Origin of the sequence: Geothermobacter hydrogeniphilus, assembly GCF_002093115.1 — a bacterium.
GTDB lineage: Bacteria > Desulfobacterota > Desulfuromonadia > Desulfuromonadales > Geothermobacteraceae > Geothermobacter_A > Geothermobacter_A hydrogeniphilus.
This window is the reverse complement of record NZ_NAAD01000020.1, coordinates 1-57,671: the sequence shown is the minus strand read 5'-3', so window position 1 is coordinate 57,671 and position 57,671 is coordinate 1. Positions and strand designations below refer to the sequence as shown.

Annotated in this window: 45 protein-coding genes and 1 pseudogene (1 of these 46 running past the window's edge); 10 read left to right on the top strand and 36 right to left on the bottom strand. The window is 60.7% G+C overall.

What is annotated here, in order from left to right:
* Nucleotides 1–1,417, bottom strand: partial view of a (Fe-S)-binding protein gene (locus tag B5V00_RS13985; protein WP_085011438.1) — the 5' portion only. It extends 575 nt beyond the left edge of the window; 1,417 of the gene's 1,992 nt are visible here — the first part of the coding sequence; its start codon is at nt 1,415–1,417; its stop codon lies beyond the left edge, outside the window.
* 363 nt (nt 1,418–1,780) lie between these two features.
* Nucleotides 1,781–2,359 carry a TetR/AcrR family transcriptional regulator gene (locus B5V00_RS13980; protein ID WP_085011435.1) on the bottom strand — a complete coding sequence of 193 codons (579 nt, stop codon included), beginning with the start codon at nt 2,357–2,359 and terminating at the stop codon, nt 1,781–1,783.
* A gap of 246 nt (nt 2,360–2,605) precedes the next feature.
* On the opposite strand from B5V00_RS13980, the gene B5V00_RS13975 reads away from it, so the two are divergent.
* Entirely contained in the window at nt 2,606–3,736 is a 1,131-nt protein-coding gene (locus B5V00_RS13975) for a 6-bladed beta-propeller (RefSeq protein WP_172399764.1), read from the top strand.
* Nucleotides 3,737–3,915: 179 nt separating this feature from the next.
* The gene (locus B5V00_RS13970; RefSeq protein ID WP_085011433.1) at nt 3,916–4,530 is read left to right on the top strand and encodes a cytochrome c3 family protein; all 615 of its coding nucleotides are present in this window, start codon (nt 3,916–3,918) and stop codon (nt 4,528–4,530) included.
* 8 nt (nt 4,531–4,538) lie between these two features.
* Here B5V00_RS13970 and B5V00_RS13965 read toward each other — a convergent pair whose 3' ends face one another.
* The 6 genes from B5V00_RS13965 to B5V00_RS13940 all read right to left on the bottom strand — a co-directional run bounded on the left by B5V00_RS13965 (nt 4,539) and on the right by B5V00_RS13940 (nt 13,059).
* Nucleotides 4,539–6,647: a TRAP transporter permease gene (locus tag B5V00_RS13965; RefSeq protein ID WP_085011432.1), complete on the bottom strand. Its 2,109-nt coding sequence runs from the start codon at nt 6,645–6,647 to the stop codon at nt 4,539–4,541.
* 71 nt (nt 6,648–6,718) lie between these two features.
* On the bottom strand, nt 6,719–7,750 hold the full coding sequence (locus B5V00_RS13960; protein WP_085011431.1) for a TAXI family TRAP transporter solute-binding subunit: 1,032 nt from the start codon (nt 7,748–7,750) through the stop codon (nt 6,719–6,721).
* Nucleotides 7,751–8,159: 409 nt separating this feature from the next.
* Entirely contained in the window at nt 8,160–9,548 is a 1,389-nt protein-coding gene (locus tag B5V00_RS13955) for a sigma-54-dependent transcriptional regulator (protein WP_085011430.1), read from the bottom strand.
* Nucleotides 9,545–11,326, bottom strand: coding sequence for a sensor histidine kinase (locus tag B5V00_RS13950; protein ID WP_139800787.1), 1,782 nt, complete (start codon nt 11,324–11,326; stop codon nt 9,545–9,547). The genes B5V00_RS13955 and B5V00_RS13950 overlap by 4 nt, the downstream gene beginning before the upstream one ends.
* 180 nt (nt 11,327–11,506) lie before the next feature.
* The gene (locus B5V00_RS13945; protein ID WP_085011428.1) at nt 11,507–11,905 is read right to left on the bottom strand and encodes a hypothetical protein; all 399 of its coding nucleotides are present in this window, start codon (nt 11,903–11,905) and stop codon (nt 11,507–11,509) included.
* Nucleotides 11,902–13,059 (bottom strand): histidine decarboxylase, encoded by a 1,158-nt coding sequence (locus B5V00_RS13940; protein WP_139800786.1) that lies wholly within the window; start codon nt 13,057–13,059, stop codon nt 11,902–11,904. Before B5V00_RS13940 ends, B5V00_RS13945 begins: the two co-directional genes overlap by 4 nt.
* Nucleotides 13,060–13,286: 227 nt before the next feature.
* On the opposite strand from B5V00_RS13940, the gene B5V00_RS13935 reads away from it, so the two are divergent.
* From B5V00_RS13935 to B5V00_RS13925, 3 genes are all read left to right on the top strand, one after another.
* Nucleotides 13,287–13,772, top strand: a complete 486-nt coding sequence (locus B5V00_RS13935; protein WP_085011427.1) for an Lrp/AsnC family transcriptional regulator — start codon at nt 13,287–13,289, stop codon at nt 13,770–13,772.
* Nucleotides 13,773–13,932: 160 nt separating this feature from the next.
* The gene (locus tag B5V00_RS13930; protein WP_085011426.1) at nt 13,933–14,646 is read left to right on the top strand and encodes a MerR family transcriptional regulator; all 714 of its coding nucleotides are present in this window, start codon (nt 13,933–13,935) and stop codon (nt 14,644–14,646) included.
* Entirely contained in the window at nt 14,643–16,514 is a 1,872-nt protein-coding gene (locus B5V00_RS13925; protein ID WP_085011425.1) for an NAD(P)H-dependent oxidoreductase, read from the top strand. Before B5V00_RS13930 ends, B5V00_RS13925 begins: the two co-directional genes overlap by 4 nt.
* A 151-nt stretch (nt 16,515–16,665) precedes the next feature.
* Here B5V00_RS13925 and B5V00_RS13920 read toward each other — a convergent pair whose 3' ends face one another.
* From B5V00_RS13920 to B5V00_RS13855, 14 genes are all read right to left on the bottom strand, one after another.
* Entirely contained in the window at nt 16,666–17,661 is a 996-nt protein-coding gene (locus tag B5V00_RS13920; RefSeq protein ID WP_085011424.1) for a glutathione S-transferase family protein, read from the bottom strand.
* A 171-nt stretch (nt 17,662–17,832) separates the two neighbouring features.
* The gene (gene rbr, locus B5V00_RS13915) at nt 17,833–18,408 is read right to left on the bottom strand and encodes a rubrerythrin (RefSeq protein ID WP_085011423.1); all 576 of its coding nucleotides are present in this window, start codon (nt 18,406–18,408) and stop codon (nt 17,833–17,835) included.
* Nucleotides 18,409–18,633: 225 nt separating this feature from the next.
* A complete protein-coding gene (locus B5V00_RS13910; RefSeq protein WP_085011422.1) occupies nt 18,634–20,115 on the bottom strand; it encodes a catalase in 1,482 nt (493 codons plus the stop codon).
* Nucleotides 20,116–20,275: 160 nt separating this feature from the next.
* On the bottom strand, nt 20,276–20,722 hold the full coding sequence (locus tag B5V00_RS13905) for a Fur family transcriptional regulator (protein WP_085011421.1): 447 nt from the start codon (nt 20,720–20,722) through the stop codon (nt 20,276–20,278).
* A gap of 121 nt (nt 20,723–20,843) precedes the next feature.
* Nucleotides 20,844–22,505 (bottom strand): AMP-binding protein, encoded by a 1,662-nt coding sequence (locus B5V00_RS13900; protein ID WP_085011420.1) that lies wholly within the window; start codon nt 22,503–22,505, stop codon nt 20,844–20,846.
* 18 nt (nt 22,506–22,523) lie between these two features.
* Nucleotides 22,524–23,099: a helix-turn-helix domain-containing protein gene (locus B5V00_RS13895; protein WP_085011419.1), complete on the bottom strand. Its 576-nt coding sequence runs from the start codon at nt 23,097–23,099 to the stop codon at nt 22,524–22,526.
* A gap of 158 nt (nt 23,100–23,257) precedes the next feature.
* Nucleotides 23,258–23,812, bottom strand: coding sequence for a helix-turn-helix domain-containing protein (locus B5V00_RS13890; protein ID WP_085011418.1), 555 nt, complete (start codon nt 23,810–23,812; stop codon nt 23,258–23,260).
* A gap of 339 nt (nt 23,813–24,151) precedes the next feature.
* Nucleotides 24,152–25,078 (bottom strand): thiamine pyrophosphate-dependent enzyme, encoded by a 927-nt coding sequence (locus tag B5V00_RS13885; RefSeq protein WP_085011417.1) that lies wholly within the window; start codon nt 25,076–25,078, stop codon nt 24,152–24,154.
* On the bottom strand, nt 25,078–26,238 hold the full coding sequence (porA, locus tag B5V00_RS13880; protein WP_085011416.1) for a hypothetical protein: 1,161 nt from the start codon (nt 26,236–26,238) through the stop codon (nt 25,078–25,080). The genes B5V00_RS13885 and porA overlap by 1 nt, the downstream gene beginning before the upstream one ends.
* A gap of 3 nt (nt 26,239–26,241) precedes the next feature.
* Nucleotides 26,242–28,527, bottom strand: a complete 2,286-nt coding sequence (locus B5V00_RS13875; RefSeq protein WP_085011415.1) for an FAD-dependent oxidoreductase — start codon at nt 28,525–28,527, stop codon at nt 26,242–26,244.
* 334 nt (nt 28,528–28,861) lie between these two features.
* Nucleotides 28,862–30,460, bottom strand: coding sequence for a sigma 54-interacting transcriptional regulator (locus B5V00_RS13870; protein ID WP_085011414.1), 1,599 nt, complete (start codon nt 30,458–30,460; stop codon nt 28,862–28,864).
* A 236-nt stretch (nt 30,461–30,696) separates the two neighbouring features.
* Nucleotides 30,697–31,287 carry a helix-turn-helix domain-containing protein gene (locus B5V00_RS13865; protein WP_085011413.1) on the bottom strand — a complete coding sequence of 197 codons (591 nt, stop codon included), beginning with the start codon at nt 31,285–31,287 and terminating at the stop codon, nt 30,697–30,699.
* A gap of 50 nt (nt 31,288–31,337) precedes the next feature.
* Nucleotides 31,338–32,210, bottom strand: a complete 873-nt coding sequence (locus tag B5V00_RS13860) for an aminotransferase class IV (RefSeq protein ID WP_085011412.1) — start codon at nt 32,208–32,210, stop codon at nt 31,338–31,340.
* A 92-nt stretch (nt 32,211–32,302) separates the two neighbouring features.
* Nucleotides 32,303–33,118 carry an enoyl-CoA hydratase-related protein gene (locus B5V00_RS13855; RefSeq protein ID WP_085011411.1) on the bottom strand — a complete coding sequence of 272 codons (816 nt, stop codon included), beginning with the start codon at nt 33,116–33,118 and terminating at the stop codon, nt 32,303–32,305.
* Between the two features lie 115 nt (nt 33,119–33,233).
* Here B5V00_RS13855 and B5V00_RS13850 point away from each other — a divergent pair, with 115 nt between their 5' ends.
* Nucleotides 33,234–33,938 (top strand): Bax inhibitor-1/YccA family protein, encoded by a 705-nt coding sequence (locus B5V00_RS13850; RefSeq protein ID WP_085011410.1) that lies wholly within the window; start codon nt 33,234–33,236, stop codon nt 33,936–33,938.
* 186 nt (nt 33,939–34,124) lie between these two features.
* Here the strand turns inward: B5V00_RS13850 and B5V00_RS13845 are convergent, their stop codons facing one another.
* From B5V00_RS13845 to B5V00_RS13800, 10 genes are all read right to left on the bottom strand, one after another.
* Nucleotides 34,125–35,240 carry a CaiB/BaiF CoA transferase family protein gene (locus B5V00_RS13845; RefSeq protein ID WP_085011409.1) on the bottom strand — a complete coding sequence of 372 codons (1,116 nt, stop codon included), beginning with the start codon at nt 35,238–35,240 and terminating at the stop codon, nt 34,125–34,127.
* Between the two features lie 15 nt (nt 35,241–35,255).
* Complete coding sequence (locus B5V00_RS13840; protein WP_085011408.1) at nt 35,256–35,813, bottom strand: DUF6125 family protein; 558 nt, start codon at nt 35,811–35,813, stop codon at nt 35,256–35,258.
* A gap of 312 nt (nt 35,814–36,125) precedes the next feature.
* Nucleotides 36,126–37,361, bottom strand: a complete 1,236-nt coding sequence (locus B5V00_RS13835) for a phenylacetate--CoA ligase family protein (protein ID WP_085011407.1) — start codon at nt 37,359–37,361, stop codon at nt 36,126–36,128.
* 150 nt (nt 37,362–37,511) lie between these two features.
* The gene (locus B5V00_RS13830; RefSeq protein WP_085011406.1) at nt 37,512–38,345 is read right to left on the bottom strand and encodes an ABC transporter ATP-binding protein; all 834 of its coding nucleotides are present in this window, start codon (nt 38,343–38,345) and stop codon (nt 37,512–37,514) included.
* 209 nt (nt 38,346–38,554) lie between these two features.
* Nucleotides 38,555–39,799, bottom strand: a complete 1,245-nt coding sequence (locus B5V00_RS13825; RefSeq protein ID WP_085011405.1) for an ABC transporter substrate-binding protein — start codon at nt 39,797–39,799, stop codon at nt 38,555–38,557.
* 78 nt (nt 39,800–39,877) lie between these two features.
* Nucleotides 39,878–40,945 carry a branched-chain amino acid ABC transporter permease gene (locus B5V00_RS13820; protein WP_085011404.1) on the bottom strand — a complete coding sequence of 356 codons (1,068 nt, stop codon included), beginning with the start codon at nt 40,943–40,945 and terminating at the stop codon, nt 39,878–39,880.
* A gap of 3 nt (nt 40,946–40,948) precedes the next feature.
* A complete protein-coding gene (locus B5V00_RS13815) occupies nt 40,949–41,842 on the bottom strand; it encodes a branched-chain amino acid ABC transporter permease (protein ID WP_085011403.1) in 894 nt (297 codons plus the stop codon).
* Nucleotides 41,843–41,941: 99 nt separating this feature from the next.
* Complete coding sequence (locus B5V00_RS13810; protein ID WP_085011402.1) at nt 41,942–43,894, bottom strand: long-chain fatty acid--CoA ligase; 1,953 nt, start codon at nt 43,892–43,894, stop codon at nt 41,942–41,944.
* Complete coding sequence (locus B5V00_RS13805; protein ID WP_085011401.1) at nt 43,894–44,718, bottom strand: ABC transporter ATP-binding protein; 825 nt, start codon at nt 44,716–44,718, stop codon at nt 43,894–43,896. Before B5V00_RS13805 ends, B5V00_RS13810 begins: the two co-directional genes overlap by 1 nt.
* Before the next feature lie 281 nt (nt 44,719–44,999).
* Nucleotides 45,000–46,772 (bottom strand): sigma-54 interaction domain-containing protein, encoded by a 1,773-nt coding sequence (locus tag B5V00_RS13800; RefSeq protein WP_085011400.1) that lies wholly within the window; start codon nt 46,770–46,772, stop codon nt 45,000–45,002.
* 492 nt (nt 46,773–47,264) lie between these two features.
* Between B5V00_RS13800 and icmF the strand changes: the two genes are divergently transcribed.
* The 3 genes from icmF to B5V00_RS13785 all read left to right on the top strand — a co-directional run bounded on the left by icmF (nt 47,265) and on the right by B5V00_RS13785 (nt 52,953).
* On the top strand, nt 47,265–50,510 hold the full coding sequence (gene icmF / locus B5V00_RS13795; RefSeq protein WP_085011436.1) for a fused isobutyryl-CoA mutase/GTPase IcmF: 3,246 nt from the start codon (nt 47,265–47,267) through the stop codon (nt 50,508–50,510).
* A 132-nt stretch (nt 50,511–50,642) separates the two neighbouring features.
* Nucleotides 50,643–51,818 (top strand): M24 family metallopeptidase, encoded by a 1,176-nt coding sequence (locus B5V00_RS13790; RefSeq protein ID WP_085011399.1) that lies wholly within the window; start codon nt 50,643–50,645, stop codon nt 51,816–51,818.
* 13 nt (nt 51,819–51,831) lie between these two features.
* Complete coding sequence (locus tag B5V00_RS13785; protein ID WP_085011398.1) at nt 51,832–52,953, top strand: NADH:flavin oxidoreductase; 1,122 nt, start codon at nt 51,832–51,834, stop codon at nt 52,951–52,953.
* A gap of 162 nt (nt 52,954–53,115) precedes the next feature.
* Here the strand turns inward: B5V00_RS13785 and B5V00_RS17015 are convergent.
* The 4 genes and pseudogenes from B5V00_RS17015 to B5V00_RS17240 all read right to left on the bottom strand — a co-directional run.
* Nucleotides 53,116–53,265 (bottom strand): annotated as a pseudogene (locus B5V00_RS17015) (hypothetical protein); the annotation flags it as partial.
* A 337-nt stretch (nt 53,266–53,602) separates the two neighbouring features.
* Nucleotides 53,603–55,768 (bottom strand): amylo-alpha-1,6-glucosidase, encoded by a 2,166-nt coding sequence (locus B5V00_RS13780; protein ID WP_085011397.1) that lies wholly within the window; start codon nt 55,766–55,768, stop codon nt 53,603–53,605.
* 3 nt (nt 55,769–55,771) lie between these two features.
* Nucleotides 55,772–56,872: a glycosyltransferase family 4 protein gene (locus B5V00_RS13775; RefSeq protein ID WP_085011396.1), complete on the bottom strand. Its 1,101-nt coding sequence runs from the start codon at nt 56,870–56,872 to the stop codon at nt 55,772–55,774.
* 197 nt (nt 56,873–57,069) lie between these two features.
* Nucleotides 57,070–57,234: a hypothetical protein gene (locus tag B5V00_RS17240; RefSeq protein WP_172399762.1), complete on the bottom strand. Its 165-nt coding sequence runs from the start codon at nt 57,232–57,234 to the stop codon at nt 57,070–57,072.
* Nucleotides 57,235–57,439: 205 nt separating this feature from the next.
* On the opposite strand from B5V00_RS17240, the gene B5V00_RS17235 reads away from it, so the two are divergent.
* Nucleotides 57,440–57,586: a hypothetical protein gene (locus B5V00_RS17235; RefSeq protein WP_172399761.1), complete on the top strand. Its 147-nt coding sequence runs from the start codon at nt 57,440–57,442 to the stop codon at nt 57,584–57,586.
* Nucleotides 57,587–57,671: the final 85 nt, after the last annotated feature.

Below are 57,671 nucleotides of genomic sequence, written 5' to 3'. Positions count from 1 at the left end.
GCACCGGTTCGCCACAACATTTTTCTTCCTTGCCGAGAATACCGACCTTGATACCGGCGGCGGACAGCAACTGGATAAAGCTCCTGGCGATCTTCTGGTTGCGCTTGTCAAAGGAAGCGTAGCAGCCGACAAAGTAGAGAATATCGGCCTTTTCTCCCTTGCTGAAGTCAGCAATTTCCAACCCTTCGGCCCAATCCGCCCGGGCCGCCGGCGCCATTCCAAGGGGATTGCCGTTGACTTCGGTCTGCTCCACGGCCTTCTGCACCTCTTCGCCGGGAAACTCTCCCTCCATCAACACCAGGTTGCGGCGCATGCCGACGATCTTGGTCACATGCTCGATAGTCGCCGGGCAGATCTCCTGGCAGGCACGACAGGTGGTGCAGCTCCAGAGCACGTCATTGGTCACGGTTTCGACCAGGTTGGCCTCGGGGTCGCTCTGCAGGCCGGCGACGCTGACTTCATTGATCTGGTTGACCACCTTCATCGGCGACAGGGGCTTGTCGGTGTTCCAAGCCGGGCAGCGGTCCTGGCAGCGCTTGCAATACGTACAGGCGTCGCCGTCGAAGATATCTTTCCAGGTGAGATCGGCGACGGTGGCGACGCCGAAACTCTCGGCTTCTTCGTCTTCAAGATCGAGGGTCGACAGATTTCCCCGAGGACCGAGATCGCGGAAGAAGACGTTGGCCGGAGTCAGCAGCAGGTGACGAAAACGGGTGAAGGGGATGGCACAGAAAAAACCGAGCACCAGGGCGAAGTGAAACCACCACAATCCAAGATGCAGCGAACGCTGGGCCGCCTCACCCATGCCGGCAAAGAACTGGGCGCAGAACAGTCCGACCGGCGACCACCAGGAGAGACTGGTGCCGAGCTCGGTGGCGGCCATGCGCGTCCCTTCCAGCAGGAAGCCGGTCACCAGGATCAGCAGCAGCAGAACCAGCATCAGGGCATTGTCGGAGACGGTCGGCAGATCCTTCGGGCGGACGACATAGCGGCGTACGGCGAGGCCGAGCAGCATGATGATGCCAACCAGTCCGGCAAGATCGAGAACGATGGAGAAGAGCAGGTAGAAGCTGCCCTTGAGAAAACGGATGCCGAACAGCGGATGCAGAATGTCGGCCTGCAGAAAGACCAGGGTGGTGCCGATGGTCAGCAGCACGAAGCCGAAGAAAAACAGACCATGAGCGGTGCCCGCCCCCTTGACGCGCAACACCCGAGCCTGCAACAGGACATCGCGCAATACGCCCTTGAGACGCTCGCCGCGTTGGTCGGTTCGATCCAGGGATTGTCCCTGGCGGTAGATTGCCAGACGCTTGCGAAGCCCCCATACCAGCACGCCGATAGCGGCCGCCACCAGCAGATACATCGGGATCATCACCGAGTGGCCGACATTCCAGTAAATTTCGCGAGTCAGTTCCATCTGTTCCATCCTGTTACCTGAATCCGTGAGTTCCTGTTGGATGGAGAGTGCACGTACCTGGCCCGGTTGGGATTCCCAAAAATCTGAAGCGCACCCACAGGTTCGCTGGTGATTTTTGGGAAGCTTAGACAGGTCAATGACGTGTGCTGTCCACCAACAAGGGACTCACTGGTTCAGGTGTTACGCCTGCTGCAGTGCAAGGGAAAGCAGCAAGGAAGATACCAACCACCGCCGCCCCCTTGCGGCCGCGGACAAACCTTTATTTCTTGTTTAATTCCGGAAACTTGAGCAGTTGTTACCGTTTTCGCCGGACTGTTCTGTTCCGTGACAGCTTATCACTTCCGTTTACACTCGCCGACGCGATCAGCGCGGCAGCAGACCGTTGCACACCAGGTCGGCATAGACCTCGGCAATCCCGTCGAGGGTCAACTCCCCTTCCGTCCGGAACCAGGTCGCGACCCCGGCGCATATCTTGATCACCGCCCGGGTGATGAGCTTGGTATCGGTGACACGCCAGCCTTCCCGCTCCCGCCCGGCGGCCAGGATATCCTCGATAATGCGCTGGTAACGATCCCGCTTGGCGACAACTTCACGGTAGTTCGCAGGCTCCAGGTTGCGCAGCTCATCATCGGTGATGTAGGTGCGGTCGGATCCGGCAACCACGTACTCGATATGAAAACGCATCATCCGCCGCAGCCGCTGCGACGGCGTCTCCGCACCTTCGAGACACGCCGTCAACTGGGTGATCATGTCGCTCATCGTGTCATCCATCACCTGGAAAAGGATCTCCTGCTTCGAGGAGAAATGGTGATAGATGCTTCCCCCCTGGATACCGGCCCGGGACGCGAGCTCCCGCAGATTGGCGGCCAGATAGCCTTTTTCACGAAAAAGACGGGCCGCTTCCTGAAGGATGACTTCCCGCCGGGACAAGGCTTCAGACATAGACTCAGACTCTCCTGACAAACCTAACGTTTGTTAGGCAGGTTATCAAACAGGGTTTTTCTGTCAAGGATTTTTTCCGGCGGGAATTTGATGGCAACCCGCCGGAAACCGGCAACGGCAATCGAATGCGCCCCCGAGGGAGGGAAATTCAGACTGGACGGAGAGGGATGAAAAAGCTACCCTGTTCTCCGTTCATCTGAATCAATGGGTTCATTCAACCTGTTTCATGACTTCCGGGGGGGGGAAATGGGAACGATTGCCGACCATGGCAACTGCCGCGAAACATGTCTGCCCGCGATCATTGCCAGCCTCATCGTTTTTCTGCTGCTGTCGGTCCTGACAGGATGCTCTCCACCGAAAAACAAACCCCGCTACATCTGGCCCGTCCCTCCCGAACAGGCGCGTGTCGAATATCTGCAGACCATCTACCGCCCGGAAGATCTGCAACTGCAGCCTGACTCGCTGAGCAAAGCCCTGCTCGGCAGACAGGAGCCTCTCTTCCAGACCCCTTTCGACCTGCTGACCGACCGCCGGGGACGGCTGGTTGTCAGCGATTCAAGAGCCGGCCTGCTCTGGGTTCTGACCCGCAGAGGGAAAGTCACATCCTTGCCAGCCAACGGAAAACGCCTGCATCTTCCGCTCGGCATTGCCGAGGACTCCGACGGCCGTCTTTACGTCGCTGAAGGGACAGAAAAAAGGATTACCGTTCTGAATCCCGCCGGGGAAATCGAGCGCCGCATCGGTGAAGATATCTTCAGCGGCAACCCGTCCTTCCTGGCGATTGCCAGGCATCGCAAGCTGCTCTACGCCAGCGATACCCGCAACCACCAGGTCCTGGTTTTCACCTGTGGAGGAGAATACCTGCGAACCATCGGCACCCCCGGCACCGGGCCAGGCGAACTTGCGGCTCCGCAGGGCCTGGCAGTGAACAACAAGGGGGAACTGCTGGTCGCCGACATGCTCAATTCCAGGCTCTCGGTGTTCGGCCCCGATGGCGGGTTCCGACGAACTATTCCCTTTACCGGCTGGGAAGCCTATTACTTCAATTCTCCCAAGGGGATTACGATCGGCAGCGACGGAACCCTCTGGATCACCGATCAACGGGTCGGCGCCCTGGTGGCTTACAGCCGCGAGGAAAAACCGGAGATGGTGATCGGCGCGGGACACATGAGCGCTCACCCCATGGCGTTTGTCGCTCCTTCCGGCGTGAGCGTCACTTCTAACGGTTCGCTCTGGATCGCTGATATTCTGATGCGGCGGTTAAGCCACTGGCAGCAACTGACACCGTCCTACCTGGCCGTCCATCCTTTCGATGAAGCAACCCGACGACGACTGGCAGCCTACGGCAGACACCCAAGGCAGGCATCCAGGGAATAAGATTTGCAAAGACCAATGTTCGTTTTTTTATCCGCCATGGCGGAAATAATGCGTAACCCGCTGATCCACAACCCAAAAAGCAGAGAGGACGTCTTGCGGCGCGGCAGAGCCGACCGGCCATTTTACCCATAAACCATGCCGTGAAATCACGGCGGCATTCAAAAAAAGGAGGGGGAATCATGACGACGGGAAAGCCGGTCTTTCACGGCAGTGGACCAGTTTTCACAATCCTTATCGCAATCCTGCTGCTGGGTCTTTCAAATCCGGCCGGGGCTCTCAACATCGCCGGGTCCAAGCATGATCTCACCGGTGTGATTCCGGGACTGACCGATATCTGCCGGGCCTGCCACGGCGGCGCCCACAACTGGCTGCCCGGCGCCAATGGTTTCGGCAGAATCCCGCGCTATGTCACCCAGGTCTATTCCAGCAATACCCTCGATCACACCATCGACCTGAGCTACATCAACACCATGCCCTCCGACGCGCCGCTCTGTCTCAGCTGTCACGACGGCAGCCTGGCGGACCAGACCGAATACAGCTACCTGAAACCCCTGCAGGGAACAAAAGCCGATCTCGGGACCGACCTCTCCAACGACCATCCGGTCGGTTTCCGCTTTGACGCGACCCTTGACAAGGGCATCAAGGATCCTGTCATCGCCAGGGTTCACTTCGGGTCAACCGGAGATGCCATGTGGTGCAGTTCCTGCCACGAGGTCCACGATCCGGCCAATGTCCCCTTCCTGGTCATGAGCAACGCCAACAGCGCGCTCTGCAAGGACTGTCATATCAAGTAAAGCCAATCTCAGGTTTTCAGTTCCGCCGGCAGAATCCGGGGATTTTCCGCGGAACCGGGATCCCGCCTTGACTGCCTGAGATTGAAAGAGAAAAAGATCACCAGGCCGACCAGGGCGACACCATGCCACCACCAGGGGAGCGGCCACAACAGGCCGGCAGCGAGGCCGAGGGCGACCAGCCGCAACAGGGGGTTGAGGCGGGCCTCCATGTGCCCCTGCAGCGCGGCGGTAAAGGCGTAGAGACCGAACAGGGCGAAGAAAAAGATCAGAAAATCCTGCCCCCAGGAACCGCCGATAAAGGGCGTGTAAGCGAACAGCAGCGGTACCACGTAAAGCCCCTTGGCGATCTTCCATGACTGCAGGCCGGTGGCCATTGGCTTGGTTCCGGCGATCGCCGCCCCGGTGAAGGCAGCCAGGGCAACCGGCGGGGTGACGTTGGAATCCTGACTCAGCCAGAAGATGATCAGGTGGGCCGAGAGCAGGGCGAAGGTCAGCACATCCTTGCTCAGCACCGCTTCACGCACCATGCTCGCCATGTCGATCGGTACCGCATCGACGATTGCCCGGGCCGCGGCATGAGTCATCGGATTGCCGATTTCGGCCAGGTGTTCGGGGGTGGCGACCATGAACAGGGCCCGGGCCGCCTCCGGGATCTGGCCGTTGGCCAAAGCGTCGACCAGCATGCCGTCGGCGATCAGACCGTGCAGCGCCGGCGCCGACAGGGTACCGAGAACGATATAGGCGGCGGTCACCGGCAACCCCATCCCCAGCACCAGGGAGGCCAGGGCGATCAGACCGATGGCGATCACCAGGCTGTGCCCAGCCCATTCGGTAATCATCAACGAAAAGGTATTGCCGATCCCGGCGGTGGCGATGACATTGACGATCAGGCCAACGCTGCACAGCAGGATCGCTGTCATCACCATGTTCCGTGCCCCCAGGGCCAGGGCCTCGACAATCGCCCGCGGCCCCATGCGGTTGGTGCTGAACCAGGAGGCGACCACCACCGAGATGATGCTGATTCCGGCGGCGTAGGTGGGGGTGAAGCCATAGATCAGCAGACCGATCAGCACGCCGATCGGCAACAGGAAGACCACGCCGCCCTTCTTGAGAATCTCCAGCGCCGAAACCTTTTCATCATCGATGGCGGTGACGAAGTTGCGCTTGGCCTCGATGCGGACAAAGAAGGCCACGGTGGCGAAGTAGAGGATCGCCGGCAGGATGCTGACCAGGACGATGGTATTGTAGGAGATCTGGGTATAGGTCGCCATGACGAAAGCCCCCGCTCCCATGATCGGCGGCATCAGCTGTCCCCCGGTCGAAGCCGCCGCCTCGACACCGGCGGCGAATTTTGCGGGGAAGCCGGCACGCTTCATCAGCGGAATGGTGATCACCCCGGTCGAAGCGGTATTGGCCACCGCCGAACCGGAAATGGTGCCCATCAGCCCCGAAGCCATCACCGCCACCAGTCCGGGCCCGCCGACAAAGCGGCCGGCCACCGACCGCGCCAGGTCGATGACAAACTCCCCGGCCCCTGAACGGAGCAGAAAAGCACCGAACAGGATAAACATGAAGACGTAGGTTGACGAGATCCGGGCGATGGTGCCGAACAGGGCGTCATCACCATAGATACTGCGAAAGAGAATGGTTTCCGGGCTGAGCCCGGCGAACTTGAAGACCCCGCCGATCAACCCGCCCCACCAGCCGACATAGGTCAGGGCGATGATGATCAGCACCGGAATGAACCACCCGGCCACCCGGCGGGTGAATTCGAGGGCGCAGAGGATCAGCACGATTCCGGCGACCCACTCCGACGGCAACAGGCTCACGCCCCGGTCGTAGATCGCGTCCTCGCGGGCGATCAGAAAGATCGCCGAGCCCGCCGCGGCCAGGCCGAGCAGGGCATCGAGGACCCGCCAGCCGACCGCCCCCCCTTTGCGTAACGGATAAACCACCGCCGCGATCAGGGCGAAGCCGGCAAAATGCAGCGCATTCTGCCACAGGGTCGGCAGCACCGAAAAGACATTGAACCAGATATGCAGCAGGGAAACAGCCACCCCCAGCACCAGCAGCAGGCCGGCGTGCAGGGGATGAACTTCGGGTTCGGAGGTGGTCATGGTCTTCAACTCCAGCCAGGGACGGCCGCCCGGACGGGCGGCCGTCGTCAGGTGTTCAGGTTGCTTTCGGACTATTTGGCGATCAGCCGCGCGGGAATCTTGATGCCGACTTCCCGATAGTATTTGGCGGCACCGGGATGCAGGGGCATCGGCAGACCGGCAATCGCCTTTTCAACCGCCATCGCCTTGGTGGCGCCGTGGATGGCGTTCAGAAACGGAAGGTTCTCGTAGATGGTCCTGGTGATCTGGTAGACGGCGTCCTCATCCACGTCGGCCCGGGTGGCGAGGAAATTCGGCTGGGCAATGGTGTTGATCGACTTGGTCTGCCCCGGATAGGTTCCGGCCGGAATGACGTAACGGGTCCAGAGGTTCATGCCGCCGTCAGCCTGTTTCAGCTGCTGATCGGTAAAATCGAGGACGGTGATCTTGTCCCCCATGGCCGCCATCGCCTTGGTCACCGCGCTGACCGGCGCTCCGGCAGGAGTTCCCATGCCGGCCACCTGACCGTTCTGCAAGGCGTCGGCCGAAGGACCATAGCCGACATAGACCAGTTTGTAGTCTTTTTTGACATCGATTCCCAGGTTGCCGAGCAGCATGGTATTGGAGCCGAGGGTGCCGGAATTCTTCTTGCCCAGCGCCATCGCCTGTCCCTTCATGGCCACCAGATCGGCAACGGTGCCGGTCTTGGCGAACTTCTTCAGCACGGTGAAATGCTCGACATTCTGCCAGAGCATGGTGACCGCCCGCAGCTCCTTCTGCGGACCGGCTTTGGCAATGGGACCGGTGCCGTTCCAGGCGTACGCACCATACAGCCCCTGCAGGATGGCGAACTGCACCTCGTTGTCGCGCAGCAGCTTGACGTTCTCGCCGGAACCGGCCGAGTTGATGGCCGACATGCCGATCTTCTGTTTCGGCTGCAGCTTGACCTTGACCAGGGTCGACAGGGCGACACCGACCGGATAATAGGTGCCGCCGGTCGAGGCGGTCGCCAGCAGGTAGCTGCGCTCCTTCAGCTTGGCGGCCGCCGGAGAAACCGTGCCGATCACCAGTGCCAGCGCGGCAAGAGTCAGGGCGACCTGTCTGATTCGCGTCATGATCTTCATTTGTTCTCTCCTCCTCTGATGGGTAAAGGGATCACGATCCCGTTGACTGCCTCCTGAGTCCGTGAGTCCTGTTGGATGGAGAGTACAAGTGCTTGGTCTGAATGGGATTTCCAAAAATCTGAAGCGCACCCATAGGTTCGCTGGTGATTTTTAGAAAGCTCAGGCAGGACAATGGCTTGTGCTATCCGCCGACAAGGGGCTCACTGATTCAGGTGATTGCCATTTTAACAAGGCAAGGGCTGTGCCAAAGGGAAACGGAGGGGGAAAACCCGTTTTCAGACAAAAAAAGGGACAATTATCAGCAAGATTTTGCTGATAAAAATCCCCCCGTCGGCAAAAACTTGCTGACGGGGGGACGGGGAGGCTTACTCAGATCACTTCCGGGCAAAAAACCTATTGTATTCGCTCTCTATGAAGACTCTCCGTCCATGAGAAAGTTCCGACGGTCGAGCTGATGGCGGGACATCTTTTCGTTCAGGGTCCGGCGCGGCAGGCCGAGTTCGTCCAGCACCGCCTGGATATCTCCCCTGTGACGGGCCAGCGACTGCTCCAGCAGTTGCCGTTCATACTGTCGCAGCAGCTCCTGCAGACCCGCCCGGGGCGTCTCCGACGCGACCTGCCGCGCCCCCCCGAGGACTGCGGCCAGGCGCTGCTCCCCGGAAAGGGAGGAAAGGACATACCGCTCGGCAATATTCTTCAGTTCGCGTACGTTACCCGGCCAGTCATGGGCCATCAGCCGTCCGGCGGCAGCCGGCTGCAGCGGCGGCGCCGGACGGCGGTAGGTCTCGGCCGCCCGGGCGCAGAAGTAGTCGAACAGCAGCAGGATGTCGCCGCCCCGCTCGCGTAGCGGCGGCACCCGCAACTCGACGACGTTGATGCGATAATAGAGATCCCTGCGGAACCGCCCGGCGGCGCATTCGGCCTGCAGATCGGCGTTGGTGGCGCTGATCAGCCGCAGATCAACCGCCTGCGGCTCGTTGCCGCCGATCCGCACCACCTCCCGCTCCTGCAGGGCACGCAGCACCTTGACCTGCAGCGGCAACGGCATGGTGCCGATCTCGTCGAGGAACAGGGTGCCGCCGTGGGCGTACTCGAAACGACCGATGCGGCGCTTGTCGGCGCCGGTGAAGGCGCCCTTCTCGTAGCCGAACAGCTCGCTCTCGTACATGCTTTCCGGCACCGCGCCACAGTTGACGGCAACGTAGCGGCCCTGCTTGCGGGTGCTGTATTCGTGCAGGCAGCGGGCGACCACCTCCTTGCCGGTTCCCGTTTCACCCTGAATCAGGACCGGAGCGTCGGTCGCGGCGATATCGAGGATCTCCTCGCGCAGCCGGCGAATTCCCGGACAGTTGCCAATCAGGCGCTGCTCCAGGTTCCCCGGGCCGTCCAGACGGCGGCGCAATTCCCGATTTTCGAGAACCAGCCGGCGCTTCTCTCCGGCCCGCTGCAGAATATCGAGCAGCCGCTCCGGCTCAAAGGGTTTTTCGATGAAATCGTAGGCACCCCGACGCATCGCCTCGACCGCCATCTGCACATCACCGTGGGCCGTCACCAGAATCACCGGCAGATCAGCATCGAGAGCTGTCAGCCGGGCGAGAAAGCTCATGCCGTCCATCTTCGGCATCCGCACGTCGGTCACCACCACCCCGTCCAGATCGGCATCGATCTCCGCCAGGGCGCTCGGCGCATCGACAAAGACCCGGACCTCGTGCCCCGCCAACTCCAGCCACTGGGTGGTCGAGGCACGCATCTCCGCGTCGTCGTCGACCAGATAGACCCTGCAGTTGTTCTTCGTCATCGTTTCTCCCCGCCAGACTGCCCGTTCAACAGCGGCAGTCGCACAATAAACCGGGCTCCCCGGTCCGGATTGTTCATCGCCCGAATGGTTCCCCCCAGGTCGGTGACGATCCGGTAGGAGATCGACAAACCGAGCCCCAGCCCCTTGCCGACTTCCTTGGTGGTAAAGAAAGGATTGAACAACTCGTCCAGATCCTGCTCGGCAATCCCCGTCCCACTGTCCCGCACCTCGATCTCGACCTCCTGTCCTTCGACGGTCACTCGGATCCGCAACGCCTTCGGTTCACTGTCGCGCATCGCGTCGATACCGTTGCGGATCAGGTTGACCAGCACCTGCCTGAGCCGGCCGCTGCCGCCGGAAATGATCACCTCCTGATCCGGCAACTCCCGAACCAGCTCAACCCCGGCCTCGCTGAACAGAGGCGCAGTCAGTGCCAGTGCCTCGTCAAGACAGGCCTGGATCGCCACCCGCTCGCGTTGCAGCGGCGCCTTGTGGGCGAAAATCTTCAACTGCGCGGTGACCGAAGCCATGTGTTCGGTGATCCGGGTGATGGCGGCGAACGTTTCCCGCAGCTGTTCCTCCTCGTGACGGTCGAGCAGCAGCCGGCCGCTGGCGGCGTAGGTGCGCATGGCGGCGATCGGCTGGTTCAGTTCGTGAACAATGCCGGCCGACATCTGACCGAGCGCCGCCAGCTTGCTGCTCTGCACCAGTTCCGCCTGGGCGTCGCGCAGGGCCCGCTCGGTCCGCCGGCGCTCCTCGATCTCCTCCTGCAGGCGCAGGTTGATCGCCTTGATCGCCTCGGCCTCACCGGCCTTGCGCCGGGAGAGCTGCTTCTGGCGCCGTTCCCGCATGTACATGCCGCAGGCAAACAGCAGCAGCACCAGCACCGTGCCGATGGTCGCCACCGCCTGGCTCCGCTCCCGCACCGGGGCCAGAGAAGCAAGATGCATCAATGTCCAGTCAAACCCCGGCAACGGCCGGGAAACCAGCAGATAACGTTCACCGTCGGCGCGGACAATGCGCAGGTTCTCGCCGAGAACCTCGATCGTCTGCAGCGGGCTCAACCGTAGAGGCTGGTTGCCGTATTGACGTCCCGCCCGGATTCGCTGCCGCTGTTCAGCGGAGAGCGGCGCCAGGGTGGTGTATTTCCAGTCACTGCGGCTGGAAAGAAACAGCACCCCGTTGGCATCACTGACCAGAACCGTCTCCCCCCCTTCGCGCCAGTCGTCCTGCAGAGGGTCGAGATCGACTTTGACCACCGCCACGCCGAGAAACCGCCCGTCACGACGCACCGGGTGAGACATGAAAAAACCCGGCTGACCGGTGGTCACCCCGATGGCGAAAAAACGTCCCTGTCGCCCCTGCATCGCCTCGGTGAAATAGGGGCGAAAAGCATAATTGCGACCGATGAAACTGGATGACTCGCGCCAGTTGCTCGACGCCAGGGTATCACCCAGGATGTTCATGACGTACAGCGATTCGCAACCGGCCTCCCGGTTCAGTTCCTCCAGGTAACGGTTCACCTGGGGCGAACTGCTCCCCTGCATCAGCATCTGCTGCACCTGGGCATTGCGGGCCAGGACATAGGGAAGATAGGCATAACGATCCAGCGCCCCGCGCAGGGTGCCGGCATAGAGAGTCAGCCGCTCCTCGCCGGTCGCGGTCAGCGCGTCAAGTTCGACGCTGCGGGCCCAGCGGCTGGCCAGCCAGACCCCGCTGATCAGCAGCAGAGCAACAACCAGGATCCATCCGGGAGCAAGCGGTTTGAAGTCTTTCACTTTTCCCGTTGTCCACTTTCCGGTCAGGAGAATCCCCGGTACGACAATCCGCACCGGATCGACACTCAACCAAATACAGCACAGAGGGACTCTGAGCGCAAAGAAACTTTCACCCCACCCCTTTGCAATCTCTGCGCCTTCACATCAACTCTGCCCTGAACCGGTGAGGACGTCAATACCTCAGGGGATGTCCAGGACATCCTCGCGAAGAACCTGCCGGGCCGTGTCCCGGTCATCGGTGGCGACCGCCACGACGCAGAACCCGGCGTCGCGCTGCACCATGGTCAGACCGCGGATATCCACTCCCTGTTCGGCCAGTCTGCGGGCCACCCGCGCCAGGTTGCCCGGCCGGTCGGGAATCCGCAGCACCAGCACCTGGTCGGAAACCGCCTGGTATCCGGCATCCCGCAGCAGGGCCAGGGCCCGGTCGTAGGGTTCGGCCCGTAGCCGCAGGTAGGCGCTGCCCGCGGCGCACTGGGCGTTGATGGTCAGGATGTTGACTCCGCCTGCCGCCAGCAGCTCGGTCAGGTCGGCGATCAGTCCCTTGCGATCCCCGGCAATCACCGTGATCCGTTTCATCGGCAGCCCCCCGCCGCCAGGTCGGCGACAAAACAGTCGATCTGCCCCTTCGAAACATTGGGCAGGACCACCAGGTGCGAGGCGCCGTCGGCGCTGGCCAGCTGCCAGCGCCGGCAGACCGTTTCCGCCGGAGTGGGGAAAACCACCGTGATGGCATTCGGGTTGCGCCAGGCCGCCACGCCCGCCTGCTGCAACCGGGTACAGGCATAGTCCGCCACCTCCAGGCTGCGCGCCACCCGCGCCCGAAAACCCTCTTCGCCCAACTGCCTGATCGCCAGCCACATGATCAGCGGGGTCAGACCGTTGCGCGAACCGCTGATGGTGGTATCGAGATTGCCGATATAGGCAATCGAGCGGGCAATCCGTTCGACATGACGCTTGCGGGCCAGGACGATGCCGCAGGGGATCGGCGAACCGATGAACTTGTGGCCGCTGATCGAGATGCTGTCGGCGCCATCGGCAAAATCGAAGGCGGGACGCGGTTTCAGAAACGGAGCGATGAAACCGCAGAGTGCGGCGTCGCTGTGAATATAGAACCGGCTGATGGCCAGTTCCTGGAAAATCCGGCGGATCCTGCCGATATCATCCTTGCCCTCGGTCATGGTGGTCCCGATATTGGCAAACATGATCGGCACCACATCACGATGCACCCGCAAAGTCTCGCGCAGATCCTCATAATCGATCTCACCACTGGCCTGAGAGCGGATCATGATATGCCGCATGCCGAGCAGATGGAGATTCTTGCTGACGCTGTAATGGGTTCCCTGGGAGAAGTAGACCATCCCCTGCGGAAACAGTTCCCGCGCCAGATAGAGCCCGTAGAGATTCCCTTCGCTGCCGCCATTGCCGACGTACCCCCACCAGCTGTCCTCTTCGGCCCGCAGCAGCCGGGCGGCAAAAGCTACCACTTCCCGTTCAAATTCACGCGAATCAACCTGGTAGGTACTCGGCGCGAAGGGATCGCCGAGATTGTTCAGCGGCAAATCCAGAAAGGGCGCCAGGGCGCTGCAGTCGAAGTCCTTGGCCACCGGGTAGCCGAGAAAGGTTCCGGTCCGCTCGCGAAGGTTGGCGAGCAGCTGCTCCAGGCGGGTCAGGTCCGACCCCGAAAGTCGGGGGACCGTCGGGAAAGAATTCAGGTCATCGGCAAGCATCATGAAAAACCTTTCCGGGATTGACTCCATTCTCGAACCGTAGCCGGCCCATGCCGCCAAGGGCAAAAAAGTCGTTCCACCCCAGCGCAGCATGCCGAGCCTCAGTTCACAAACTCAATTCGGTGTCAGGATATCCGGAACAGCGGCTAATTTCTTTTCAAAATTTTGCCGACGTGCCCTTATTTTGATACAATTTTTCAAAAATAATTATTTTAACGAACGGATTTACCATGACTCTCGATCGACAGGACCGCATCATCCTTGAAATCCTGCAGCAGGACGCCACTCTGCCGGTCGCCGAAATCGCCGCCCGGGCCAACCTCTCGGCTCCGAGCTGCTGGCGACGCATCCGCCAGCTGCGCGAAGCCGGCATCATCCGCCGCCAGGTCGCCCTGCTCGATGCCGCCCGGGTCAACCTCGGCGTAACGGTGATTTCATCGGTGACCCTGCGGGACAAATCGGTGGCGGGACAGAAGAGGTTCGAATCCTTTGCCAACGAGCGGAACGAGGTCCAGGAATGCCTGCTGTTGAGCGGTGGGCGCGACTACCAGCTCAAGGTGATTGTCCCGACCATCAAGGATTACGAACATTTTCTCACTTCCGTACTGCTGGATCTGCCGATCGTCGAGTCAGCCGAATCGAATTTCGTGCTGCGCGAGGCGAAGCAGACCACGGCACTGCCGCTGGGGCTGACAAGCTTGGGCCTGCAGGACTGACAGGCGCCCCCCTGAGCGTCATCTGTAAACCTCGTTTCGCCCGACAAAAGTGTCAAGCGCAACTTTACACTTTACACTCTGACAGTGACGCTCTAAACTGATGGAAAGCTGACACACCGTCTTTGCCGCATACAGTGCCTGCCCAACCCAAAGGACCACCATGTCGACACCCAAAAAGAACGCCCATGACCGGCAACCGGGCCTGCGAATGAGCGAACTCGTCCGCCAAACCGGGCTGCCCAAATCCACAATCCTTTACTACCTGGACCAGGGCTTACTGCCGCAACCGGTTAAAACCAGTCCGAACATGGCCTATTACGCCCCCGAATGCGTGCCCCGCCTGGCCCAGATCAAGACCCTGCAAACCCGCCATCGTCTGCCGTTGCAGAAGATCGGGAAACTCCTTGAACTCAAGGACCAGGGACAGGAAATCACACCGTTCATTGAACTGCACCACGCCATTTTCGGCGATCAGGATGGCCCGTTGCTGGGCCGGGAGGCCTTCTGCCAGAGGAGCGGCCTGACCCCGGAACAGCTGGCTGCTTTCGAAAAAGCAGGGCTCTTGCTGCCGCTCAGCAGAGAGGGCTTCGACCAGCAGGACCTGGCCATGGGGATTCTCTATGCCCGGGGACTGGCCCGGGGAATCACTCCCGAAGAGATCAACTTTTATCCCACCCTCGGCAAACAGATAGTGGACCGGGAGATGGCCCTGCGCAACAGAATCACCGGGCCTCTGCCCGCGGACGAAGATGCTGCAGCAACCCTGCAGCTGGTGCAGGCCGCCCGTGCCACCCGCAGTTATGTCATCGACCGGCTGTTCCAACGCCGGGTCGCCGCCAGCAGCAATCTCAAGGATGAAAGTCTCTTGTCATGAAGCAGCTCCCGGCACTGATGCCGGCTGCGGCCCTGACCTCTTTCTTCATCCTCGGACGCGTCAACCACTTTTCCCTGTCGCTGATGCGCCCCCTCAGTCTGGGACTGTTCCTGGCTGCAGTTTGGTCGCTGGCAGTCCTCATGCGTTCCAGACGTGCCTCGGCCCTTGAGAAGGCGATCTGCTGTTATCTGGGACTGGCCGTCACCGGTTTCTGGCTCCGACCGGACGACCTGGGACGGCTGCTGGCCGACTGGCCGGAAACCTCCCTCTACGTTATTTTCATGGTCATGGCCGTCGCGCCGCTGTTGTGGGGCGGCGAACCCTTCACCACCCACTTCGCCAGGAGACGGGCGCCCCCTGAAGTCTGGGAGCATCCGGTCTTCAAACGCATCAATCTGCACATGACCGGAGTCTGGGCCGGGATTTTTTTCAGCTGTGCCATCTCAACCGCCATTCCCTCGATCTGGCCGGCGCTGTCGGCCGGCCCTCTGGAACTGCTGTTTCGAGTCATTCTTCCTGCCACCCTGCTACTCGGCATCGGCCTGCCTTTCACCCGCGGCTACCCCGCCCATTACCAGCGTAAACTTGGCCTCGAACCGGTTTCGACCGGCCATTCAGTCTCCGGCACAAAACCAGCCGGACCATTCTCACCGGTGCCCGTCAAGGCATCATCTTCAGACGAGGAGGCTCCCATGTCGAATTCACAGACCATCGTCGCCATCAACGGCTCACCCCATGCCGGCATCGGCAACACCTCTTTAATGCTGGAGATGCTGCGCCCCACCCTCAAGGAACAGGGCCTTGAACTGGAGGTCATCAACCTCTCTGAGATTGAGCTCACATATTGCCACGGCTGCGCCTGGTGCCTGGAAAAAGGCCAATGCTGGATCGATGACGACCACCGGAAAACCACCCGGAAACTGCTCGCCGCCGCCGGTGTCATCCTGGCCTCTCCAGTCTATTTTCACCAGGTGACGGCGCAGATGAAAACCTTTATCGACCGCAATCTGGCTCTTGGCCATAAACCCCGTCCGAACTGGAAGCCCGGCCTGGCAGTCAGCGTCTCAGCCGGTCTTGGAGAATCGGACACCGCTGCTTACCTGGCCGAGATTCTGCGTTCCTTCGGTGCCTTTTCCGTCGGCAGCCTCACCGCCATGGCAACCAACCCCGGTGAGTTCGTCGGCGAAGAGGCGGTTCGGCAAAGGGCTGTCGACCTGGCCGGAGACCTGGCCCGCGCGGTACGGGAGAACCGTCGATACCCCGCCACGGATCAGGATCTGCGTTTCTACCAGTTCATGAGCAACCTGGTGCGGACCGAACAGGACGGGGTCATGAAACATGATCACCAGCACTGGCGGGAACTCGGTCTTTACCGGGATTTCAACGCCTATATCGGCCAGGAGACCAACCGGCAGTCCCGGATTGACACCCGCCTGCGCGAAGAGTGGATACGCCAACTGATGACCGAAAGAGCGGCAGGAAAAACCAGGCAGGCGGAAACAACATCAGCCCCCGAAGCGGCTGAGGGGATGAACATCTCAACCTGTCGGGAGTTGCTGGAGGGCATGCCGCGGGTCTTCAACCCGGACATGGCGGGCGACCTCAGGGCGAATATCCAGTTCGAGGTAAGTGGCGCGGAAAACTTCATCGCCCATCTGAGCATTGCCGATGGCTGCTGCAGCTTCCGGGAGGGTCCGGCGGACCGGGCGGAACTGACCGTCAAGACCCCCGGGGAGGTCTGGCTGGCCATCGCTCAGGGCAAACTTGACGGCCAACAGGCACTGATAAGTGGACAATACACGACCCGGGGCAACCTGGGATTGTTGCTGAAACTGAAAACGCTCTTCTCTCGCGCCCCGCAATCCTGACCGGGAACAACCTTGTCCACTTACGGTCCTGCAGCCGTGAAACCGTCCCCTGCCGCAGGTTGCGGCTACTGCCTGATACCTTGAATCTGCGGGCTGTTCTCAACCTTGTCGCCGACCGTGATGCCGCCGGCTTCAAGAGTCCTGTCCCGGGTCAGGACAACAACCCGGATTCGGCGAACCGGGCCCGGTCATGCGGCCGGGCGTAGTCGAGCAGCGGCCCCCTGGGGATGATCCCGGTCGGATTGATGGTCGGATGGCTGGCGTAGTAGTGGGTCTTGATCTGGTCGAAATCGACGGTCGCGGCGATGCCCGGCTGCTGGTAGAGATCGCGCAGGTAGCCGGAGAGGTTCGGGTAATCCTCAATCCGCCGCAGGTTGGCCTTGAAATGCCCGACATAGACGGCGTCGAAGCGGACCAGGGTGGTGAACAACCGCCAGTCGGCCTCGGTGATCCGGCCGCCGAGCAGATAGCGTTGTCCGGAGAGGCGCTCTTCCAACCAGTCGAGAGCGACGAACAACCGTTCACAGGCCTCGTCGTAGGCCTGTTGGCTGGTGGCGAAGCCGACCCGGTAGACACCGTTGTTGACCTCGGCGTAGACCCGCTGGTTGACCGCGTCGATCTGCTCCCGCAGTTCAACCGGATAGTAATCATCCCGGTTGCCGGTCAGCGCATCGAAGGCGCTGTTGAACATGCGGATGATTTCCGACGATTCATTATTGACGATGGTCCGCCGCTGCCGGTCCCAGAGAACCGGCACCGTGACCCGGCCGCTGTAGTCGGGAACGGCACGCAGGTAGAGTTCGTACAGGTAGCGAATCCCCTCGACCGGCCCTGAAGCACTCACCTCTGAACCGAGTTCCCAGCCGTTGGCCCCCATCCGCGGGTCAACCACGGTAAGACCGACCAGGTCCTGAAGCTCCTTGAGCCGGCGGAAAATCAGCGTCCGGTGGGCCCAGGGACAGGCCAGGGAAACGTAGAGGTGATAGCGCCCGGCCTCGGCCCGGAACCCGCCCGTGCCGCTCGGCCCGGCCCTGCCGTCCGCGGTCACCCAGTTGCGGAACTGCGCCTCAGCGCGGACGAAAGCTCCCTTGTTCGACCTGGTGTCGTACCATTGGTCCCGCCAGACTCCGTCAACCAGCAATCCCATACCCGTCTCCTTTCAGCAACCGATCTTCTTCTACAATAACTGAAACAGGGAATTGCCGCTTTACGGAACCGCCGAAAAGACGGTGGCGGACCGTTGCCGATCCGCCACCGCTTTCCCGTTCTGGCTCAGACCTGAATCGATGATGAATTCACTGATTCAGGCCAAGGACAGCTAATAATTTTCCCCCAGCAGTTCGAAATGCGCCCGGGCATGGGCACAGGCCGGGCAGACATCGGGGGCCCCGGAACCCTCGTGCAGGTAACCGCAGTTGCGGCAACGCCAGACGGTCGTCTCTTCGCGCTTGAAGACCCGGTCGTTTTCAACATTCGCCAGCAGAGCCAGGTAACGTTTTTCGTGCTGTTTTTCAGCCACCGCAATCGCCTGGAAAATATCGGCGATCTCAGCAAACCCTTCTTCACGGGCGATCTCGGCGAATTCCGGATACATGACGGTATGCTCGTGGTTCTCGCCACCGGCGGCTTCTTTCAGGTTGTCGGCGGTGGAACCGATGACCCCCGCCGGAAAAGCGGCGGTGACCTCGACCTCGCCGCCTTCCAGCAGCTTGAACAGGCGTTTGGCATGTTCCTTTTCCTGATCCGCCGTCTCAATGAAAATATCGGCGATCTGCACGAAACCTTCCCGCCTGGCCTGCGCGGCAAAATAGGTATAGCGGTTACGGGCCTGGCTTTCACCGGCGAATGCGGTCAGAATGTTTTTTTCAGTACGGGTTCCCTTGAGTGATGCCATCTGTTCTTCTCCTTGCTGGTTGTGGATAGTATAATCCTGAATCCGTGAGTTTATTACCGGCGAACAGCGCAAATCATTGACCTGCCTGCGCTTCCCGAAAATCACCGGCGAACCTGGAGGTGCGCCTCAGATTTTTGAAAATCGCATTCAGATCAAGCACCGGCACTCTTCATCCGGCATAAACCCGCTGATTCAGGATATGGCCCCAACAGCGGGGCCGAAACGTCAACGCTGTTTTTCAATTTCGTCCAGAGGAATCCCCATGGCTCCGGCCACCCCCCTGCCATAGTCCGGATCGGCCCGAAGACAGTTGCCGATATGGCGGATCTTGATCTCACGCGGGGCATCGCCCATGGCCCTGGCGGTATTACCGAACAAGGCCTCTCGCTGGGCATCATTCATCATCCGAAACAGGTCTCCGGCCTGACTGTAATCGTCGCCGGCATCGTCCCGGTGGCTCCAGTGGGCAGCCGCGCCCGACAGTTCAAGGGGGGGCTCGGCAAAATCGGGCTGCTCCTGCCACTCTCCGTAGCTGTTCGGTTCATAGCCCGGGGTACTGCCGTAGTTACCGTCAACACGCATGGCACCGTCACGGTGGTAGCTGTGAAACGGACAGCGGGAAGCATTAACCGGAATCAGGTGATGATTGACTCCGAGCCGATAGCGCTGGGCATCACCATAGGCGAACAGGCGACCCTGCAGCATCTTGTCCGGTGAGAAACCGATGCCGGGGACGACATTGGCCGGGTTGAAAGCGGCCTGTTCCACTTCGGCAAAATAGTTGTCCGGATTGCGGTTCAGTTCAAGCACCCCGACATCCATCATCGGGTAGTCGCCGTGCGGCCAGACCTTGGTCAGATCGAAGGGATTGAAAGGGCAGGCAGCCGCCTGTTCATCGGTCATGATCTGGATCTGCATTTTCCAGCGGGGGAAATCCCCCCTCTCGATACTCTCGTAGAGATCGCGCTGGTGGCTTTCCCGGTCACGGCCGACAAGTGCTTCGGCCTCGGCGTCGGTCAGGCACTTGATGCCCTGCTCGGTCTTGAAGTGGAACTTGACCCAGCAACGCTCGCCCGCGGCATTGATCAGGCTGAAGGTATGGCTGCCGTAGCCGTTCATGTGACGATAAGAGAGGGGAATGCCCCGCTCGCTCATGGTTATCGTCACCTGGTGCAACGCCTCCGGCAACAGCGTCCAGAAATCCCAGTTGTTCTTTGCACTGCGCAGGTTGGTACGCGGGTCGCGCTTGACGGCATGGTTGAGGTCGGGAAACTTCAGGGGATCCTTGAGAAAGAAAACCGGCGTATTGTTGCCGACCAGATCCCAGTTGCCTTCCTCGGTGTAGTATTTCATGGCAAAGCCGCGAATATCCCGTTCAGCATCGGCCGCCCCCCGTTCTCCCGCCACGGTCGAGAAACGCACGAAGACTTCAGTTTTTTTACCGACCTCGGAAAAAATCTTCGCCCGGGTGTAACGGGAAATATCGTGGGTCACGGTAAACGTGCCATAGGCTCCGGAACCCTTGGCATGCATGCGCCGCTCGGGAATCACCTCACGATCAAAAGTGGCCAGCTTTTCCAGCAGCCAGACATCCTGCAACAGCGCCGGACCACGCGGGCCGGCAGTCATGGTGTTCTGGTTGTCGACCACGGGCGCACCGGCGTTGGTGGTCAGTTTGGTCCGCTTGTCAGATTTTTTTTTCGGCATCGGCTGTCTCCCATGTTGGCAAAGGGTTTGTCTTTGCTCCACCTCAAAACCGTTGCCTCCTGTTATACCACTACTTATGGATACGTCAATATCTATAGATAATTATTTTCCATAACGGACAAAAAACTGCCGCCGTGAGTGTCTGCCGGTGATGAGGACCCTACGATTCCCGGATGCGCTGACAGGATGGACAGATCCCGAAAAACTGCACCTGATGCGCCACAATCCGATAGCCCGAGTTCCGCTCGGCTTCAGCGGCCATTGCGTCAAGCAGAGGGCTGTCAGAATCGATGATGGTCCGGCACCGGGTACAGATCAGGTGGGGATGGGGATGAGGCCTGTTGCCGTCGTAACGGTTGCTGCCGTCGGCAAAACCGATTTCCAGAATTTCGCCGATCTCCTTGAGCAGATTGACCGTTTTGTAAACTGTGGCCAGGCTGGTGGTCGGAAAATGAACCTTGACCTGTTCATGAACCTGCTCGATGCTCGGATGTTCTTCACTATGCAGAAAGATCTTGAGAATCGCAATCCTCTGCGGCGTGATACGGCATTCACGTTGACGAAGCTTGGCGATGATGTCATCAAGTCGTTCCTGCATGTCGGCCATGGTCGGGCTGTCTCCGGGCGAGGAGCCTGTCGACAGCTCCTGCAAAGGAAAATGAATCTCTATAAAGAATTACAGACTCCCGAAAGGGAGTCAAGCCGCTCCCGGAAAACAGCCCCTGCCCTCAAGCCTTCTCGACGGCCGGAGCAGCCTTGAGCCCGAGCTTCTCCACCGCCATCTCCCGCAATTTGTATTTCTGCACCTTGCCGCTGGCGGTCAGGGGAAATTCGCTGACGAAAAAGACGTAGCGCGGCTTCTTGTAGGAGGCGATCCGTTCACGACAGAAATCCTGCACATCCTCCTCGCCGAGGTCGACATCCTGCTTGAGGATAATGAAGGCACCGACAACTTCCCCGTATTTGCGATCCGGAATGCCGACCACCTGCACATCGAGAATCCCCGGCATGGTGTAGAGGAATTCCTCGATCTCGCGCGGGTAGATATTCTCACCACCGCGGATGATCATGTCCTTGATGCGGCCGGTGATACGATAGTAGCCGTTGGCATCCACTTCCGCCTGGTCACCGGTATGCAGCCAGCCGTCGGCATCGATGGCAGCGGCGGTCTGTTCCGGCATGTTGTAGTAGCCCTTCATGACGCTGTAGCCACGGCAGCAGAGTTCACCCGGCTGTCCGGGAGCACAGATTGCGCCGGTTTCCGGATCGACAATTTTCGCCTCGATATGCGGCAGCACGCTGCCGACCGAAGCGGTGCGGTAGGCGATACTGTCGTCGGTGCGGGTCTGGGTGATGACCGGCGAGGCTTCGGTGAGTCCGTAGGCGATAGTGATCTCGCGGCAGTGCATCTTCTCCATCACCTGCTTCATGGTCTCGACCGGGCAGGGAGAGCCGGCCATGATGCCGGTACGCAGGGAGGAGAGATCAAACATCTCGAACATCGGGTGATCGAGTTCGGCGATGAACATTGTCGGCACTCCGTAAATCGCCGTGCACTTCTCCTTCTGCACCGCCGCCAGGGCCATCAATGGGTCGAACACCTCCAGCGGTACCAGGGTGGTGCCGTGGGTGAGAGCCGCCATGACTCCGAGCACACAACCGAAGCAGTGGAACAGAGGAACCGGCAGGCAGAGTCGGTCGGCGGGGGAGAAATTCTGCCGCTCGCCGATGAAATGGCCGTTGTTGAGAATATTGTGGTGGCTGAGCATCACCCCCTTGGGAAAGCCGGTGGTTCCGGAGGTGTACTGCATGTTGATGACATCGTGCGCCGACAGGGATGCCCTGATCGCGTTGAGCTGCTCCGAATCGCCCTGGCTGCCGAGCTGCAGCAGCTCGCGGGTATTGTACATGCCGCGATGCTTCTCCTGGCCGATGTAGATAACGCTTTTCAGCTGCGGGAAGCGGGCGCTCTGCAGATGTCCGCGCTGGCAGCTGCGCAGTTCCGGAATCAACTGGTAGACGGTATCGAGATAATTATGATCCCGGAAGCTGTCGATGATCACCAGCGCCTTCATGTCGGCCTGCTTGACCACGTACTCCAGCTCGAAGCTGCGGTAGAGGGTGTTGACGGTCACCAGCACCGCGCCGATTTTGGCGGTGGCGAACATGAAAGTGATCCAGTCGGGGACGTTGCGCGCCCAGATACCGACATGATCCCCCCGGCCGATGCCGATGGCCAGCAGTCCTTTGGCCAGGTCATCCACCCGGCGGTTGAAATCGCTGAAACTCCAGCGCAGGTCCCGGTCGGGATAGACCACGAAGTCGTGGTCGGGAAGCTCCCGGACCTGTTTTTCGAGATAATCCCCGATGGTCAGATCAGTCAAGGACATGGGTTCAACCTCCAGGGGTCAGAAAGGCGCGTAGACGACGGCCAGAATCCGGGCCGGTCCCGACAGGGCGTGGACGTCGTGGGGAACGATAGAATCGTAATAGATGCTCTCTCCGGCTTCCAGGGTATAGCTGGTCTGGCCGTAGCTGATCTCGATACAACCTTCGAGGACGTAGAGAAACTCTTCCCCCTCGTGGGACGAGAGGGGAGCGGCATCACCCTCGCGCGGCAGGACATCAATCACAAACGGTTCCATGTGGCGGTCTTTTTTACCCGCCCCGAGAGCATAGAAGTCGAGCGCGCTCTGTCGTGCCGAAGGGTCCTTGCCCGAGAAGCGGACGACGTTGGCCGACTCCCCGTTCTTCACCAATGCCGGACCATCGTGCGGCTCATCGTCAAGCAGGGTGCCGAGCCGGACTCCGAGGGCCCGGGCGATCGTCATCAACGGCGTCAGGGACGGAACCAGCTCTCCCGCCTCGATGCGGTTGAGAAGGTCGACATGACACTGGCTCTGCTCGGCCAGCTGTTCGATGGACAGCTCCCGCGTTTCCCGCAGCCGGCGGACTCTGGCACCAAGTTTATTGACATCGGACATTTGTTTATCCTCCTTTAAATCCAGTCTCTTACGCAAAAAGACCGGGCTTTGACAAGGATCGCAGATTAGCACAACTTCAGCATGGGGCAAAGAACTGACCACCAAAAAAAAGGTGCCCGAAGGCACCCTTTTGTTATTCACTCATAAGACAGACTTTCTCAGGAGCTGACCACGGCCAGCATCCGGGCCGGGCTCTCTCCGAGGCCATGAAAACGATGGCTGCGGGAGGCATCCAGGTAGACGCTGTCGCCCTGTTCAAGCCGGTAGGTTCGGCCGTCGTAAAGCAGCTCGATGGCACCTTCCACCACGTACACGAATTCCTGGCCGTCGTGGCTGATCGGCTCGCCTCTCGGTACCCGGGGGTCAAAGGTCAGCATGAAGGGCTCCATGACGTGGCCGACCGTTCCCGGGCGGGTCAGGGTGCCATAAGCATAGCCCTGCTCGGTATTGCCCTGCTGGCCGGCGAAGGACGTACCCGCCCGACAGATGGTCAACGCATCCGAAACCGTCCCGCCGCCATGCATGAGTCCTTCAAACCTGGAACCCAGAATCCGCGACAGCTTGATCACCACGCCGACCGAGGGAACGGCAGTCCCCTCTTCGTAGGCCTGCAACCGGGACAACTCCAGCCCGGCCAGCTTGCAGACTTCCTGCTGGCTCAAGCCCTGGGCTTCGCGTAATTTCTGGATTCGTTCCCCGACATACTTGCGCATAACGGTCCTCTCTTTTTCGTTTTATCAGGCTATCTGCTTCGTTCCAGTCACTCTAGCCAGAAACAGTCATGACAAAATCTTCCCTCTCGCCCGTTCGCATTCGCTCACTCAAGACGCAGAGGCACGGAGAAAACCTTTTTGCCTGAGGCCAGACAAGATCTTAAGCCTTGCCCTTTGCGTCTCTGCGCGAGGCTTACCACCACCGTTGAAGGCGGTCGAGACGTGCCCGCATGCAAGGCGTCTCACGCGCCGAGGAATGAGGCATAGCGGCAGCTACGTCGGAATGACGAGGCGCGGAAGCAACGCAGCAGGCGGGTGCGTATCGGCCGCCCTCACTACTTAAACATCCCTCCTGGCGGGCACAATCCGTCCGCTCATCAACCGCAGATAATTCCAGTAGCGTTCAATATTCGGCTGCAGGCTCTCTTCGGTGACCCCGGTATTCCGGAAGCGCCGCTGCAGGGAAAGGTACATCATCAGCGCCTCGGCGGAAAAGTCCGGTTCAACATTGATCACGTACCTCTCACCATCGAAGATCTCGAACACCGGGAACAGGCCGGAACGAACCGCCAGGCGGACCAGTTCGATGCCCATGGCCGGTTCAGATTTCCAGCCGGTCGGACAGGGAGAGAGAACGTGCAGGAACCGGAACCCCCGGGTGTCCAAAGCATACTGGAGCTTGCGCAGGGTATCATCGCCATGCGCCAGGGAGATGGACGCCGCGTAGGGAATGCGGTGGGCCGCCATGATCCCGAGAATGTCTTTCTTGATTTCCCGCTTGCCGCTCGGGGTGCTGGTGGTCGCGGCCCCGGCCGGCGTAGCGGAAGAACGCTGCCCGCCGGTGTTGCCGTAAATTTCGTTGTCGTAACAGATATAGAGGATATCCTCGTTACGCTCGGCGGCCGCCGACAGGGTGCCCATGCCGATGTCGTAGGTGCCGCCGTCACCCGCCAGGCAGACGATCCGCGTCCCTTCACCGTTGAGCTGCGCCACCGCGGCCAACCCGCTGGCCACCGAAGCGGCCGAGGCGAAGGTGGACATGATGGTCGGAATGCCGAAGGCGCTTTGCGGGAAAGTCCCGCCGGTCACCGCGGCGCAACAGGCCGGAACCACCATCTTCAGCTCATGGTCGGCCGCGGCCCGCCTGAACATCTGCATCAGGTTCGACATGCCGCAGCCGCCGCAGTTGCTGTTTCCGGGGCGCAAAAGAGGATCGCGCCGGTCCTTTTCGGTCAGGGCTATCCCATTCAGGACAGGTTCGTTCATCAGGCCACCTCCACGATTCTCGGCGCACCGGCCTCATGGGACTGCTCGAGTTCGGCCAGCAGGTCGAGCATATGCTCCGGGCGCACGTCGCCTCCCGCTACGCCGATCATGTAACTCTGGACAATGGCGGCGGGATCGGCAAAGCCGCGCACCTCGCCCCAGAGCACCCCGCCGAACCCCAGACTGACATCGCGATCCAGGACCGCAACGCGTTTTTTCCCGGCAAACAGCTTGCGCAGGTCCGCGTCCGGCAGAGGGCGGAACATCCGCACCCGTACTGACCCGACCGCCTGTCCCTGCTCACGCAACAGGTCAACCACCCGTTCCGCCGTCACCCCCAGCGTGCCCATGGAGACAATCAGGGTCTCGGCATCTTCGGCACGATAGGCCACCAGCGGGTCGGCCGGCCGGCGGCCGAATATCTCTTCAAACGCGTCCTGAACCTCGGCATAGACCTCCCGGGCTCCCCGCATCGCCCGGTGATGCTGAGCACGGTGCGCCGCCGACTGGTACGGCAGCTCCATCTGCCCCAGGGTATGGGCGGTTTTGTCGAGGCGCTGGGGCACCTCGGTCGACGGCAGAAAACGATCGACCTGGTCCTGGGTCGGGATTTCGACCTGAGCCATGGTATGCGAAAGGATAAATCCATCCATGCAGCAGAGGGCGGGCATCAGCACGCGCGGATCCTCGGCCAGCCTGAAGGCGCAGAGCACGGTATCGAAAACTTCCTGGTTGTCGGCCGAGTAGAACTGCAGCCATCCCAGATCCCGCAGCAGCAGCGAATCACCATGATCGGCCCAGATGTTCCAGGGCGGACCGAGGGTGCGGTTGGCAATCGACATGACGATCGGCAACCGGTAACCGGCCGCCGCCGCGCAGTTCTCGACCATATAGGCCAGCCCGTTGGAGCTGGTGGTGGTGAAGGAACGGGCTCCTGCAGCCGAGGCGCCGATACAGACGCCCATGGCGTTGTGCTCGCTGTCGACCCGAATCACCCGCCCCTTCTCGATCTTTTGGCCACACAGGTATTCCATGCACTCGGTGGACGGAGTGATCGGATAAACCCCGCTGCAGAACCCCCTGGCGGTACGGTTGGCCCGTCCGGCGAAGGTCGCCGCGAGAGCGGCAGCGTGATTGGCACTGAACAACTCAACTGACATGACCTAAGCCTCCGCGCTTTTATCGTTCAGATCCATGGCCCGCCGCGGGCATTCCGCCACGCAGATGCCGCATCCCTTGCAGTACTCCTCGTCAATCCGGTAACCCTCCTCGGTACGGTAGATGATCCCCTCGGGACAATAAACCAGGCAGGTGTCGCATTGGGTGCAACGCCCGCAGGAGAAACAGCGCTCGGCTTCCTCCTGTCCGGACAGACCAAGATTGACCTCTTCGAAACTGTTTCGATAGCTTTCCAGCACCTTGTGCCGGTCCTGGTGCGGGGCGAGAATGGGGAAGTGCGAGAAACGGATCTGCGCCGGAGCCACGACCGAACCCCGGTCCGGCCGCTTCACCGCGGATTCAACTCCATCCAGGGCCGCCAGGACCTCCAATGCCGCCAGGCGACCATTGCCGATGGCATGGGTGACCGTGCCGTCAGCAGTGGAACAATCGCCGGCAAACCAGATATCGACCGGCCCCTCAGCAGACCAGACCCGGCCATCGCGCAACTGCCAGGATTCCGGCAGCAACTCCGTTTCATTCCCCTGGCCGAGGGCCAGCAGAACCCTGGAGCAGGTCATCTCGTGGGTCCGTTCGGTCACCATCGGCTTCCTGCGGCCATCGGCGTCAGGCTCGCCCAGTTCGACCTCGGCCAGCACGATGCCGGCCACCCGGCCGACCCCGCGGAAGGCGACCGGCTGTCGCAGGGCCAGCAACTGGACCCCCTCGCGCAGGGCATCTTCAATCTCCTCGGTAATGGCGGGCATTTCCTCGCGACTGCGGCGGTAGACCAGCTTGACCGAATCGGCGCCGCTGCGAACAGCGCTGCGAGCGCAATCGATGGCGGTGTTGCCGCCGCCGATCACCACCACGTCGCCACTCAACGTCGCACCTCCCCGGCGACTGCGGGCCAGAAAATCGAGCCCCTGGTCAATCCCGTCGAGCTGTTCACCGGCAGCGGCAAGAGTGTAGGCATCACTGAAGCCCTTGCTGACGATCACCGCATCAAATTTATGGTACAGACGCTCCATCTCATCCCGGTCAACCGGATGTTCGCACTCGCAGCGGACCCCCAGGGCAAGAATGCGCTTCAGGTCGCGCTCCAGAGCCTCTTCCGGCAGACGGTAAACAGGAATGCCGTAACGCAGCACGCCGCCAAGCTTTTCGGCCTTTTCGAAAATCGTCACCTGATGACCGCGCCGCGCCAGCTGGTAAGCGGCACTCAGCCCGGCCGGACCGCCGCCGACGACCGCAACCGAATGCTCTCTGTCGGTTTTCTGCGCCGGCAGGGCCAGGCCGGAATGGTCCGAGATCCAGCGTTCCAGGCTGCGGATATTGACCGCGCCGTCCATCTGGTTGCGATTGCATTCGTGCATGCAGGGCGCCGGGCAGACCCGTCCGCAGACCGACGGCAGGGCCTGGGTTTCCAGCAGCACCCGGGCGGCGGCATCGGCACCGGCGGTTTTCAGTGCCTGGATAAAGCCGACCACGTCGTTGCCTGCCGGGCAGGCGTGATTGCAGGGGGCGACATAGTCCTCGTAACCGGGCAGCTGGGTACTCCAGTCGCCGGTTTTCAATTGCGGGGGGATATCCTCGGAATGTTCGGTCTGCGGCTTGACCGCGGGGAGGTCATCCGGATCGCCCCCGGGGGACGGTCCCACCGCAGCAAGATCCGGCTGCCGGATCTTCACCTTCTCATAAGCTTCTCTGGCCGCTGGCAGATCCTCTGAAAGGCCCATGCGGGTATAAACATCTTCCAGCACCTCCAGCGGCAGACCGAGGAGCCTGGCATAGGCTCCGACCAGGGTGGTATTGATGATCACCACGGTACTGGTGCCGATACCATGCTCGCGGGCGATACCGGTGGCATCGATGATGCCGAACCGGTAGGCGGCAAACTGCCCGACACAGGTCTCGACGTCCTCAGCACTGTTGAGCAGAATAACAGCACCGGGAGCAACCCCATCCAGCACCTGGGGACCGAGCAGAGCCGCATCGAGCACCAGCAGGTGATCCGGCCGGTAGACCTTGTTGCGGTTCCTGATCGCCACGCGATTGACCCGGGTAAAGGCACGCACCGGGGCCCCGGAACGCTCGGCGCCGTAATCACCGAAGGTCTGGACGTGAAGCCCCATGCGGGCATAGATCGCCGCAATCAGTTTGGCGCAGGTCACACCACCCTGGCCGCCGCGACCATGCAGCCGGATTTCCAGGGGAAACGAGATATCACCCGGCAGCCCCGGCGACAGTGAACCCGCGGCCCCGGAAGGCTTTGACTCATGTTGAACCATAAATTTTCCACCTCACAACGTCCGAATTTGCCACGACTCCGCTCCTGCGGTCATCTCAGAAGAGTATAGCAACGAGCCTGCCATGTTTCGTTCCATCAACACAAAAAACGGGACGACCAAACGGTCCCGACCGGACGATGATCATAGAACATTGTATTCAATGGACTTTTCATCTTCAAAGATGGGGGGAAACGGGGAGAGTTTTCCTGGTAACCGGCGGGATTTGCCGGAACGGACGAACAAACAGGCCGGGCATGAAGACAGGACTGGAAACTATAGTTTCCAGCAACAAACGCAACATTGGCCAACGGATTGTTTCTGAAAGGGAAATAAGCTATTGGAAACTTTTGGTTCCACCGGTAGGCCTGGTTTCCATTTGATATTTCTTCAGTTTTTTGAGCAAGGCGGTATGCGACATCCCCAGCAGCAGCGCCGCCTGGCGCTTGCTGCGGGCGTGTTGAAGGGCCTCGGCAATCAACCGTCGTTCCAGTGCTTCGACCTGGCGCGCCAACGACTCCCTGAGAGAATCATCGCCCCTGCTGAACGTCCCCTCAAGCTCGAAACTGAAGCGAATACATTCGGCACCGATCTCCTCCCGGCCGCTGAGAATGGCCGCCCGCTCGATAACGTTGCGCAGTTCGCGCACGTTGCCGGGCCAGTGGTGGCCCTTGAGCTTGGCGAAGGCCGCCGGGGTCAGCGGGCGGGCACGGAGACCAAGGCGGGAGTTGACCTGGAACAGGAAATGCTCAGCGAGCAGCGGGATATCTTCGAGCCGCTCCCGCAGTGGCGGGATATGCAGCGGGAAGAGGTTGACCCGGTAGAAAAGATCCTCGCGGAACAGCCCCTGCCTGACCAACTGTTCAAGATCACGATTGGTGGCGGTAATGACCCGCGCATTGACCCTGATTTCCTCATTGCTGCCGACCCGACGCAACTTGCCGTCCTGCATCACCCGCAGCATCTTGGCCTGCAGGGTTGCCGGCATCTCGGCGATCTCATCGAGGAAAATGGTGCCACCCCGGGCCGCCTCGAAAAGGCCCGCGCGCCCCTCCTTTTTCGCCCCGGAGAAGGCGCCGCCGACATAACCGAACAGTTCGCTCTCAAGCAGGGTCTCCGGCAGGGCCGCACAATTGACCGGCAGAAAAGGTCCCGTACAGCCGCTGGCGACGTGGATGGCGCTGGCGAACAGTTCTTTGCCGGTGCCGCTCTCGCCGCGGATCGAGACCACGCCGTCGGTCGGTGCGATCTTCTCGGCAAAGGCGATCGCCCGGCGCAGGGCCGGGCTCTGACCGACCATGTCACTGAACGTGACCTGCGGTTCGCCGGCCACCGCACTGGCCGCTTCGCGCAGGTCGCGCAGGTCGCGCAGCACTTCAACCGCACCAACGATGCGCTGCTTCGAATCACGGATCAACTCGCCGCTGGCGAGATACTGGAAGCGGCGCTGGCCGCGAACGAGGCTGCGCTTGACATTCTGGTAGCTGCGACCTTCGAGACAGGTGAGCAAGCTGGTGTCCGGCAACGCGAGGTCTCGCAGGTTACGACCCACCAGGGGCTGCTCGTCCAACCCCAGCATTTTGCGCGCCACACGGTTGATGGTCGTCAGCTCACCCTCCTCGTTGACCGAGAGGATACCGTCACTGACACTGTCAAGGACCACCTGGAAGCGCCTTTCACGCCGCTCCTGCGGCATGGTGGGGATCAACTGCAGCGACTGCAGGACGGGCAGGGACTGCAGCGCCTCAAGCAGTCGCCCCTCGGCCGGCGAATGCGGTCCGGGCTCCAGTTCGAGGTAGACAAAGGTGGCCGAATCCTTCTTCTCCATCTCCATGCTGAGGACATTGACGTCATCCTCGGCCAGCACCGCAGCGATTTCCGCCAGCACACCGACCCGGTCAACCACCTGCAGCTTGAGCTTGATATTGGATGTCATGACAACCTCAAAACCCGAATCCGTGAAGAGCGGAGCTACGCAGCAGCAACGAAAGGCGCGAGCAACGCAGCAGATGGGTGCTTTTCAGCCGCCCCCCCACGAAAAGTTCCAAGGTGGCTCAAATGTCGTTAGATGCAAGGCGGCCAGCGCCTGAGGAATGAGGCGTAGCGCCAGCTACGTCGCAGTGACGAAGGCGTTGGCCAACGAAGCAGATGACGGCATTTCAGCCGCCCCCACTAAAAAATAAGCATCTCTTCTCGGGCGTATATCACCGCAAACAAAGTCGCCGGCTCGCTGCCATGACAGGAAACGACATGCGGCAATGTCGAATCATAGTAGATCGAATCGCCGGGATTGAGAATATCGGTGTGGCCGGAGAGGCTGACCTCGACCTGTCCTTCGAGAACGAACAGAATCTCCTCGCCGACATGCCGGTTCGGTTCCGGCTTGAAGCTCTCGTCGGGGGTGAGGGTTACCAGAAACGGTTCCATGTGACGGTTCTGTTTCTTGTAGCCGAGGGACTGGTAACTGTATCCGGCACTGGACCCGCCGCTGGAATCAAAACGGGTCACCATTTTACGGTCGTCACTGCGGACAATGCAGAAAGGGGAATCGCCACTGTCACCGAACAGATCCCCGACCGAGACCTTGAGGACATTGGCCAGGCTGACGATATACCCCAGGGGAGGCGTGACAGAACCCTCTTCAATGGCGTTCAGGGTATTTTCCGGGAGATCGGTTTTCGAGGCGACATCGGCAATCGACATCCCCTGCCGGGTTCGCAGTTTCCTGATTTTTTCACCGATAGCGCCTTGTTGCTCAGACATCGTTTGCCTCCTTGTGCAATGTTCCTGAAACCGTGAAACACGGTCAGGGTTCAGGATGATACCGCCGTCTTGCCCATATCCAGGTGAAGCACGTTCCGCAGACGCCGGGCGATGGGACCGACCCGGCCCTGGTTGATCATGAAGTCATCGACCCTGACCACCGGCATCACCTCCAGCGAGGTGGAGGTGATGAAGACCTCGTCGGAAAATTTCAGGTCCTGCAGCCGGTATTCGCCGCGGATCACCCGCAGGTCAAGCTCTTCCTCGCACAGCCGGATGATGGTCGAGCGGGTCACCCCGGGGAGCAGCCCGGTCGCGACCGAGGGGGTAAAAACCCAACGGTCCCGGGTCCAGAAAATGTTCGACGCCGCGCCTTCGCAGATCTGCTCCCGGTTGTTGAGCATGATCACTTCAAAAGCGCCAGCGGCCCGGGCCTCCAGCTTGCCGAGCAGGCTGTTGAGATTGCTGATCGACTTGATCTTCGGATTGATCGCCTCTGGAGCGTTGCGGCGGGTTTCGGCAACCCGCAGGGCAATCCCGTCGCGGTAATGCGTTTCGTCGAACCCCTTGAACTCACGGGCGATGATCAGGCAGGTCAGATCCCCCGTCAACTCGCGCTGAAAACCGACCTGCCCCGGACCGCGGGTGATGGTGATCCGGTAGTAGGCGTCGGTCAGCCGGTTGCGGCGACGCAGCTCAAGCAGAATCTCTTCCAGTTGCGGGCGGCTGTAGGGAAGCTCATAACCCAGGGCTTCCGCGGACTGCTGGAGCCGCTGGTAATAGAGGGGGAACTGGTAGAGATGCGCTCCGATGGAACGGAAACTCTCGTAGATGCCGTCGCCGTAGAGAAATCCCTGGTCAAAAACCGAGATTTTCGCTCTGTCGCTGTCGACAAACTGTCCGTTCAGAAAGACCTGGCCCATGAGCCCCTCGCGAAAACGATAACTGGCGTGGATGTCAAACTCATCCGGCCGCGGGTTCGGGAAAATTCGTCGAAAACCATGGACAACCCGCCTCAGTGCCCGCCGAACTCAGGCGGCCGCTTTTGCAGAAAGGCATTGACCGCTTCGATGTGATCATCGGTCTGATGAGCCATGGCCTGGAAGGTCGCGCAGAGATCGAGAAATTCCGGCAGAGCCATCGTCTGGCCGAGCTTCAGCAGCCGTTTGCTCAGCCGCAGCGCCTGCGGCGGCTGGGCGGCTATGCGGACCGCCATCTCCCTGGCTCGCGGCAGCAGCTGCTGCTCATCGACCACCTCAAGCAGCAGCCCCAGTTCCCGGGCCTCCTCCGCCTTGATCAGCCGGCCGCTGAAAATCAGCTCGGCGGCCCGCTGGGCACCGACGATCCGCGGCAGGAACCAGGCACCGCCGTCGCCGGGGACGATGCCGAGATTGAGGAAGGTCTCGCCGAGCAGGGTTTTCGGCGTACCGATTCGCAGATCGCACATGCAGGCGAGATCCATGCCGGCCCCGATGGCCGGCCCGTTGACCGCGGCAATGAGGGGAATCTCCGCTTTCTGCATCGCCAGCGGCAGCTGCTGAATCCCGCGCCGGTATTGATCCTGGATCTGCAGGGCCGAGCCGGAAAAGATCCCCTCGCGGTCGCGCATCTGCTTGATGTTGCCGCCGGCGGAAAAGGCCGACCCGGCACCGGTCAGAATCAGCACCGAAACCTCGGGGGTACGGTTGGCCCAGTCAAGGGTGGTCACGATATCCGTCACCAGGTCGGTGCCGGTCAGGGCATTGCGGACATCGTCGCGAATGAAAGTCAATTCGGCGACGCGATCCCGCAGGGTCAGTCGCGCATCAGTCAATTGCGGCAGTTCAATCATCGGTTCCTTCTCCGGGTCGAAAATTCGACGAATCCCAGCTTAGCAGAGTTGTTGCCCGGAGCCAAATGGGCTATGGTATTTGCAGCGTTTACCCGTAGCCCATGGAGAATGAACGATGCTGAATCAGAAACCGACCACCATCACCGCAACCCCGACCGTCAGCTCCACCACCAGCTTTCTGCCCACGGTCTACGCCTGGATGACCGCCGGTCTGGCCCTGACCGCCCTGGCGGCCATGGTGACCCTGTCCAGCGAGGAACTGCTGAAACTGATTTTCGGCAACAGAATGGTTTTTTATGCCCTGATCTTCGGTGAACTGGGCCTGGTCATCGCCCTCTCCGCCGCCATCAACCGGATCAGTTCAACAACAGCCACCCTGATGTTCCTGTTCTACTCGGCCCTCAGCGGGGTGACCTTCGCCTCGATCTTCCTGGTCTACACCAGCAGTTCCATCGCCAGCACCTTCTTCATCGCCTCCGGCACCTTTGCCGCCATGAGCATCTACGGCTACACCACCCGCCGCGACCTGACCGGCTGGGGGAGTTTCTTCTTCATGGGGCTGATCGGAGTTCTCATCGCCTCGGTGGTCAACATCTTCCTACAGAGTACGATGATCTACTGGCTGGTCAGCTACATCGGCGTTTTCGTCTTCGTCGGCCTCACCGCCTACGACACCCAGAAGATCAAGCAGATCGGCGAGGCCGGTTTCGCCAACGAGGAGGGCCGCAAGAAAGCCGCCATCATCGGCGCACTGCGCCTCTACCTCGACTTCATCAACCTGTTTCTCATGCTGCTCCGCATCATGGGCAACCGGAGGTGAGGGAGGCTGAAAACCTTTCTCTCTTGCCCCTGTGTCGGGCGGGTCAGATTTTCCATTGGCAGGGTGTCTGTCGCCCGGATGGCGACAGGCAAGCCCCGGGGATGGGTTCATGCGGCCCTGAAAATGGAAAATCTGAGCCCGCTTATGCTTATCTGTGCAGGTAGAGTTCACTCATCCTGCCACCCACTATCCACCCCATAACCTCAGCGCCTCGGCCGCCGTCACCTGCTCCAGGGGACGGCGCGGCTGCGGCGGCCGGCCGTCGACCCAGGCGGGGAAGAGGGCTTCGGTGCGCCGTTCCCGCGGATGGGTCTGCACCAGTCCCCGCTGCCGGACATGAGGGTGGCCGGGAACCTCGTGCTGTTCGAGCACCGGCTCGAAGCAGCAGTCGACCTCGGCGAACATTGACCGCCAATGTGCCAGCCTCTCGCCGGCGAACAGGGCGGCGACCTCACCGATCAGCCCGGTCTGCGGCAACGGCTGCTGCTGGCGACCGATCCACTCCGGTCGTTCGACCGTTTCACAGAATCTCTGCCAGAATTTCTCCTCGATCGCTCCCAGGGCCACGAAACGATCATCGGCGGTACGATAGATATTGTAACAGGCGGCGCCGCCGGTGAGCAGATCCCGGCCGCGGCCGAAGGCCTCGCCGGGACGGCCCGCGGCGGTCAGACCGAAGGACTGCCAGGAAAGAGCCATCTCGAACAGGCTGACATCGATGAAGGCCCCGCGACTGGTCCGCCCGCGACGCAGCAGGGCAGCGAGAATGGTGGTGGCCGCCTGCTTGCCGGCGGCGTAATCACAGATCGGTGGAAAGGGAATAACCGGCGTCTGCTCGGTGCCGGTCAGGCTGAGCATGCCGCTCATGGCGAGATAGGTCAGATCGTGCCCGGCCCGCTCGCGGCAGGGCCCGCTCTGACCGAAGCCTGAAAGGGCGCAATGGATCAGGGAAGAGTTGAGCTGTTCAAGACGCTCACGCCCGAAGCCGAGGCGCTCCAGCACGCCCGGCCGGTAGGATTCCAGCAGCACGTCGGCAACCCGCACCAGTTCGGTCAGGGACTCCCGCCCCTGCGGCGTCTTGAGATCGAGTTCGACCACCGCCTTGCCGGCATTGACCTGCTTGTAGAAGGGAGAAACCCCGTCACCGTCGGCGAGGATGAAGGACCGCATCGGATCCCCGGCCGGCGGCTCGACCTTCAGCACCTCGGCGCCGAGATCTCCAAGCAACTGGGTGGCGAAGGGGCCGGGCAGGTACTGGCTGAGATCGAGAACCCGGATCCCGGTGAGACAATCAGAAAGCATCAGGCCGCCAGGCTTTCAGGATTCAAGAGAGAACTCCCAGGCGCACCAGAACTCTTCCGGGTGGGCATCGGGCGGACAGGAGAGGCAGCGGGTCTGGATCCGCGGATCGACGGTACGGGCGAACTCGCTGTACTCGACGATTCCCACCGATTTGCAGGGGAAGTCATCCAGCCCCCGGCGCTTGCGCGCCGACTGCACCCGGCAGTCGACCATGCGGAACACCGCGCGGCTGTCGCTGACCTCGATCGCCTGCTGCAGGTTGAGCCGCGCGTAGAGACGATGCTTGAGGCATTCGAGCAGTGCCGGAATGCCGCCGCCCGGCTCGATCCCGAGCCGCGCCATGATCCGTTTGGCTTCGATGACGGTGAATTTCTCCCAGGCGGCCCGGTCAGCCTCGATCGCCACCTCCATGCCGTGGGTCTTCTCGATCGCCTGGAACCAGAGCCCGTCATGAGCCAGCCAGTTCTTGGCGTCGTCGATGATAATGGCGATCAGCTCCTCTTTGCTGAGCCGGTTGAGCAGCTGAACACCTTCGTCGAGAGGTTCGATGGTGGTTTCGGTCTGGGTGGACATGGGATCTCCTTCAAGAGAAAAGCACTGGGCCACCAAGGCACCAAGAGCACCAAGAAAGGCAACAATAAAATCAAAGAATTTCCTGGTGTCCTTGGAGTCTGTCGGACTATCGGGGCTGAAGCGAAAATATGTCTGATTGAGGTCAGATTTTGGCTCATTTGAGGGCAATAGCCGTAGCTATTGATCGAAAAGGAGCTGAAATATGGGCCAATCAGACGGATTTGCAGCCAGTCCATGGATAGTCAACAGACTCCTTGGTGCCTTGAGCGAGCCAAGCGAGCGGGTGGCTGATCTGCAGTATGTCAGTCTTTCCTATTCAATCTCCCGCTGATCGTCGATCACCTTGCCGTCATTAGGCAGGCTGCCGGGGGCGACGAATTCGACCTCGCCGCGCAGCTTGGTCAGCTCGCGGATCGAGTCGCGCAGGGCGGATGCCAGTCCATCCGCGGCAACGGCGGATTCAATCCGCAACAGCATGTGGTCCTGATCGTTCTGTCGGGTCACCACCAGTCGACCGCGGCCGATTTCCGGATGGCGCTTGAGGATGGCGTCGACCTGCTGCGGATGCACGAACATGCCGCGCACCTTGGTGGTCTGGTCGGCCCGCCCCAGCCAGCCCTTGATCCGCAGGTTGGTGCGGCCGCAGGGGCTGGGTCCCGGCAGGATGGCGGAGAGATCACCGGTGGCGAAACGGATCAGCGGATAGTCGGGGTTAAGGCTGGTCACCACCACCTCGCCAACCTCCCCTTCCGGTACCGGGTCACCGCTGCCGGGGCGGACGATTTCGAGAACAATACCCTCATCGACGATCATCCCTTCCAGCGCCTCCGACTCGTAGGCGATCAGACCGAGATCGGCGGTGGCGTAGCACTGGCGGACACTGATGCCGCGCTGCGCCATCCCCTCACGCAGGCTCGGCGGCAGGTACTCACCGGAAACCAGCGCCGTCTCCAGGCACGACAGGTCGCTGCCAAGTTCGTCCGCCTTGTCGAGAATCAGCTTCAGAAAGGACGGCGTGCCGACATAGCCGCGCGGCCGGACGTGACCCATCACCTGCACCTGCAGCTCGGTCTGGCCGACCCCGGCCGGTACCGTGGCACAGCCGAGCGCCCTGGCGCCGGATTCGAACATCATCCCGGCCGGAGTGAAGTGATAGGAGAAACAGTTGTGAATGATGTCGCCGGAACGGAACCCGGCGGCATACAGGGCGCGGGCAAAGCGCCAGAAATCGGGACGGGTCGAGCCGGGCTCGAAGATCGGCCCCGGGGAAGCGAAGATCTGGCACAACTCCGGCGGTTCAACCCCGGTCAGCCCGCCGAAGACCGGCTGCCCCTGCTGACGCTCGATCAGCTCCGTCTTGCGCAGCAGCGGCAGCTTCGCCAGCGCCGCGCGGTCGGTCACCTCCCGGCCGTCAATCCCATGCAGGGTCTCGGCGAAAGCCGGGGCACTGCTCTTGGCGTGGTCGATCTGGTCGGCCAGGCAGGCGAACAGGTCGGCTTCGCGCTGTTCGGAGGTACGGGTTTCGAGGTTGTCGTAGTAGTCGGACATGAGATCTCCATTGAAATTCTTCAGGCCGCCCGCTCGCGTTGCTCGCTCAAGACACCAAGAGCACCAAGAACGGCAAACCCGACCATCCAAGGTTAAATCTGAAACCCCAAGCTTCTCTTGGCATCTTTGCGCCCTGACGGCAATAAGCTTTTACATCCACCGTTTTCTGCGTTTGTATGACTTCAGATTCTTGAACGACTTGCGCTCCGACTCACCGCCGGCGAGGTAGAACTCCTTCATATCCTCGTTGTTGAGCAGCTCTTCGCCGGTACCGTCGAGAACGATCTTGCCCGATTCCATGACATAGCCGTAATTGGCGCTGTGCAGGGCCATGTTGGCATTCTGTTCGACCAGCAGCATGGTGATGCCCTGCTCTTTGTTGATATTGCGGATGATGCCGAACACCTCCTTGACCAGCAGCGGCGACAGGCCCATGGACGGTTCGTCGAGCAGGATCATTTCCGGCCGCGCCATGATCGCCCGGCCGATGGCCAGCATCTGCTGTTCGCCGCCGGAGAGATAGCCGGCCATGCCGGTCCGCTCCTTGAGCCGCGGGAAGTAATGAAAGACCTTTTCAATGTCATCCTTGATCCCCTTGTCGCGCCGGGTGTAGGCACCGAGGCGCAGGTTCTCGATGACGGTCATATCCTCGATGATGCGCCGTCCCTCCATGACCTGGAAGATCCCCTTGCGGACGATCTCGTCAGGGGAACTGTTGGCAATGCTCTCGCCCTTGAACTCGATCGTGCCGCGGGTCACTTCGCCGTCCTCGGTCTTCAGCAACCCGGAAATCGCCTTCAGAGTGGTCGATTTGCCGGCGCCGTTCGGCCCGAGCAGGGTCACCAGCTCACCTTTCGGCACGTCGAGACTGATGCCGCGCAGCACCAGGATAACCTCGTCGTAGACCACCTCGATATTGTTGACCGAGAGAACGATCTCCTTCTCAACCGGTTTTTCGTCACTTTTGACAGCTGCTTCGGACATGGGGTTCTCCTTGGCAAGACAGAATGCAGGAGTCAGGAGTCAGCAGGGAGAACCTTCTGACCCCTCACTTCCGGATTCTGCCCGGCGGGGGCAAAAACCCCCGCCGAACAAATATCCCTGTAAAAACCGGCTAAGGGCTAAGGGAAAACCTTGAACTACCTTTAGCCTTTCACCTTTCACCTTTAGCCTTGGTGATCAGCCTTGGCTGATCACCAGCCCAGCCATTCGGGCCGGCGCGGCACCTCAACGGTCGCCAGCTTGGTCATCTTGAAATCACCACCGTTGTACTTGCTGGTGTAGACATTGACCAGGTTCATGCCGCGATGATCCTCGGCGGTCCAGGTTGAGGGCGAGCAGACCCCTTCAAGACCGGCCGGTACGAAGTTCCTCATCGACTCGAAGCCCTTCTTGATGTTCTCGCCGGTGATGGCGCCCATGGCATCGGCCTTGAGCATCGCTTCCTTCATCAGGAAGGTGCCGCAGACGCCGCGGATGTAGTGCAGCATGCGCGATTTCTTGCCGCTCGGGTCGGACATCTTGGAGACTTCGCGGAGGGTCTTCATGCCCGGCGCGTCGTCTTTCCAGGTCGCGGCGCCGACCACCCAGGCGATGCCGTCGCCGGCGGCACCGGTGGCCTTGATGGAATTCTCGTCCCAGCCCCAGATATTGGTCAGGAACTGGGTCTTGACACCGACGGTGCTGCAGGACTTGAGCAGCGAGATGTTCGAGCTGGAGGTGTTGGCGAGATAGGCGTAGTTGGCGCCGGAATCCTTCAGCGACAGGCACTGGGCCTTGGCATCAGCCGGCTTCAGCGAATAGACGATCGAGGGCAGCACCTCGAACCCGAGTTCCTTGGCGTAGGCGGCGCAGGCGGCCTTGGGCGCGTTCGGATAGGGATGATTGTCGCCCATGTGGATGAACTTCGGCTTGCCCGATTTGCCCTTGGCTTTCCAGTCGTCGGCGGCCCACTGCACCAGGCCGCGGCAGGCGTCGGAGTAAGAGGGACCGTAGAAGAAGTTGTAGGGAGCGGCCGACTTGCTCTTCGGCCCCTTGCCGGTCGGGTCGGTCAGGTGGCCGGAGTAGGAGGCGGAGATATAGGCGACCTTGTCCTTGGCGATGAACTTGACCAGTGCCTCGGTGTCAGCGGTGCCCCAGCCCTGGATGGCGACCGGCTTCAGCGACGACATCCACTTCTTGTAGGTCGCCACCGCGCGCGGCGCGTTGTAGGAATAATCGACAGTTTTGTACTTGATCTGCTTGCCGTTGATGCCGCCATGCTTGTTGATGTAGGCGAGGGCGTCGTCAATTCCGTTGCCGAAGGGGATGCCGACCCCCGACGTCGGCCCGGTATAGGCCGCGAGATGGCCGACCGGAATGGTGTCGGCCGCCAGAGCGCTTCCGGCAAACGCCAGTGAAGCAACCAGTAAACTGCCCAGAATGATCGATTTGCGCATTGTCTTCCTCCCTTGAAGTGAACAGCTGGCCCGCAGCGCGGGACGGTTAGGTGGAACGGTCGTGCACAGGCTCCCGATTCAATATGAGAAGGGATAGAGCTTCCAGTAGGCCTTGATCATCTTCCAGCGATGGGCCAGGCCGTCCGGTTCGAAAATCAGGAAAAGAATGATCGCCAGACCGATCGACATCTCCTTTATATAGGCCAGCGCCTGCATCAGCCCTGACGAACCATGGCCGAACAGTCCGACGCCGCCTTCCATCAGTTCCGGCAGCAGCACCATGAAGGCGGTTCCCATCAGGGTGCCCTGCACCGAGCCCATGCCGCCGATGATAATCATGCCGAGAAACTGAATCGACAGCAGCAGGGTGAACCCCTCGGCCGAAACGAAGCCGAGATAATGGCCGAATAAGGCGCCGCCGACCCCGGCGTAAAAGGAGGAAATGCCGAAGGAGAGGATGCGGTACTTGGTCAGGTTGATGCCCATGATCTCGGCGGAAAGATAATGGTCGCGCACGGCAATGAAGGCCCGGCCGTCACGGGTGCGCAGCAGGTTGGTGCCGAACAGGAACATCAGCACGACATAGAACAGCACCACGTACCAGTAACGCTGATCATTGTTGAACTCGAAACCGAAAATCGAAAACGGGTTCGCCATCGCCCCGTAGGCGCCGCCGGTAAACCAGTCGGCGCGGGAGAAGAAATCCTCGAGGATGTACTGCGAGGCCAGGGTCGCGATCGCCAGGTAGAGTCCCTTGATGCGACCGGCCGGGATGCCGACGATCAGGCCGACCGCCATGGTCATCACTCCGGCCAGCGGGATACAGAAGAAGACCGGCAACCCGGTGACGTTGTTCAGCCAGGCCGAGGCGAAGGCGCCGAAACCGAAGAAGGCGGCGTGACCGAGAGAAATCTGACCGGTGAAACCGACGACAATATTGAGCCCCAGAGCGGCGATGCCGTAATAACCGACCTGGATGCCGAGATTGAGGAAATAGGAATTCAGAAAAGTCGGTGCCAGCAGCAGAAAAATGACCGCCGCGATCGCCGTGCGACGCGCCAGCGGCGTCGGAAAGATAGTCGTATCCTGAATATAGGTGGAGCGGAACTCTCCACAATTCATACGTGCGTGGGCAGATGAAGACATGAATCAGATCCTCTCGATATCCTTGGTGCCGAACAGGCCGTAGGGCTTGATCATCAGGATCACCACCAGGGCGTAGAAGGGGGCGATGGTGTACATGTTGCCGAGATGCAGCCACTGGCTGTCGACGAATTCCGCCAGGTTTTCCAGCACACCGATAATCAGACCGCCGACGATCGAACCGACGATCGAATCGAGCCCGCCGAGAATAACCACTGGAAAAACTTTGATGCCGAAGAAGGAGAGCGCCGAAGAGACGCCGTTGACCATGCCGACCACCACTCCCGCCATGGCCGAAACCAGTGCCGAAATCGCCCAGGCGGCGGCGAACACCTTCTTCACCGAGATGCCGAGGCTCTGGGCCACCTGCTGATCGAAGGCGGTGGCGCGCATCGCCAGGCCGAGCCGGGAATACTTGAAGAAATAGTAGAAGCCGATCATGATCACCACCGAAATGACCAGGCTCATGATGTAGGCGGTCTGAATCTGCAACCCGAGCAGGTTGATCGACTCGGTCTCGAAAACCCGCGGGAAGGGCTTGGCGTAGACGCCGAAAATCCAGCCCATCAGCGACTGGAAGAACATCGACAGGCCGATGGTGACCATGATGACCGAAATGATCGGCTCACCGATCAACGGTCTTAAAACCACCATCTGCAGCACGATGCCGAAGATCACCATAAAGGCGAGGGTGATCGGAAAACCGAGCCAGAAGGGAAGATGAAACTTGACCAGCAGCGCCCAGCAGGTCCAGGCGCCGATCAGCAGGAACTCGCCCTGAGCGAAGTTGACCACCTGGGTCGACTTGTAGATCAGCACGAAACACATCGCCACCACCCCGTAAAGGGTGCCGACAATCAGGCCGTTGACAACAAGCTGGGTGAGAAGTTCAAAATTCATGGGGTTCCTCCGGAACCGGGCGCCGGGCACTGGGCTCAAGGCGTTGGGGTTAACGGTTTTCCCGGCACCTTGAGCCTGAAGCCCGGCACCGCATTTTTTCTAAACTGCCGTCTGCATCTTGCCGCCGGCACCCTTACGCGACGCATTCGGGAACAGATCGACCACCCGGACATCGGTCCGCACCCGGGACTTGTTGCCGTCCTGGAAGGTGATGACGGTATCGATGTGAACGATCTCCTGATCCGAATAGATGGTGTCGATGATCTCGGCGTATTTTTCCTTGATCACACCGCGACGCACCTTGCGGGTCCGGGTCAGTTCGCCATCATCGGCGTCGAGCTGCTTGTAGAGCAGCAGGAACTTGCGAATCCGCTGCGCCTCGGGCAGAGTCGCGTTGACCTGTTCGATCTCTTTCTGCACCATGTCGTAGACCTGCGGCTGGGCGGAGAGATTGATATAGTTCGTGAAGGCGATACCGCGCTGCTCGGCCCATTTGGCGACAATCTCGTAACGGATGCAGATGATCGCCGCCAGGTAGGGCCGACCGTCGCCCTGGATCACCGCCTCGGCGATGAAGGGAGAGAACTTCAGCTTGTTCTCGATGAACTGCGGCGAGAAGCGTGATCCGGTCGAGGTTTCCGCCAGGTCGGAGATCCGGTCGATAACCACCAGGTGACCGTTCTCCTTCTTGAAATAGCCGGCGTCACCGGTATGCATCCAGCCGTCCTCAAGGGTTTCCGCCGTAGCCTCGTCATTCTTGTAGTAGCCGAGGAACATGCCGCGGGTTTTCGAGACCACTTCGCCGACGCCGTTGGCATCGGGGTTGTCGATACGCACATCGGAGGTATCGAAGGGGATGCCGACACTGTCGAAATCGACATCGTCCGCCCGGTGGATGGTGTAGGCACCACCCATTTCAGTCTGGCCGTAGAGCTGCCGCAACGGTACCCCCATGGCAAGGAAGAACTTGAAGGTGTCCGGTCCCAGCGCCGCGCCGCCGGTCGCCGCCGATCGCAGGCTGGAGAAACCGAGACGGTCCTTGAGCGCCCGGAACAGCAACCAGTAAGCCAGTTTCGACTGCCCCTTCCCTTCGGCGGCCGCCTTTTCGGCGAGCTTCATGCCGTAGTTGAACATCTTCTGCTTGAAGCGGGTGGCATCCATCATCTTCGCCTTGACATCGGCGGCGACCGTTTCCCAGACCCGCGGTGCCAGCAGCACGAAGTTGGGGCCGATTTCCCGCAGGTCGGCCATCATCGTCTCCGGTTCCTCGACGAAATTGACGATCTGGCGGCTGATCAGCGCCTGGGCGACGGCGTAGACCTGCTCCATGATCCACGGCAGCGGCAGCACCGAAACATAGTTGTCGGTCGGGAATTTCGGGTCGTTATGCAGGTAGTCGAGGCAGTGTTCGAGCATCGGCCCGCACTGCAGCATGGCCAGCTTGGGATTGGAGGTGGTCCCTGAAGTCGGGCAGAGGATGGCAACATCCTCCGGCCGGCCGGCGGCAACCAGCTGTTCGTAGAGCCGCGGCTGCTGCGCGTCGAGTTCCTCGCCGAGTTTCATCAGGTCGATATGGCTGAGCAGCCGCGGGTCGTCGTACTTGCGCATACCGCGCGGGTCGCAATAGATGATGTGCTTGACGCAGGGGCACTGCTCGGTGATCTCCAGCACCTTGTCGACCTGTTCTTCATCCTCGGCGATGATGATCTTCGCCCCGGCATAGTTGATCAGGTAGGCGCACTCTTCGTTCATCGAATCCTGGTAGATGCCGAAGATCATCGCCCGCAGCGCGTGCGAGGCGATCTCCCCGGCAACCCATTCCGGCCGGTTGTCACCGATGATGCCGACTGAATCGCCATGGCCGATGCCCAGTTTATGCATGCCGAGGGCGAAACGCCTGACCAGTGAGTTGTAGTCGTCCCAGCTGTAGGCGTTCCAGATACCGAACTCCTTTTCCCGCATGGCGATCTCATCCGGCCAGTTGGCGGCATTGTAGGCCAACAGCTTGGGAAAGGTATCGTAGACCTTGATATCGGCGTATTCGGCTTTCATCAGGCCACCTCCCCGGTCCGGGCCGCGTCATCCGCCGCCGTCTCGTCATCATCCTCACCGAGGTAGGCCTTCTTCACCCGCGGGTTGGCGAGGACCTCGTCGGGCAGGCCGGCGGCGATCTTCTTGCCGAAATCGAGCACCATCACCCGGTGGGAAATATCCATCACCACCCCCATGTCATGCTCGATCATCACCACCGTCATTCCCCACTCTTCATTGAGGTCGATGATGTAACGCGCCATATCTTCCTTTTCCTCCAGGTTCATCCCGGCCATCGGCTCGTCGAGCAGAATCAGATCGGGACGCAGGGCGACGGCGCGGGCCAGTTCGACCCGCTTGCGCAGCCCGTAGGAAAGGGTTCCGGCAATCGATTTGCGAATGTGGGCGATTTCAAGGAAATCGATGATGTCCTCGACCTCGGCGCGGTGACGCAGCTCCTCCTTGCGGGCCCCGAACAACCAGTAGACGGAACCGGTGAGAAAATTGTTTTTCAGCAGGTGATGACGTCCGACCATGATGTTGTCCAGCACGGTCATGTGGGCGAAGAGGGCGAGATTCTGGAAGGTACGCCCGATGCCGAGAGTACAGCGATCGTTGGGCCGCAGGCCGATCAGCTCCTTTTCCCTGAAGCGGATCGAACCCTTGTTCGGCTGGTAGCGACCGGAGATACAATTCAGCATCGAGGTCTTGCCGGCGCCGTTGGGGCCGATGATGGAGAAGATCTCTCCCTTGGCGACCTGGAAACTGACATCGGTCAGGGCGTGAACCCCGCCGAATGACAGCGAAATGTCGCTGACATTGAGCAGAGGGGGCGTTTCAGTCATGCAGATTCCTCCTCGAACAGGATAACGACCGGCGTCACGGCAATCACGCCGCTCGCAATTCTTGATCAGACCCATCTGCAAACCGGATACCAAACAATGTTTGTTCCGAATTATAATTTTAATAAACTGCCCAACTATTTGTATTTAAATAATTTATTCCCAAGACAAGGATGCCTCCGTGGACCCGCCACGGGAAATAGTGATGTCGTTTTTGTTAACAGTGTTATGGCTTCTTTACAAGCCGTCACAGACTTCCGGAACACGCCGGAGCCGACGAAAAACTACTGCAGATTGTATTTGTGCAGTTTCTTGTAAAGTCCCGGACGGGAGATGCCGAGGACATTGGCCGCATTCAGCTTGTTGCCGCCGACCCGTTCGAGGGATGCCTGGATCAACTGACGTTCCATCTCATCCATGATTTCCTGCAGGGTTTTCTGCCCGATGCTCGCCAGCAGACCCTCCTGCCGGTCCCCGTCCAGGCATGGCAGAACAAGGCTGCCGGCAGCTCGCCGGATATGCAGCGGCAGATCGGCCGCGCGAATCATGGACCCGGTCACCATATTGAACGCGCTCTCGATGGCATTGCGCAACTCACGGATATTCCCCGGGAAATCATAATTGCGCAGCAACTGCCAGGCTTCTTCATCGAGCCCCTGAACCGTCATCTCGAACTCGGCGTTGAAGCCGTCGATCAGATGCTTGGTGATGAAATAGATATCGTCACGCCGCTCCCTGAGCGGGGGGATTTCCAGAGCGATGACATTGAGCCGGTAGTAGAGATCGGTACGGAAACTGCCGTCCCGCACCTTCTCTTCGAGGTTGACATTGGTCGCCGCGACAACCCGCATATCGATACTCCGGGTGGCGGTGCTGCCGAGCGGGGTCACTTCCCTCTCCTGCAGCACCCGCAGCAGCTTGGCCTGCATCACCAGCGGCATGTCACTGATCTCGTCGAGAAAGATGGTACCGCCGTCAGCCTGCTCGAACTTGCCGACCTGACCGCCCTTGCGCGCCCCGGTAAAAGCCCCCTCGACATAGCCGAACAGTTCCGATTCCAGCAGGTGATCCGGGATGGCGGCACAGTTGACCCGCACGAAGGGAGCGTAGCGACGCTTGCTGGCGGCGTGGATGGCATGCGCACAGAGTTCCTTGCCGGTCCCGCTCTCCCCCATCAGCAGGACATTGGAAGGACGCTGGGCGATGCGCAGCAGCTTCTCCTTGAGGTCCTTCATCGCCTTGCTGTGGCCGATAATGCTGTTGCAATCGTACTTGAACTCCTGCCCGCGACCGCGACGACCCTTCTTCGGCTTTTCCGGAAGCTTGATATAGGCCTGAAACTTTTCCGCCAGACGTGAAACTTCACGCACATCACTGAACAGCACCTTGCCCCAGGCGCCGACCATCTTGCCCTCCCTGAAGAGCGGATAACGGCTGACCACGGCATGACGGCCATTGAGCAGATGCGGTTCGGCCTCTTCCGCCTGGCCGGTATCCATCACCACCGGCAGCCGCGACGGATTTGAATTGGGATAAGCGCTGCGGACATTCTTGCCGAGCATCTCACCGGCACAGATCCCCAGCACATCGGCAAACGGCTGATTGATCATGGTGATGATACCCTCGGTGTTGACCAGGATCAGGCTCTCCCGGGCCAGGTCGGATCCGGCATCCATGGAACAGAGCAGGTCGGGCACTTCCAGGCAGGGGATGTCGAGCTGCTCGGAGCGCATCAGGGTGAACAATCCCCCCGAAGCGTGCGGATCGCGGCCGAGCGGGGCGTAGTCGCAGAAATGCTTGACGCCGTCGATCCAGATCGGCTGGCCGGTGAAGCTGACACCCTGGACGATAAAGGAATGGAGAAAACCGAGCCTGACCACCTGACCGAGCCGCCGGCCGATAATCTCTTCCGGCCGCTTGCCGATCAGGGCGAAACATTCCTCGTTGGAGGTGGCGATACACTGCCGCTGGTCAAGAACCACCAGCCAGCTTTCGGTCGACAGATCACGATCTCCGAGATCGAAACCCGCATCCCTGGCTTGTTGAGCAAATCCCATCACATGCCCCCGATCCGCTGTCCTGTCCCGCCGGGAGACTCGACATCCTGAACCCCTGGCGGAACTTTATCAAAGGTGAATAATACAGTGTTTTAGAAATAAAGCAAAACTATTGTTTGACCAAACAGAACGGAATTGTCAACAGGGGGAAATGACAACGGGTTTCAATGACCTGTGAAATTATTAATCTTTTTCCGCGGTTTTGCCTGAAGGATGGTCCAACTGTTAACATACGTAGACAGTCCCGGACACCCTCGAAACATCCGGGCGGAACCTCACGGAAGCGGAAATGCGGCAAACAGCCGCCCCGGAGCGTCACCGGGTGCCGAAACAGACCTCACGGAGAACAGTGGCACGAATGATGCTAAAACGGTGTTCCTGAATTGCTGTTCAGCGATTCAGTTTTTTAAAAAGGCCTTTTTCCGCCCGCAATGTGAAAAACCGGATGCGGCCGGTCCGGCCAGGCAACAGGCAACCGAAGGAGCCCCGACCATGGAAAACGCTGTTTATCAGGCGCAGCACCCGATCCGTTTTGTCACCGCCACCAGTCTCTATGACGGCCACGATGTCTCGATCAACATCATGCGTCGCATGTTGCAGGATTCCGGAGCCGAGGTCGTTCATCTCGGGCATAACCGCTCGGCGTTGGAGATCGTCACCGCGGCCATCCACGAGGATGTCCAGGGCATCGCGGTCAGCTCCTACCAGGGCGGCCACCTCGAATTCTTCAAGTACATCCACGACCTGCTCGCCGAGAAGGGCGCCGGACATGTCAAAATCTTCGGCGGCGGCGGCGGCGTTATCCTGCCGGAGGAGATCCGGGAACTGGAAGACTACGGCATCTGCAAGATCTTCTCACCCGAAGACGGCCGCCGCATGGGCCTGCAGGGCATGATCAACTTCAAGCTCGAACAGTGCGACTTCGCCACCCCCCGGCAGCTCACCAGGGATCTCGAACTGCTCCCAGGCCGGGATCACCAGGCCATCGCCCGTCTGATCACCGCCGCCGAGGAGCTGGTCAGCGGCGGCGATGAAAAACTGGCGGCGGCGCAGCAGCAGGTGCGGGAGCTGGCCAAACCGGTGCCGGTTCTCGGTATCACCGGCACCGGCGGGGCGGGCAAAAGCTCGCTCACCGATGAACTGGTGCGCCGCTTCCTGCGCGATTTCGAGGATAAGAACATGGCGATCCTGTCGGTCGATCCGACCCGCAAGCGGACCGGTGGCGCTCTGCTCGGCGACCGCATCCGCATGAACGCCATCAACACCGAGCGGGTCTTCATGCGCTCCCTCGCCACCCGCGATTCCCGCAGCGAACTCTCCGCCGCCATCCGCGAGGCTCTGGACGTTCTCAAGGCGGCCGCGTTCGATCTGATCATCGTCGAAACCAGCGGCATCGGCCAGGGAGATGCCGGTATCGTCGATGTCTGCGATCTCTCGCTCTACGTCATGACCAGCGAGTTCGGCGCCCCGACCCAGCTGGAAAAGATCGACATGCTCGATTTCGCCGACATGGTGGCACTGAACAAGATGGAAAAGCGCGGTTCCGAGGACGCGTTGCGAAATGTTCGCAAGCAGGTCCGACGCAACCGCAAGCTGTTCGATGTCGCCGACGACGAACTGCCGGTCTACGGCACCATCGCCAGCCAGTTCAACGATGTCGGCACCAACCGGCTCTACCGGGCGCTGATCGACCGTCTCAACGAACGCTGCGGGCTCGACTGGCAGTCACAGCTGGAAGTCGGCGAGGGGCAGAGTCTCGCCCAGCAGATCATCCCTCCCGAACAGGTCGGCTACCTGACCGAAATCACTCATGCCGCCAGGAACTACCGCCGGCAGGTCGAAGAACAGGCCCGGGCCGGGAGCCGGCTCTACCAGCTCAAGGGAACCAGGCAACTGCTGGCCGAACAATGCGACTGCCGGGTGGAGGATATCGACCGGTTGATCGAAACGACCGAAAGCCAGCTGAGCGAGGAGAACCGGCAGCGGCTGCAGCAGTGGCCGGAGCTGAAAAAAGCCTACGCCGAAGAAGTGATGGTAACAAAAGTGCGCGACAAGGAGATCCGCACCGAGCTGTTCACCACCTCCCTCTCCGGCACCCGCATTCCCCGTGTCTGTCTGCCGAATTTCGCCGACTACGGTGAAATCCTGCGCTGGTGCATGAAGGAGAACGCCCCCGGTTTCTTCCCCTACACCGCCGGGCTGTTCCCCTTCAAGCGCACCGCCGAAGATCCGAAACGCCAGTTCGCCGGCGAAGGCACCCCGGAGCGGACCAACCGCCGCTTTCATTTTCTGACCAAGGATGACGACGCCAAGCGGCTGTCGACCGCCTTCGACAGCGTCACCCTTTATGGCGAAGATCCGGACGAACGACCCGACATCTACGGCAAGGTGGGGATGAGCGGGGTCTCGATCTGCACCCTCGACGACATGGACAAGCTGTTCGCCGGTTTCGACCTCTGCGATCCGATGACCTCCGTCTCGCTGACCATCAACGGCCCGGCGCCGATGCTGCTGGCAATGTTCCTCAACACCGCCATCAGCCAGCAGGTGGAGAAATTCAGGAACGAGAACAACCGCGAACCGAACGCCGACGAGTATGAAAAGATCCGCTCCGGCACCCTGCAGACGGTGCGCGGCACCGTCCAGGCGGACATCCTCAAGGAGGACCAGGGGCAGAACACCTGCATCTTCTCCACCGAGTTCGCGCTGCGGATGATGGGCGACGTGCAGCAGTACTTCATCGATCAGAAAGTGCGCAACTATTACTCGGTCTCGATCAGCGGCTACCATATCGCCGAGGCCGGCGCCAACCCGATCAGCCAACTCGCCTTCACCCTCTCCAACGGCTTCACCTACGTCGAATACTATCTCGCCCGCGGCATGCACATCGACGACTTCGCCCCCAACCTCTCCTTCTTCTTCAGCAACGGCCTCGACCCCGAGTACACGGTCATCGGCCGGGTGGCGAGGCGGATCTGGTCGGTGGTGATGCGCGACAAGTACGGCGCCAACAAGCGCAGCCAGATGCTCAAGTACCACATCCAGACCTCGGGACGTTCGCTGCACGCCCAGGAGATGGACTTCAACGATATCCGCACCACCCTGCAGGCGCTGATGGCGATCTACGACAACTGCAACTCGCTGCACACCAACGCCTACGACGAGGCAGTGACCACCCCGACCGAGGAATCGGTGCGACGGGCGATGGCGATCCAGATGATCATCAACAAGGAACTGGGCCTGGCCAAGAACGAGAACCCGCTGCAGGGCGCCTTCATCATCGAGGAGTTGACCGACCTGGTCGAGGAGGCGGTGCTGTGCGAATTCGACCGCATCAGCCAGCGCGGCGGCGTGCTCGGGGCGATGGAGACCCAGTACCAGCGCAGCAAGATCCAGGACGAGTCGATGCTCTACGAGCACCTCAAGCACACCGGCGAGCTGCCGGTGATCGGCGTCAACACCTACCTCAACCCGCGCGCCGACGAGGAGGGCTACCAGATCCCCGGCGAACTGGCCCGCTCCACCGAAGAGGAGAAACAGCTGCAGCTGAGCAACCTGCGCGATTTCCAGCGCCGCCACGCCGACCAGGCCCCGGAAGCCCTGAAGCGCCTGCAGCAGGTCGCGACCAGCGGCGGCAACATCTTCGCCGAGCTGATGGAAACGGTTAAAGTCGCCTCGCTCGGCCAGATCAGTGCAGCGCTGTACGAAGTCGGCGGACAGTATCGGAGAAATATGTAGCGAAGCCAGATGGCTTCGCCGGGCTTTGGGTGCCAGGCACTGGGCTCAAGGCCGGACAACTTCAGGACCATGAGAATGTTTAACCCAGCGCCCGGTGCCTGACGCCCGGCGCCCGAATCCAAAGGATTCCCCATGCCCATCCAATCCGAATGCCGAAACCGTATCGCCAACCTCCAGCGCCAGCTCGAACGCAAGGAGCTGGACGGGGCGCTGGTCATCTATCCGATCGATCTCTACTATTTCGCCGCCACCCGCCAGAACGGCATGCTCTGGGTGCCGCAAAGCGGCGAACCGCTGCTGCTGATCCGCAAGAGCCTGACCCGCGCCCGGCAGGAGAGCTGCATCACCGAGCTGCGCCCCTTCCCCTCCAGCCGGGAACTGAGCGGACTGCTCGGCAGGCCGGGACAGAAAGTCGGCGTTACGTTCGACGTGCTGCCGGCCGCCCAGCTCGACTACCTGAAAAAAGTGCTGCCGGAACGGGAGTTCGTTGACATCTCCGGCATCAACCGCAACCTGCGGGCGGTCAAGTCGGCCCTCGAGGTCGCCAGAATCCGCCACGCCGGCGAGCAGCTGAGCAAGGTCTTCGCCCAGGTGCCAGACTTCTATACCCCGGGGATGCGCGAACTCGACCTGGCGGCGGAATTCGAAAGCCGTTCCCGCAAGCTCGGCAGCGAAGGCTACGTCCGCATGCGCGCCTACAACCAGGAGCTGTTCCAGGGGTTGCTGGTCTCCGGCGGCAGCGCCAACCAGCCGGGCTTCTTCGACGGCGCCGTCACCGGTTGCGGACTGAGCGCCGCCTCCCCGCACGGCGCCTCGACCGCGGTGATCGCGCCGAACCTGCCGCTGATGGTCGACTACACCGCCGTCCACGACGGTTACATCGTCGACATGACCCGGATCTTCGTTCCCGGCAACATCCATCCCGAGGTGCAGCACGCCTTCGACACCGCCCTTAAGATCCAGCGCCAGGTCACCGCCGCCCTACGCCCGGGCGCCGTCGCCTCGGAGCTGTTCGATCTGGCCTGCGGCATCGCCGCCGAGGCCGGACTGGGAGACTGCTTCATGGGAGTTCCGGGGGAACAGGCCAAGTTCGTCGGCCACGGTGTCGGCCTGGAGCTGGACGAGATGCCGGTATTAGCCAAGGGCTTCGACGTGCCGCTACAGGAGAACCAGACCATCGCCATCGAACCGAAGTTCCTGCTCGCCGGGCACGGCGTGGTCGGCATCGAGAACACCTGGGCGGTCGGCCCCGAGGGCGGCATCCGCCTCTCTCCGGCCGACGACGCAATCGTCACCCTGCCGACCTGAAGAGAACCCGGCCATGAACCCTTCCCGCCAACTGTTTCAACCCGCCAGTCTCAACCGCCTGCGGCTGCGCAACCGCCTGGTGCGCTCGGCGACCTGGGAGGGGATGTGTGACCCGCGCGGGATCCCCGGGGAAGAGTTGATCGACCGCTACCGGCAGCTGGCAGCCGGCGGGATCGGCCTGATCATCACCGGCTTCGCCTACGTGGCGCAGGAAGGGAAGCTGCTGCCCGGCGCATTGAGCCTGCAGGATGACGCGTCCGCGCGGGCGATCCGCCAACTGGTCGAGGTGGTCCACGCCGAGGGCGGAAAAGTCTGCGCCCAGCTCGGCCATGCCGGCGGCCAGACCCGCCGTGATATCTGCGGCACCAACCCGCTTGCCCCATCGGCGCTGCAACTGGACCAGTACCCGCAGCAGCCGCGGGAAATGACTGCGGCCGATATCGAACGCGTCGTCGACGCCTTCGCCGCCGCCGCCGAGCGGGCCTGCCGCGTCGGCTTTGATGCCATTCAGCTGCATGCTGCCCACGGCTACCTGATCAACCAGTTTCTCTCGCCGCTCTGCAACCGGCGAACCGACAGCTATGGCGGCGAGCTGCGGAACCGCATGCGGTTCCTGCTCCAGGTCTGCGGCGCGGTACGGGAAACAATCGGCCCGCACCGACCGCTGCTGGCCAAACTGAACCTCAGCGACAACCTGCCGGGGGGATTGACCGCGGAAGATGCCATCCAGGTTGCCCGGGCACTTGACGAGGCCGGCATCGACGGCATCGAGGTCAGCAGCGGCACCCCCGCCTCGGGAGAACAAACCCCGATCCGGCGGCGCGGGACCGACGATCCCCCGCTCCCCTGCTACAACCTGGAGCTGGCGGAAAGACTGCGGCCGCAGGTCCGTTGTCCGCTGCTGCTGGTCGGCGGCATGCGTCGTCGCAAAGACGCTGAAGCGGTGCTGCAGGCCGGCAGCGCCGATTTCATCTCCCTCTGCCGCCCGTTTATCTGTGAACCGGCCCTGGCGCGGCAATGGCAATTCGGCAGCAACGACGCCGCCTCCCGCTGCGTCTCCTGCAGCGGCTGCTTCAAGACCGCCTTCCGCGGCAACCTGCGCTGCGTGCAGCCGCTTCGCCGCAGCGCCTCCTGACAGCCTGTCCGGCTTTATCCTGTGCATATCGCCCTGCGCCCCATGCCCAGCCCACCGGCAAAAGGTGCGAACCCGCACTTGCCCTTCGGCGACCGGACGGGCTAGAGTCTGCTCACATCGATTGCCCTGCGGGAGAGTTGACCGCAGGCTACAGCAAAATTCTCAGGGGCTGTCAATCTCCCCGCAATAACGCGCGGCGAACAGCTCCGGATCCTCCCGGAATGCCTCGATACAGGAAAGACAGATGCAGGCCTTGCGCTTCAGCTCCGACGGATCCAGATCAATCAACGCGCCCGGAACCTCCACCTCGACACACCAGCAGGGCCATCACCGGCATGGAATCAAGTGCATCGAGGACCGTATTCTGTAATTTTCGTTTAACCATTATTGCAAACTTGAACATTAGATTCTAATTTGCAGGGATCATAAGGGAGAGGCCGGTGGGAATCAGTCCGCAATCCTTGAAGGGGGTCATGATTATCTCACCGGCGTTGCCGCGATTGATGACGAGGTAAGCACCGGGTTACCCGATGCGAAGCGGGCGGGCCATATTGCAAGAGTGGTGGATGAAGACAAGAGGCAGGTTGGGGAAAACGCTAGGTAACTTCTGAGGTAACTATTCAGCACATCCCGCCTTCGGCCCCTGGCCCTATTTCTCGACGACAACCCCTATGTCTCCTTCGCGGCGCTGGACGGTTATGCCAACATCATCCCCATAGCGGATCAGATGCAGGTCAATGTCCGCCTCCGCGACCCTGAGGTTGCGGAAAGTCATCTCGTCAAAAAAGGATGGAAGGATGGGGTGCCGGAAGCGTATTTCACGCTGTAAGGCGTCGATGCTCAGCCCCAGGGAAGCCTGCAGAAGCTGGAACACCGCTCCCGCGGCCCAGGCCTGAGGCGAACAGGCCTGCGGATAGAGAACCGGCCCCTGTCCGGGCAGACGGCGGAATCCGCAGAAGAGTTCCGGCAAGCGGCTCAGTTCAACCCGCATGGCCAGGTGGTAGAGGCCTTCGAACAGTTGCATGGCCTGCCGGGTTCTGCCGTAGCGCGCCAGCCCGAGGGCGAGCAGGGCGTTATCGTGAGGCCAGACCGATCCATTGTGGTAGGCCATGGGATTGTAGTGGGCCGTTCCTTCGGCCAAGGTGCGGACGCCCCAGCCGGAGAAGAAGGCTGGAGAAAGGAAAAGGTCGGCCATGCGTCCAGCGTGTTCGGGGGCGGCGATGCCGGTAAACAGGCACTGGCCGGCATTGGAACTGGCGACCCGGCAGGGGCGTTTATCTCCGTCGAGCGCCAAGGCGTAGCAGGAAAGATCCTCACACCAGAAGTCTCGTTGAAAATTGGTACGCAGCCTTTCCGCCTTTTCTCGCTGCCTGCCGGCCAGCTTAGCGTCTCCCATGATTTCGGCCAGTTCCACAACATGTCGCCTGGCGGCGTAGACATAGCCCTGCACTTCGCACAGAGCAATGGGCCCTCGTGCCGGACTGCCGTCGGCATGAAACACCGAATCCCAGGAGTCCTTCCAGCCCTGTTGGTCCAGCCCGTTTTCGGATTGCCGCTGATATTCGACATACCCGTCTCCGTCCCGATCACCATGACGGTCGATCCAGTCCAAGGCCCGCAGGATATGTGGCCAAAGCTGTTCAAGAAAGACCCTGTCACCGGTTCGCCTGAAATAGGCGCCGGCCAGCATCAGGAAGAGAGGGGTCGAATCGACGCTGCCGTAGTAACGGCCGAAGGGAATCTCTTTCAGAGCGGCCATCTCGCCGAGCCGGGTTTCATGAAGAATCTTTCCCGGTTCGGCATCTGTTTTCGGACAATGCTCCCCGGCCTGGTTGGCCGCCAGAAATCCGAGCACACCGCGAGCAATGGCCGGATTGATCCAGAGGGTCTGCAGGGCGGTGATGAGACCGTCGCGGCCGAAGGCGGTACTGTACCAGGGAACGCCGGCGTAGGGGTAGATGCCCTGCGGCATATCGGTAAAGAGCATGTGCAGATCGTCGAGGGACCGGTCTATCCATTCATTGAAATGTCCTTTGCTGGTTTTGACCTCGCAGTGCTGGGCCCGGTAGGCTTCCAGCCTAGTCAGGGAGGCGCCGAATTCATCATCGTAACGACCACTCACGCTTGGTTCCGGGCCTATCAGGCAACAGAAGGTCAGATAGATGTTCCGCTCTTCACCCGGGGCAATGCTGAGCAGTAGCTCAGCCGCGTCTCCGGAAAGGGCGACCGGGTCAGGCATAAAACGGATCATCGTCCGCCGCTGCACACCGTCCAGACCGGCATAGGGAAGGCAAACCGTTCCCTGGTCAATTCGTTCCTTTAAGGGGCGGCCGCGTTTTTCCCGGCGCAGTCCTCGCACCTCGAAAATATCGCGGAAATCATTGCTGAATCGGAAAAGGAGCCTCAGGGTCAGGTGCCCGGAGCCAAAATGGCTGATTCGGATGCGCTCAAAACAGCGATGCTGCCAGAGAAATTTCGAGCGAAAGATGTGCAGGCTGCCGCGGGGGAGCTCCGTCCCGTCGTCCAGAACCAGGTCGGGATTGGTCAGATCGACGACCAGCAGTTCGTTGTGCTCGTTGACGGTTGAACTCAGCAGCAGCGGACGCTGGTTCCCGAGCAAAAATTCAAGGTGTGACAGAAAGCGGGTCCCTTCATGATACAGCCCCTGCTCGCCCCGGCCGATGGGCTGAATATCGCCGCGGCAGTCAAAGACCGCAAAGGTCTCCCCCTGTTTCAGAACCCTGGTGCGATCATCAACCAGGCACGAAGCCGCCTTGATGTAATACCGATCCTTAACTTGAATGATTTCATCCATTTTTCACCGCCCCTGACAAGCATTTGGAGTCAGGCGTTTCCGCCGTCCAGCTGTTCGCGTACACCTGCTGCGGTTGATCCATTCTATTGGTCTCGGCCGATCGTAAAGGGCAAGGTAAGCTTCCGCCATCTTCCCGATGGAAAACCGGTTTTCAAAACCCTGTCGGCAGCAGCGGCGGTCCAGGTCGGAGATATCTAGAACCCGGGCAACCGCGGTGTCGATGTCGTTCACGATGTATCCGGTCAGCCCTTCGTCCATAACTTCGGGAACCGACCCGTGACGGTAAGCGATGACAGGTGTGCCACAGGCAATGGACTCGATCATGACCAGTCCGAAGGGTTCCGGCCAGTCGATGGGAAAGAGCAGGGCGCGGGCCTGACCGAGGAACTCCTGTTTTTCATTGTCGCCTATTTCACCGATAAATTCAATCAGCGGGCTGTCGAGCAGCGGCTTGATACGGGTTTCAAAGTACTCCCGGTCAACCTTGTCGACCTTGGCGGCTATTTTCAGGGGAATGCCTGATTTTATGGCAATCTCGATGGCCCGATCAGGGCGTTTTTCCGGCGCAATGCGGCCCAGAAAGGCCAGATAATCACCCGGTTTTTCTTCCAGCCGGAACAAATCTGCCGGCAGCCCATGATGGACGGTGCCGACCCAGTTGGCAAAGGGGAGCGGCGCGCGCTGAGCATCCGAGATGGAGACCAGCGGCATGTCGCCATATTCCCGGTAGAGAGGGACCAGGTCCGGGAGGTCAAGGCGTCCGTGCAGGGTTGTAAGGTGGTTGAAGCGATGACGGCGCAACAGTGGAAAATGGAGGTAGTCGATGTGGAAATGTACCACATCAAACGCCTCTATCCGCCTGAAGACCTCCTCCAGCATGCAGAGATGCGGGGCCAGCGGGTCAACGCAGTTGCCAAGACGCAGAGCCGCGGGAGCGCAGGGGACAAGTTCCGCCGAGGTAACGGAATCGGCACTGGCGAAAAGGGTCACCTCATGACCTTTGCGAACCAGCTCTTCAGTGAGATAGGAGACCACGCGTTCGGTGCCGCCGTAGTGGAGGGGTGGAACGCTTTCGTACAGAGGTGATACCTGAGCAATTTTCATAGAATCTCTCTTTTTGACTGGGCCTGACAAGCTGGGATATCACCCTTCACCCCTTCAAATTATGTAACGATTCAGCACATCCCGCTTTCGCCCCCCCCTGGCGGCGTTGTTGCGCTGCTCAAATCTGATTTATGCTGCGCATCTGCACTGCTCGCGTCTTACCAGTGTACCAAATTCGGGCGTGCTGAATCGTTACTTCATTTTTTCTCCACAATTTTTTGGCGGCGGAGGAGTTGCCGTTTGTTCAAATAAACGTCATCAGCCAAGGCCATGGCCGGTTCAATCCAGAATTTTGCTTCGCCTTCTGGTGAAACGCAAAAGGCGGGGGTCAGGTCTTGAATTGTCAGTTTCTTGCAATTCAAGACCTGACCCCCTTCTTCCTCTCCTGAATCAGTGAGCCCCTTGTCGGCCCGATCCTGTGCTTATTGCCCTTCGCCTCATGCCCAGCCCATCGGCAAAGGGTGCGAACCCGCACCTGTCAAGCGACGGCCGGAAAGGCTAGAGTCTGATCACATCGATTGCCCTGCGGAATATTTTTGACCGCAGGCTACAGCGAAGGAGGAAATGATGGACTACATGGGATCGCACGACCTGTTCGACCACCTGCTCACCCCGGCGAAGAAGCAACGCCGGCCGGCGGCCGCAAACTGGTTCGCCAGGATCCGCCGGCTGCTGCTCCCCACACACCGGCCGGAAACAACCAGTACCCTGTAACTCATAGGATTTCGTAATATTGCGCCGGGGTTTTCCGTGTCGACAAGGCGCGCTTTCCGCTGCATAGCCGTAGCTATGAAGCGGT

Coding starts and splice junctions, on each gene's coding strand:
- B5V00_RS13910 (WP_085011422.1), bottom strand. CDS start 20,115: ATGCCGAAAAAAAAATCTGACAAGCGGACCAAACTGACCACCAACGCC.
- B5V00_RS13845 (WP_085011409.1), bottom strand. CDS start 35,240: ATGCTTTCTGATTGTCTCACCGGGATCCGGGTTCTCGATCTCAGCCAG.
- B5V00_RS13780 (WP_085011397.1), bottom strand. CDS start 55,768: ATGGATGAAATCATTCAAGTTAAGGATCGGTATTACATCAAGGCGGCT.
- B5V00_RS13775 (WP_085011396.1), bottom strand. CDS start 56,872: ATGAAAATTGCTCAGGTATCACCTCTGTACGAAAGCGTTCCACCCCTC.
- B5V00_RS13930 (WP_085011426.1), top strand. CDS start 13,933: ATGTCGACACCCAAAAAGAACGCCCATGACCGGCAACCGGGCCTGCGA.
- B5V00_RS17235 (WP_172399761.1), top strand. CDS start 57,440: ATGGACTACATGGGATCGCACGACCTGTTCGACCACCTGCTCACCCCG.
- B5V00_RS13805 (WP_085011401.1), bottom strand. CDS start 44,718: ATGACTGAAACGCCCCCTCTGCTCAATGTCAGCGACATTTCGCTGTCA.
- B5V00_RS13905 (WP_085011421.1), bottom strand. CDS start 20,722: ATGGCCGACATGCAGGAACGACTTGATGACATCATCGCCAAGCTTCGT.
- B5V00_RS13840 (WP_085011408.1), bottom strand. CDS start 35,813: ATGTCCACCCAGACCGAAACCACCATCGAACCTCTCGACGAAGGTGTT.
- porA (WP_085011416.1), bottom strand. CDS start 26,238: ATGTCAGTTGAGTTGTTCAGTGCCAATCACGCTGCCGCTCTCGCGGCG.
- B5V00_RS13895 (WP_085011419.1), bottom strand. CDS start 23,099: ATGTCCGATGTCAATAAACTTGGTGCCAGAGTCCGCCGGCTGCGGGAA.
- B5V00_RS13870 (WP_085011414.1), bottom strand. CDS start 30,460: ATGACATCCAATATCAAGCTCAAGCTGCAGGTGGTTGACCGGGTCGGT.
- B5V00_RS13830 (WP_085011406.1), bottom strand. CDS start 38,345: ATGTCCGAAGCAGCTGTCAAAAGTGACGAAAAACCGGTTGAGAAGGAG.
- B5V00_RS13890 (WP_085011418.1), bottom strand. CDS start 23,812: ATGCGCAAGTATGTCGGGGAACGAATCCAGAAATTACGCGAAGCCCAG.
- B5V00_RS13800 (WP_085011400.1), bottom strand. CDS start 46,772: ATGGGATTTGCTCAACAAGCCAGGGATGCGGGTTTCGATCTCGGAGAT.
- B5V00_RS13955 (WP_085011430.1), bottom strand. CDS start 9,548: ATGACGAAGAACAACTGCAGGGTCTATCTGGTCGACGACGACGCGGAG.
- B5V00_RS13820 (WP_085011404.1), bottom strand. CDS start 40,945: ATGTCTTCATCTGCCCACGCACGTATGAATTGTGGAGAGTTCCGCTCC.
- B5V00_RS13815 (WP_085011403.1), bottom strand. CDS start 41,842: ATGAATTTTGAACTTCTCACCCAGCTTGTTGTCAACGGCCTGATTGTC.
- B5V00_RS13920 (WP_085011424.1), bottom strand. CDS start 17,661: ATGGGATTGCTGGTTGACGGAGTCTGGCGGGACCAATGGTACGACACC.
- B5V00_RS13960 (WP_085011431.1), bottom strand. CDS start 7,750: ATGAAGATCATGACGCGAATCAGACAGGTCGCCCTGACTCTTGCCGCG.
- B5V00_RS13935 (WP_085011427.1), top strand. CDS start 13,287: ATGACTCTCGATCGACAGGACCGCATCATCCTTGAAATCCTGCAGCAG.
- B5V00_RS13940 (WP_139800786.1), bottom strand. CDS start 13,059: ATGATGCTTGCCGATGACCTGAATTCTTTCCCGACGGTCCCCCGACTT.
- B5V00_RS13810 (WP_085011402.1), bottom strand. CDS start 43,894: ATGAAAGCCGAATACGCCGATATCAAGGTCTACGATACCTTTCCCAAG.
- B5V00_RS13865 (WP_085011413.1), bottom strand. CDS start 31,287: ATGTCTGAGCAACAAGGCGCTATCGGTGAAAAAATCAGGAAACTGCGA.
- B5V00_RS13825 (WP_085011405.1), bottom strand. CDS start 39,799: ATGCGCAAATCGATCATTCTGGGCAGTTTACTGGTTGCTTCACTGGCG.
- B5V00_RS13785 (WP_085011398.1), top strand. CDS start 51,832: ATGAACCCTTCCCGCCAACTGTTTCAACCCGCCAGTCTCAACCGCCTG.
- icmF (WP_085011436.1), top strand. CDS start 47,265: ATGGAAAACGCTGTTTATCAGGCGCAGCACCCGATCCGTTTTGTCACC.
- B5V00_RS13860 (WP_085011412.1), bottom strand. CDS start 32,210: ATGGGCCAGGTCTTTCTGAACGGACAGTTTGTCGACAGCGACAGAGCG.
- B5V00_RS13790 (WP_085011399.1), top strand. CDS start 50,643: ATGCCCATCCAATCCGAATGCCGAAACCGTATCGCCAACCTCCAGCGC.
- B5V00_RS13900 (WP_085011420.1), bottom strand. CDS start 22,505: ATGTCCTTGACTGATCTGACCATCGGGGATTATCTCGAAAAACAGGTC.
- B5V00_RS13965 (WP_085011432.1), bottom strand. CDS start 6,647: ATGACCACCTCCGAACCCGAAGTTCATCCCCTGCACGCCGGCCTGCTG.
- B5V00_RS13855 (WP_085011411.1), bottom strand. CDS start 33,118: ATGATTGAACTGCCGCAATTGACTGATGCGCGACTGACCCTGCGGGAT.
- B5V00_RS13975 (WP_172399764.1), top strand. CDS start 2,606: ATGGGAACGATTGCCGACCATGGCAACTGCCGCGAAACATGTCTGCCC.
- B5V00_RS13835 (WP_085011407.1), bottom strand. CDS start 37,361: ATGTCCGACTACTACGACAACCTCGAAACCCGTACCTCCGAACAGCGC.
- B5V00_RS13970 (WP_085011433.1), top strand. CDS start 3,916: ATGACGACGGGAAAGCCGGTCTTTCACGGCAGTGGACCAGTTTTCACA.
- B5V00_RS13850 (WP_085011410.1), top strand. CDS start 33,234: ATGCTGAATCAGAAACCGACCACCATCACCGCAACCCCGACCGTCAGC.
- B5V00_RS13875 (WP_085011415.1), bottom strand. CDS start 28,527: ATGGTTCAACATGAGTCAAAGCCTTCCGGGGCCGCGGGTTCACTGTCG.
- B5V00_RS13945 (WP_085011428.1), bottom strand. CDS start 11,905: ATGAAACGGATCACGGTGATTGCCGGGGATCGCAAGGGACTGATCGCC.
- B5V00_RS13980 (WP_085011435.1), bottom strand. CDS start 2,359: ATGTCTGAAGCCTTGTCCCGGCGGGAAGTCATCCTTCAGGAAGCGGCC.
- rbr (WP_085011423.1), bottom strand. CDS start 18,408: ATGGCATCACTCAAGGGAACCCGTACTGAAAAAAACATTCTGACCGCA.
- B5V00_RS13925 (WP_085011425.1), top strand. CDS start 14,643: ATGAAGCAGCTCCCGGCACTGATGCCGGCTGCGGCCCTGACCTCTTTC.
- B5V00_RS13885 (WP_085011417.1), bottom strand. CDS start 25,078: ATGAACGAACCTGTCCTGAATGGGATAGCCCTGACCGAAAAGGACCGG.